The organism is Rhizobium leguminosarum (assembly GCF_001679785.1).
Lineage (GTDB): Bacteria > Pseudomonadota > Alphaproteobacteria > Rhizobiales > Rhizobiaceae > Rhizobium > Rhizobium leguminosarum_R.
In genome coordinates this window covers 4,894,219-4,951,889 of record NZ_CP016286.1, presented here as the reverse complement: position 1 = coordinate 4,951,889, position 57,671 = coordinate 4,894,219, and the positions used below count along the sequence as shown (strand labels likewise).

Annotated in this window: 52 protein-coding genes, 2 tRNA genes and 1 pseudogene (2 of these 55 only partly in view); 31 read left to right on the top strand and 24 right to left on the bottom strand. The window is 58.4% G+C overall.

The genetic code is table 11. The features are described 5' to 3' along the window. Together guaB and BA011_RS24040 are read right to left on the bottom strand one after the other, a co-directional pair. Positions 1-1,030, bottom strand: partial view of an IMP dehydrogenase gene (gene guaB / locus BA011_RS24045; RefSeq protein ID WP_065282282.1) — the 5' portion only. It extends 455 nt beyond the left edge of the window; 1,030 of the gene's 1,485 nt are visible here — the first part of the coding sequence; it begins with the start codon at positions 1,028-1,030; the stop codon falls past the left edge of the window. A gap of 279 nt (positions 1,031-1,309) precedes the next feature. After that, positions 1,310-2,302: an MBL fold metallo-hydrolase gene (locus BA011_RS24040; RefSeq protein WP_065282281.1), complete on the bottom strand. Its 993-nt coding sequence runs from the start codon at positions 2,300-2,302 to the stop codon at positions 1,310-1,312. Positions 2,303-2,561: 259 nt separating this feature from the next. Here BA011_RS24040 and BA011_RS24035 point away from each other — a divergent pair, with 259 nt between their 5' ends. After that, complete coding sequence (locus BA011_RS24035) at positions 2,562-3,986, top strand: DHA2 family efflux MFS transporter permease subunit (protein WP_065282280.1); 1,425 nt, start codon at positions 2,562-2,564, stop codon at positions 3,984-3,986. Between the two features lie 7 nt (positions 3,987-3,993). On the opposite strand, the gene BA011_RS24030 is transcribed toward BA011_RS24035, so the two are convergent. The 3 genes from BA011_RS24030 to BA011_RS24020 form a co-directional block, all read right to left on the bottom strand. Beyond that, positions 3,994-4,377 carry a VOC family protein gene (locus BA011_RS24030; RefSeq protein ID WP_065282279.1) on the bottom strand — a complete coding sequence of 128 codons (384 nt, stop codon included), beginning with the start codon at positions 4,375-4,377 and terminating at the stop codon, positions 3,994-3,996. Between the two features lie 158 nt (positions 4,378-4,535). Further along, positions 4,536-5,255, bottom strand: a complete 720-nt coding sequence (locus tag BA011_RS24025) for an RlmE family RNA methyltransferase (RefSeq protein WP_065282278.1) — start codon at positions 5,253-5,255, stop codon at positions 4,536-4,538. A 14-nt stretch (positions 5,256-5,269) separates the two neighbouring features. Beyond that, positions 5,270-6,838, bottom strand: a complete 1,569-nt coding sequence (locus BA011_RS24020) for a Ppx/GppA phosphatase family protein (RefSeq protein WP_065282277.1) — start codon at positions 6,836-6,838, stop codon at positions 5,270-5,272. A 243-nt stretch (positions 6,839-7,081) separates the two neighbouring features. Here BA011_RS24020 and BA011_RS24015 point away from each other — a divergent pair. Both BA011_RS24015 and BA011_RS24010 read left to right on the top strand, forming a co-directional pair. Beyond that, a tRNA-Gln gene (locus BA011_RS24015) sits at positions 7,082-7,155 on the top strand. 506 nt (positions 7,156-7,661) lie between these two features. Further along, positions 7,662-9,638: an acyltransferase family protein gene (locus BA011_RS24010; RefSeq protein ID WP_065282276.1), complete on the top strand. Its 1,977-nt coding sequence runs from the start codon at positions 7,662-7,664 to the stop codon at positions 9,636-9,638. A 163-nt stretch (positions 9,639-9,801) separates the two neighbouring features. Here the strand turns inward: BA011_RS24010 and fcl are convergent, their stop codons facing one another. Both fcl and gmd read right to left on the bottom strand, forming a co-directional pair. After that, a complete protein-coding gene (gene fcl / locus BA011_RS24005; RefSeq protein ID WP_065282275.1) occupies positions 9,802-10,755 on the bottom strand; it encodes a GDP-L-fucose synthase in 954 nt (317 codons plus the stop codon). Further along, positions 10,756-11,817 carry a GDP-mannose 4,6-dehydratase gene (gmd, locus tag BA011_RS24000; protein WP_065282274.1) on the bottom strand — a complete coding sequence of 354 codons (1,062 nt, stop codon included), beginning with the start codon at positions 11,815-11,817 and terminating at the stop codon, positions 10,756-10,758. It lies immediately after the preceding gene. 180 nt (positions 11,818-11,997) lie between these two features. On the opposite strand from gmd, the pseudogene BA011_RS42045 reads away from it, so the two are divergent. The 22 genes and pseudogenes from BA011_RS42045 to BA011_RS23895 form a co-directional block, all read left to right on the top strand. Further along, positions 11,998-12,123: pseudogene (locus BA011_RS42045) on the top strand (NAD-dependent epimerase/dehydratase family protein); the annotation flags it as partial. A 398-nt stretch (positions 12,124-12,521) separates the two neighbouring features. Next, positions 12,522-13,718, top strand: coding sequence for a glycosyltransferase family 4 protein (locus BA011_RS23995; protein WP_065282273.1), 1,197 nt, complete (start codon positions 12,522-12,524; stop codon positions 13,716-13,718). A 2-nt stretch (positions 13,719-13,720) separates the two neighbouring features. Then, positions 13,721-14,656 (top strand): glycosyltransferase, encoded by a 936-nt coding sequence (locus tag BA011_RS23990; RefSeq protein WP_065282272.1) that lies wholly within the window; start codon positions 13,721-13,723, stop codon positions 14,654-14,656. 28 nt (positions 14,657-14,684) lie between these two features. After that, positions 14,685-15,119 (top strand): hypothetical protein, encoded by a 435-nt coding sequence (locus BA011_RS23985; RefSeq protein WP_017967130.1) that lies wholly within the window; start codon positions 14,685-14,687, stop codon positions 15,117-15,119. Next, the gene (locus BA011_RS23980) at positions 15,116-16,225 is read left to right on the top strand and encodes a DegT/DnrJ/EryC1/StrS family aminotransferase (protein WP_065282271.1); all 1,110 of its coding nucleotides are present in this window, start codon (positions 15,116-15,118) and stop codon (positions 16,223-16,225) included. Before BA011_RS23985 ends, BA011_RS23980 begins: the two co-directional genes overlap by 4 nt. Then, the gene (locus tag BA011_RS23975) at positions 16,222-16,992 is read left to right on the top strand and encodes a class I SAM-dependent DNA methyltransferase (RefSeq protein WP_065282270.1); all 771 of its coding nucleotides are present in this window, start codon (positions 16,222-16,224) and stop codon (positions 16,990-16,992) included. The genes BA011_RS23980 and BA011_RS23975 overlap by 4 nt, the downstream gene beginning before the upstream one ends. A gap of 15 nt (positions 16,993-17,007) precedes the next feature. After that, a complete protein-coding gene (locus BA011_RS23970; RefSeq protein WP_237352526.1) occupies positions 17,008-18,207 on the top strand; it encodes a glycosyltransferase family 4 protein in 1,200 nt (399 codons plus the stop codon). 84 nt (positions 18,208-18,291) lie between these two features. Beyond that, on the top strand, positions 18,292-19,170 hold the full coding sequence (locus tag BA011_RS23965) for an ABC transporter permease (RefSeq protein ID WP_065282268.1): 879 nt from the start codon (positions 18,292-18,294) through the stop codon (positions 19,168-19,170). Next, positions 19,170-20,489, top strand: a complete 1,320-nt coding sequence (locus tag BA011_RS23960) for an ABC transporter ATP-binding protein (protein WP_065282267.1) — start codon at positions 19,170-19,172, stop codon at positions 20,487-20,489. Before BA011_RS23965 ends, BA011_RS23960 begins: the two co-directional genes overlap by 1 nt. Next, positions 20,486-21,466: an NAD-dependent 4,6-dehydratase LegB gene (locus BA011_RS23955; RefSeq protein WP_065282266.1), complete on the top strand. Its 981-nt coding sequence runs from the start codon at positions 20,486-20,488 to the stop codon at positions 21,464-21,466. Before BA011_RS23960 ends, BA011_RS23955 begins: the two co-directional genes overlap by 4 nt. After that, on the top strand, positions 21,459-22,172 hold the full coding sequence (locus BA011_RS23950; protein WP_003545678.1) for a nucleotidyltransferase family protein: 714 nt from the start codon (positions 21,459-21,461) through the stop codon (positions 22,170-22,172). The genes BA011_RS23955 and BA011_RS23950 overlap by 8 nt, the downstream gene beginning before the upstream one ends. Next, the gene (locus BA011_RS23945) at positions 22,165-23,010 is read left to right on the top strand and encodes an NAD-dependent epimerase/dehydratase family protein (RefSeq protein WP_065282265.1); all 846 of its coding nucleotides are present in this window, start codon (positions 22,165-22,167) and stop codon (positions 23,008-23,010) included. Before BA011_RS23950 ends, BA011_RS23945 begins: the two co-directional genes overlap by 8 nt. A 1-nt stretch (position 23,011) precedes the next feature. Further along, positions 23,012-24,082 (top strand): radical SAM/SPASM domain-containing protein, encoded by a 1,071-nt coding sequence (locus BA011_RS23940; protein WP_003545680.1) that lies wholly within the window; start codon positions 23,012-23,014, stop codon positions 24,080-24,082. A gap of 112 nt (positions 24,083-24,194) precedes the next feature. After that, positions 24,195-25,211 (top strand): N-acetylneuraminate synthase family protein, encoded by a 1,017-nt coding sequence (locus BA011_RS23935; protein ID WP_065282264.1) that lies wholly within the window; start codon positions 24,195-24,197, stop codon positions 25,209-25,211. Next, entirely contained in the window at positions 25,208-25,885 is a 678-nt protein-coding gene (locus tag BA011_RS23930; protein WP_065282263.1) for a cytidylyltransferase domain-containing protein, read from the top strand. The genes BA011_RS23935 and BA011_RS23930 overlap by 4 nt, the downstream gene beginning before the upstream one ends. Further along, complete coding sequence (locus BA011_RS23925) at positions 25,867-26,832, top strand: PseG/SpsG family protein (RefSeq protein WP_065282262.1); 966 nt, start codon at positions 25,867-25,869, stop codon at positions 26,830-26,832. The genes BA011_RS23930 and BA011_RS23925 overlap by 19 nt, the downstream gene beginning before the upstream one ends. Beyond that, positions 26,829-27,530: a WbqC family protein gene (locus BA011_RS23920; RefSeq protein ID WP_065282261.1), complete on the top strand. Its 702-nt coding sequence runs from the start codon at positions 26,829-26,831 to the stop codon at positions 27,528-27,530. The genes BA011_RS23925 and BA011_RS23920 overlap by 4 nt, the downstream gene beginning before the upstream one ends. Beyond that, positions 27,527-28,159, top strand: coding sequence for a PIG-L deacetylase family protein (locus BA011_RS23915; protein ID WP_065282260.1), 633 nt, complete (start codon positions 27,527-27,529; stop codon positions 28,157-28,159). The genes BA011_RS23920 and BA011_RS23915 overlap by 4 nt, the downstream gene beginning before the upstream one ends. Next, complete coding sequence (locus BA011_RS23910) at positions 28,144-29,010, top strand: hypothetical protein (RefSeq protein WP_065282259.1); 867 nt, start codon at positions 28,144-28,146, stop codon at positions 29,008-29,010. Before BA011_RS23915 ends, BA011_RS23910 begins: the two co-directional genes overlap by 16 nt. 121 nt (positions 29,011-29,131) lie before the next feature. Beyond that, positions 29,132-29,989, top strand: coding sequence for a glycosyltransferase family 2 protein (locus tag BA011_RS23905; RefSeq protein ID WP_065282258.1), 858 nt, complete (start codon positions 29,132-29,134; stop codon positions 29,987-29,989). Beyond that, complete coding sequence (locus BA011_RS23900; RefSeq protein ID WP_065282257.1) at positions 29,986-31,008, top strand: class I SAM-dependent methyltransferase; 1,023 nt, start codon at positions 29,986-29,988, stop codon at positions 31,006-31,008. Before BA011_RS23905 ends, BA011_RS23900 begins: the two co-directional genes overlap by 4 nt. 373 nt (positions 31,009-31,381) lie before the next feature. Then, positions 31,382-32,188: a glycosyltransferase family 2 protein gene (locus BA011_RS23895; protein WP_065282256.1), complete on the top strand. Its 807-nt coding sequence runs from the start codon at positions 31,382-31,384 to the stop codon at positions 32,186-32,188. 128 nt (positions 32,189-32,316) lie between these two features. Here the strand turns inward: BA011_RS23895 and BA011_RS46260 are convergent, their stop codons facing one another. The 5 genes from BA011_RS46260 to BA011_RS23870 all read right to left on the bottom strand — a co-directional run bounded on the left by BA011_RS46260 (position 32,317) and on the right by BA011_RS23870 (position 40,846). After that, complete coding sequence (locus BA011_RS46260; protein ID WP_065282255.1) at positions 32,317-38,283, bottom strand: M10 family metallopeptidase; 5,967 nt, start codon at positions 38,281-38,283, stop codon at positions 32,317-32,319. Positions 38,284-38,540: 257 nt separating this feature from the next. Further along, on the bottom strand, positions 38,541-38,789 hold the full coding sequence (locus BA011_RS23885; RefSeq protein ID WP_065282254.1) for a hypothetical protein: 249 nt from the start codon (positions 38,787-38,789) through the stop codon (positions 38,541-38,543). A gap of 67 nt (positions 38,790-38,856) precedes the next feature. Next, the gene (locus tag BA011_RS23880) at positions 38,857-39,660 is read right to left on the bottom strand and encodes an anti-sigma factor family protein (protein WP_065282253.1); all 804 of its coding nucleotides are present in this window, start codon (positions 39,658-39,660) and stop codon (positions 38,857-38,859) included. After that, entirely contained in the window at positions 39,657-40,262 is a 606-nt protein-coding gene (locus BA011_RS23875; RefSeq protein ID WP_065282252.1) for an RNA polymerase sigma factor, read from the bottom strand. Before BA011_RS23875 ends, BA011_RS23880 begins: the two co-directional genes overlap by 4 nt. A gap of 47 nt (positions 40,263-40,309) precedes the next feature. Then, positions 40,310-40,846, bottom strand: coding sequence for a tetratricopeptide repeat protein (locus BA011_RS23870; protein WP_065282251.1), 537 nt, complete (start codon positions 40,844-40,846; stop codon positions 40,310-40,312). Between the two features lie 166 nt (positions 40,847-41,012). Here BA011_RS23870 and BA011_RS23865 point away from each other — a divergent pair, with 166 nt between their 5' ends. The 3 genes from BA011_RS23865 to BA011_RS23855 all read left to right on the top strand — a co-directional run bounded on the left by BA011_RS23865 (position 41,013) and on the right by BA011_RS23855 (position 43,889). Next, positions 41,013-42,065 carry a type III polyketide synthase gene (locus BA011_RS23865; RefSeq protein WP_065282646.1) on the top strand — a complete coding sequence of 351 codons (1,053 nt, stop codon included), beginning with the start codon at positions 41,013-41,015 and terminating at the stop codon, positions 42,063-42,065. After that, on the top strand, positions 42,062-42,565 hold the full coding sequence (locus tag BA011_RS23860; RefSeq protein WP_065282250.1) for an isoprenylcysteine carboxyl methyltransferase family protein: 504 nt from the start codon (positions 42,062-42,064) through the stop codon (positions 42,563-42,565). Before BA011_RS23865 ends, BA011_RS23860 begins: the two co-directional genes overlap by 4 nt. Before the next feature lie 76 nt (positions 42,566-42,641). Beyond that, positions 42,642-43,889, top strand: a complete 1,248-nt coding sequence (locus tag BA011_RS23855; RefSeq protein WP_065282249.1) for an NAD(P)/FAD-dependent oxidoreductase — start codon at positions 42,642-42,644, stop codon at positions 43,887-43,889. On the opposite strand, the gene BA011_RS23850 is transcribed toward BA011_RS23855, so the two are convergent. The 8 genes from BA011_RS23850 to BA011_RS23815 form a co-directional block, all read right to left on the bottom strand. Then, positions 43,879-44,418 (bottom strand): gluconokinase, encoded by a 540-nt coding sequence (locus BA011_RS23850; RefSeq protein WP_065282248.1) that lies wholly within the window; start codon positions 44,416-44,418, stop codon positions 43,879-43,881. The genes BA011_RS23855 and BA011_RS23850 overlap by 11 nt on opposite strands. 27 nt (positions 44,419-44,445) lie before the next feature. Continuing rightward, positions 44,446-45,399 carry a peptide ABC transporter ATP-binding protein gene (locus BA011_RS23845; protein WP_065282247.1) on the bottom strand — a complete coding sequence of 318 codons (954 nt, stop codon included), beginning with the start codon at positions 45,397-45,399 and terminating at the stop codon, positions 44,446-44,448. Beyond that, positions 45,396-46,412, bottom strand: a complete 1,017-nt coding sequence (locus BA011_RS23840) for an ABC transporter ATP-binding protein (protein ID WP_065282246.1) — start codon at positions 46,410-46,412, stop codon at positions 45,396-45,398. The genes BA011_RS23845 and BA011_RS23840 overlap by 4 nt, the downstream gene beginning before the upstream one ends. Beyond that, on the bottom strand, positions 46,412-47,302 hold the full coding sequence (locus BA011_RS23835) for an ABC transporter permease subunit (RefSeq protein ID WP_065282245.1): 891 nt from the start codon (positions 47,300-47,302) through the stop codon (positions 46,412-46,414). Before BA011_RS23835 ends, BA011_RS23840 begins: the two co-directional genes overlap by 1 nt. 9 nt (positions 47,303-47,311) lie before the next feature. Next, on the bottom strand, positions 47,312-48,316 hold the full coding sequence (locus BA011_RS23830) for an ABC transporter permease subunit (RefSeq protein WP_017959055.1): 1,005 nt from the start codon (positions 48,314-48,316) through the stop codon (positions 47,312-47,314). An 87-nt stretch (positions 48,317-48,403) separates the two neighbouring features. After that, entirely contained in the window at positions 48,404-49,999 is a 1,596-nt protein-coding gene (locus BA011_RS23825; protein ID WP_065282244.1) for an ABC transporter substrate-binding protein, read from the bottom strand. Between the two features lie 338 nt (positions 50,000-50,337). Further along, entirely contained in the window at positions 50,338-50,820 is a 483-nt protein-coding gene (gene rirA / locus BA011_RS23820; RefSeq protein WP_065282243.1) for an iron-responsive transcriptional regulator RirA, read from the bottom strand. 343 nt (positions 50,821-51,163) lie between these two features. Beyond that, positions 51,164-52,660, bottom strand: a complete 1,497-nt coding sequence (locus BA011_RS23815) for a CoA-acylating methylmalonate-semialdehyde dehydrogenase (protein WP_065282242.1) — start codon at positions 52,658-52,660, stop codon at positions 51,164-51,166. Positions 52,661-52,854: 194 nt separating this feature from the next. Here BA011_RS23815 and BA011_RS23810 point away from each other — a divergent pair, with 194 nt between their 5' ends. Together BA011_RS23810 and BA011_RS23805 are read left to right on the top strand one after the other, a co-directional pair. Continuing rightward, entirely contained in the window at positions 52,855-53,169 is a 315-nt protein-coding gene (locus BA011_RS23810) for a putative quinol monooxygenase (protein WP_065282241.1), read from the top strand. Then, positions 53,166-54,047, top strand: a complete 882-nt coding sequence (locus BA011_RS23805) for a LysR family transcriptional regulator (protein WP_020048530.1) — start codon at positions 53,166-53,168, stop codon at positions 54,045-54,047. Before BA011_RS23810 ends, BA011_RS23805 begins: the two co-directional genes overlap by 4 nt. Here BA011_RS23805 and BA011_RS44420 read toward each other — a convergent pair. The 4 genes from BA011_RS44420 to BA011_RS23790 form a co-directional block, all read right to left on the bottom strand. Then, entirely contained in the window at positions 54,044-54,211 is a 168-nt protein-coding gene (locus BA011_RS44420) for a hypothetical protein (protein ID WP_017959047.1), read from the bottom strand. The two genes, BA011_RS23805 and BA011_RS44420, sit on opposite strands and share 4 nt — an antisense overlap. A 43-nt stretch (positions 54,212-54,254) precedes the next feature. Beyond that, positions 54,255-54,692 (bottom strand): DUF4174 domain-containing protein, encoded by a 438-nt coding sequence (locus tag BA011_RS23800; RefSeq protein WP_065282240.1) that lies wholly within the window; start codon positions 54,690-54,692, stop codon positions 54,255-54,257. A 93-nt stretch (positions 54,693-54,785) separates the two neighbouring features. Then, positions 54,786-54,862 (bottom strand) — tRNA-His (locus BA011_RS23795). A 130-nt stretch (positions 54,863-54,992) separates the two neighbouring features. Next, complete coding sequence (locus tag BA011_RS23790) at positions 54,993-55,442, bottom strand: phasin (RefSeq protein ID WP_003545621.1); 450 nt, start codon at positions 55,440-55,442, stop codon at positions 54,993-54,995. Positions 55,443-55,655: 213 nt separating this feature from the next. Here BA011_RS23790 and BA011_RS23785 point away from each other — a divergent pair, with 213 nt between their 5' ends. Next, positions 55,656-57,671, top strand: partial view of an ATP-binding protein gene (locus BA011_RS23785; RefSeq protein WP_065282239.1) — the 5' portion only. Its footprint extends 1,848 nt past the window's final position; only the first 2,016 of its 3,864 coding nucleotides appear in the window; its start codon is at positions 55,656-55,658; the stop codon falls past the right edge of the window.

Below are 57,671 nucleotides of genomic sequence, written 5' to 3'. Positions count from 1 at the left end.
CGCCATCGGCAATAACGGGCACGTCCTGGTCATTCGCGGCCTGCACCGCCGACATGATGGCGGCGAGCTGGGGAACGCCGACGCCGGCAACGATGCGCGTCGTGCAGATCGAACCCGGACCGATACCGACCTTAACGGCATCCGCACCGGCATCGATCAGCGCCCTGGTGCCGTCGTAGGTGGCGACATTGCCGGCCATGATGCGCACCGAGTTGGAAAGCTTCTTGACGCGGGCGACCGCATCGAGGACGCGCTGCGAATGACCATGGGCGGTATCGACGACCAGAAGGTCGACGCCGGCCTCGATCAGGCGCTCGGCGCGCTCGAAGCCGTCATCGCCGACGCTGATCGCGGCAGCAGCGCGAAGCCTGCCCTGTGCATCCTTAGATGCGTTCGGGTTCAGCTGCGACTTCTCGATGTCCTTGACGGTGATCAAGCCGACACAGCGGCCTTCGGCATCGACGACCAGCAGCTTCTCGATTCGATGCGAATGCAGCAGGCGCTTGGCCTCCTGCTGATCGACGTTTTCCTTGACGGTGACCAGATTGTCCTTGGTCATCAGCTCATGGATCTTCTGTTCCTGATCGGAAGCGAAGCGGACGTCGCGGTTGGTCAGGATGCCGACGAGGCGGCCGGACTTCTCGACGACAGGGATCCCGGAGATGCGGTAGGACTTCATGAGGCCGAGCGCATCGGCAAGCGTCGCATCAGGGCCGATCGTCACCGGATTGACGACCATGCCGCTTTCGAATTTCTTCACTTGCCGGACCTGCTCGGCTTGTTCGATCGGCGTCAGGTTGCGATGAATGACGCCGAGGCCGCCGGCCTGGGCCATGGCGATCGCTAGACGGCTCTCGGTGACGGTATCCATGGCGGATGAAATGATCGGGATGTTGAGCTCGAAATCCCGGGCGATGCGGGTGGAGATATTCGTCTGGCCGGGCATGACCTCGGAATGTCCCGGCTGCAGCAGCACGTCGTCGAAGGTAAGCGCGTCTGCGCCGGTTGCCGTTTCAATGATGCGTGCCATGGCCAAATTCCTTCATTTAATAAAAATGCGACCCTGTCCGGAAACGAATCGTCCGCCCCGGCGGTCTGCATGGGTTGCTTGGAAGTTGGCGAGGGCTGGTAACACGTCTATGACAGGAAGGAAATAGCAAAAAGCCCGGCCTGCCCGCCGGGCTCGTCATGGGTGCCATGCGCCAGGAGCATTCCGGGAATAACGCTAAGCGATTTTCTGTCCAGAATTCTGTAAAAACAATATGTTATAGCGGTTCAGCGCTTCCGTGAAAGGCTGAACCGCTTCGGATCAGATGTCGAACTGATAGGTCTTCGGTACGAAGCGATAACCGCCATCCTGCCTCTCGACGAAGCCGACTGCCGGGAATGGCATGTGATAACCAAGGAAGGCGATCTTTTCGGTGGCGATCATCTCGAAAACCTTGCGGCGGGTGGCGGCTGCCTGCGTCTTGTCCATGTCGAAGCGCACCTCCCAATCCGGCCGCAGCAGCGACAGGATATAATGGTTGGCGGTATCGCCTGTGAGCACAAGGCGCTTGCCCTCGGATTCGACGTGGAACACCATATGCCCCGGCGAGTGGCCGGCCGCCAGCATCGCCGTTATGCCGGGTGCGACGCTATCACCGTCCTTAATAAAAGTGGTCTTCTCGGCGAGCGGCACGACATTGGCGAGCACCGCCTTGTGGCCGCCCTCGGCAGGTGTGCCCTCACGCGCCTTGTCCGACCAGAAATCATACTCCGCCTGGCCGACGACATAGCGGGCATTCTTGAAGGCAGCCGCGCCGTCTTCCATCAGGCCGCCAATATGATCGCCGTGCAGATGGGTGAGCGCCACCAGCGTGACGTCGTCGGCCGAATACCCCGCCGCCTTCAGGCCTTCGGCAAGCTGGCCGGCGCCGCGTGCGCGACCGCTCGCACCAAAACCGGTATCGACGAGGATGACATCCGAACCGGTATCGATGAGAGCTGGCGTATAGCCGTTCAGGAACTTGTCGGCCGGCAGGAAATTTGCGGAGAGCAACGCCTTGACCGTTTCGGGATCCTGATTGGTGCCGAAGGTTTCATAGGGTTTTTCTGAGATGTTGATGCCGTCGCGGACGACGGTGAACTTATAGGAACCGAGTTTGAATTGATTGATTTCGGGCAAAGGCGTGCCATCCATACTTCTATTTTCTCCAGTCGCGACCGCTTCGGCCTTATCTCTAAAAATTGCCGGCGCCGCAGCCAAGCCAAGGCCTGCGGCAAAAAGTGTGCGTCGCTTCATTCGCGTCGAAATTGTCATATATCCATTCTCCCATGATGTGCGGCTGCCGCCGCTCGGCCCCGATGACGTTTCCGGTCGAATTTCTTGCCCCGGCTGGGAAACCATATGTCAATGTTGATAGCCGACGTTGGCGGGCAAGCCGTCTCACGCAGACGTGAAGCAAACGTGTCATCGACCCGAATTGGGACCCGGATTGGGGGATTGGCAGAACGGGGAAGTGGGACTAAACAGCACGGGCCTTCCCACCTCCCATCCGCGCCCCTCAAGGCTCCCGCCTATGAATCGCATCGTCCCGCTGATCCTCGCCGTCGCCCTCTTCATGGAACAGATGGACTCCACCGTCATTGCAACGGCGCTGCCGGCGATCGCTAGGGATCTCAATGTCGGGCCGATCACGCTGAAGCTGGCGCTGACCTCCTACATGGTGGCGCTTGCGGTGTTCATCCCGGTCAGCGGCTGGATGGCCGACAGGTTCGGCGCCAAGAAGATCTTCCGCCTTGCCATCTCGGTCTTCGTCATCGGCTCGATCCTCTGCGCGATTTCGTCCAACCTCGTCGAATTCGTATTTGCCCGCTTCCTGCAGGGCATGGGCGGCGCGATGATGACGCCGGTCGGCCGCCTCGTGCTGGTGCGCACGACGCAGCGTAGCGACCTGGTCTCGGCCATGGCGCTGCTCACCATCCCCGCGCTTGTGGGCCCGCTCACCGGCCCGCCGCTCGGCGGTTTCATCACCACCTATTTCAGCTGGCACTGGATCTTTCTGATCAACGTGCCGGTCGGCATCATCGGCATCTGGCTTGCGACGATCTTTCTGCCGGAGGTGGAAGCGACGGCGCCGCCGCGGCTCGATGTCACCGGCTTCGTGCTGACCTCGCTATCGGCTGCGGGCGTCGTCTTCGGCCTGTCGGTGGTCAGTCTGCCGGCCCTGCCCCCGATCATCGGCGTCACCGCCACCTTGATCGGCCTCATCTGCGGCGTCCTCTACGTGCGCCACGCCAAGCGGCATCCGGCGCCGATCCTCAACCTCAACCTGTTCAAGAACCCGACCTTCCGGGCCTCCACCTTGGGCGGCATGCTCTTTCGCATTTGCGTCGGCGCCATGCCTTTCCTGACGCCGCTGATGCTCCAACTCGGCTTCGGGCTGACGCCGTTTCAATCCGGCCTCATCACCTTTGCCGGCGCGATCGGGGCAATCACCACCAAGTTCATGGCGAAACGCGTCTTCGCAGCCGCCGGGTTCCGCACGACGCTTCTCGGCGCGGCAATGGTAACGACCCTGGTGACTGTCGTCACCGGCCTGTTCACGCCGTCAACGCCGCATCTCGTCATCATCGGCGTGCTGCTGCTCGGCGGCTTCTCCCGCTCCTTCATGTTCACCGGCGTTAATGCGCTTGCCTTCGCCGATATCGAAGATGCGGAAGCCAGCCAGGCGACATCGATGAGCTCGGTGATGCAGCAGGTCAGCCTGGCGCTCGGCGTCGCGGTCGCCGCCGCGATCCTGGAGAGCTCGATCTATTTCCGCGGCGAAGCGTTGCAGGTGGCCGATTTCCACCTCGCTTTCTACATTATCGCCGGACTGACTGTCATTGCGACCATTCCCTTCATCCGGATGGACCGCAATGCCGGCGCAATCGTTTCCGGCCACCGCTCGAAGGCGATGACGGCCGCAACGGTTGAAGCCGAACATCAGGCGGTGAAATAGGGAGCCGCTAGTCCGGGCTTTCGCAGACGGCAGAGAGCTTGTTGCCGTCGAGATCACGGATATAGGCGGCATAGAAATGGGCGTGGTAGGAGCGCAGGCCGGGCTCGCCCTCATCCACGGCGCCTGCCGCGATCGCCGCGGCATGGAAGGCATCGACATCGGCCCGCGTTTCGGCCGCCAGCGCGACCATGGCGCCATTGCCTGAGGTCGCCCGGCGGCGATTGAACGGCGTCACCACCCAGAAGCGGCAGCGCGTATCGCCCTCGGCGGAATAACCGATTTCCTCTTCGGAAGAGCGTTGGCGGCGATAGCCGAGGGGAGACAGCACGGCATCGTAAAAATGCCCTGCACGATAAAGGTCGTTGGTTCCGAGCGTGACGTAAAGAAGCATGGGATCAGCGGTTCAAATCCTCACAGCGCCGCGCGTCCTTTCGGACACGCAAAGGACGCGGCAACGCTTTCCATTGCTGCCTATCTTATCCTTAAATCGACCTCGATTTAAGGAATTATGCAGTCGATCGCCATCATCCATCAGGACTGGCCCGAAGATCAAGCTTCTTCTGCTTCGCCTTCAACCTTGCGCCCCTTGAACCCCTTGGCCAGCAGGAACATCTCGACCGATTCGGCGCGCGACGAGTTCGGCTTGACATGGACGACCTGGCGAAAGTTCTGCTTGAGCATGGCCAGCAGCTCACGCTCGGTACCGCCCTGAAAAGTCTTGGTGAGGAAGTGCCCGCCTTCCCCCAGCACTTCGACGGCGAAATGGGCTGCGACTTCGCAGAGATGCATGGTGCGCAGATGGTCGGTGCGGTGGTGGCCGGTGGTGGGCGCCGCCATGTCTGATATGACGAGATCCGGTGTGCCGCCGACGGCCTCCAGCAGCTTTTCCGGCGCACTGGGATCGAGGAAATCGAGCTGCAGGATCTTGACCCCCGGCAGCTGGGTCATTTCAAGGAAATCGATCGCAGCCACCCGAATGTCATCATCTGTCGAGCCGGTGACCTTGGCGGCGATCTGCGACCAGCTGCCGGGGGCAGCGCCGAGATCGATGATGCGCCTGGCGCCACGCAGGATATGATGCTTCTCGTCGATCTCCAGCAGCTTGAAGGCAGCCCGGGCTCGATAGCCTTCGAGCTGGGCGCGCTGCACATAGGGATCGTTGATGTGGCGCTCCAGCCATTGCCGGGAAGAGGCCTTCATCTTCTTGTTCTTGACGCGCTGGCCGAGCTTGCGGCCGGTGCGGTTTCCCGCGATCGGTGCCTTGGTCATGCCTATTCCTTATCTCACGATCTCACGCGCTGGCCGCGGCGGTTGCGATTGCGCCGCCACACGCCGTCATCGGCCATCATGTCGGTGAGCAGGCCTTCCCTCAAGCCGCGATCGGCAACGCGCATGCGCGGGCTCGGCCAGCGGCGGCGGATCGCCTCGAGAATCGCGCAGCCGGCCAGCACCAGATCGGCCCGGTCAGGCCCGATGCAGGGATTGGCGGCACGGCTTGCGAAATCCCAGGAGAGGAGCTTTGCCTGCATGGCGGAGACCTCATCGTCGGACAGCCAGATGCCATCGACCTTGCGCCGGTCATAACGCGGCAGGTCGAGATGGACGCCGGCAAGCGTCGTCACCGTGCCCGATGTGCCGATCAGGTGAAAGTCACCGGTCTGGGCGACCTCGATCTCCGGGCAATCGAAGCTTCCAAGCATGCCTTCGACTTCGCGCACCATGCCTTCGAAAGCCTCCGGCGTGACGTCGTGCCCGCCATGGCGCTCCGACAGCGTCACGACGCCGACCGGCAACGAGGTCCAGTGGGTGATGTGATTGGCAAGGCGGCTGAAGCGATTGTCGCCGATGCGGATGACGGCAATCTCCGACGAGCCGCCGCCGATATCGAAGAGCACGACGGAGCGTGTTTCGCGACCGACCAGCGACGAGCAGCCGGAGACGGCAAGCCGCGCCTCTGTCTCTCGATCGATAATCTCGAGCGCGAGGCCGGTTTCGGCAACGACCCGGCTGAGGAATTCCTCGCCATTGACGGCCTGGCGGCAGGCTTCGGTGGCGATCAGCCGCATGCGGCTGATCTGCCGGTTCCTCAGCTTGGAGGCGCAGATCCTCAGCGCCTCGATCGCCCTCTCCATCGCCTCATCCGACAGACGGCCGCTGGCCGCAAGGCCTTCGCCGAGGCGCACGATGCGGGAAAAAGCATCGACAACGCGGAATTGACCCGGACGAGTCGGCTGGGCAATGAGGAGACGGCAATTGTTGGTGCCGAGATCGAGGGCGGCATAGAGCTCCTCCGGCCACACATGCTCGCCGGCCGGACGATCCCCCTGATGCCCGGGATGGGACTGGCCTTCCTGGCGGCCCCTGCGGGAGGCGCTCGCGCCATTCAGTGTTTCACGCAGTTCGGCCCTGAGCACCGTTTCTTCTGAGCGGCGTTCCTGTTGCGGGGAACCTGATGGTTTTGCCGGTGTCAGCGGCCGGCCCTGCAGACCGCGCTTGCCGCGGTGTTTGCGGCGGTTGCGACGGCTCGGCGCTGAATCGCTATCGGCACGGACGGCATTGCCTGCCGTTGCCGTCTGTTCCATTGCCTGGGGGAGAGGTGAACCGTCCTGCACAGCACCATGGCCACCACGACGGCGACGCTTGCGCTTGCGGGCCGGATTCCCGGCTGCATCTTCCATCGGGCGCGCAGGCTGTCCGGCACCGCCGGAAGGCTCATGCGAAGCGGGATGAGCCGCGTTGCGGGATTGCCCGCCACGCTTGCCCTTGCGGCGCCTGGACTTCTTGCCGTCCTTGCGCCCTGCCGCCGACGCCCCGTCAAATTGCGGCTTTGCGCCGCCTTCGGGGTCTTCCACGTTGTTTTTCCACCGCGCCGCGCAAGTCTTGAGATATGCAGCAGGCGCTCATTCGATTTTTGCGTTGCGGCAAGAATATCAGCGCCGGCCGAAATCGCCAAATTCTTTTTTGGACCAAGGGATTTGCAGCGGTTTCACCTTTCCGCGGCAGCACCGATTTTTTTCAAAACAGCTATTTGCAATTCCCCGGCTTTTGGTTATAAGCGCCGCACACCAGCCGACCGCCAGCCGGTTCGCTTATGCTGGGGAATAGTTCAATGGTAGAACGACGGACTCTGACTCCGTTAATCTTGGTTCGAATCCAGGTTCCCCAGCCAATATTTCACTGAGCGATTGATTTTACGGCAAAAACGGGTTTGCTTTTATCTGCCCTCCCGTCCCTTCCGATGCCTGCTTCCTTTTCGCTGCCCTGATCACTTGGATCGACGGGCGCAGGATGTCAGCGAAATCCGACATCGTGTCTCGGGCGAGCATCTTGCAGCATCTACGCATTACACCCGCCCATTTCGATTTTTGTTGATTTCGGGCGCGCCGTGGTGGCAGCGATGGTAGGCGCTATTGGCGTCGGCCTGACGTCCTCTCGCTTCTGGAACGGGCCGTAGACAAAATTGGTCAGCGACTGGGAAAACAAATACAAACTAGTGAGGGTTCCGGAATGCTGATTTACAACAGCGCAGAAAATAAAGATTGAAATCGGCCCCGCCCACAAATCTTTTATCAGGTCATACTGTTCCCCTCCAAGATCTCTGTGTTAGGCAGCCAAAAAGCGCCATTCTTGCGCGCGACAAAGTTACGCTCTCGATATCGAAGGCAGGCGCTAGCATTGAAGGTTTACAGACCAGAGATCGATGGCTTAAGAGCCATATCGGTGATCGCGGTTATTCTGTATCACGCCGAGTTCACGGTTGCCGGCCACACGTTGCTGCGAGGCGGATACATCGGCGTCGATGTGTTTTTTGTGATCAGCGGCTTTCTGATTTCCCAAATCTTGTTGACAGAAATCGAAGCAACCGGGCGTATTGATTTCCTTAAGTTCTACGCTCGGCGTGCGCGAAGAATTCTTCCTGCGTTGTTCGCAGTCATTTTCGCGACAATTCCTTTCGCATATTACCTTTTATTACCATCGGAACTGCTGGATTACGCGAATTCCATAGGTTCGACGCTCCTATTTGGATCGAATATCTATTTTTATTTTACTGCGGCTCAGTACGGGGAGCCCAATACCCTTCTCAAGCCTTTTCTTCACACCTGGTCGTTGAGCGTCGAAGAGCAGTTCTATATCGGGTTCCCGCTCTTATTGCTGATCACACGCCGATACCTGAAATCAAGGTTTTTGCCATGCGTGTTGCTCGTGGCGTCCCTCAGCTTTGTATTGTGTGTGGTGACGGTACGGTATGATCAGCAGCAGGCCTTCTACTCGCCACTCACCCGGACCTGGGAACTGCTGGCCGGAACACTTCTCGCCTATCACCAGGTGAGGCGCGGACGAACTCGCCCTCGGCCGTTACTCGCGGCGGCCGGGCTTGTCCTCGTTGTTGGTTCACTGATCTTGTTCAGAAAGGACACGGTTCATCCCGGCGTGTTGACTGTGATCCCAGTCATCGGGACCTGTCTGGTGCTCGCATTTGCCGGTCATCAGGACGCAGTCGGGCGCCTGTTGGCTTCTCGACCGGCGGCGCTCACCGGACTGGTATCCTACTCTTTATATTTGTGGCATTACCCGGTCTTCGCCTTCTTGCGGCTGACAAGCTTGAATCTCAACAACGGCGATAAGCTCCTCGCCATCGCAGCGACGGTCTTGGTCGCGGTCGTGAGCTTTGTCGTTATCGAAAAGCCCCTTCGCCACACCAGGAGAAGCCGCGCTCTCTGGATCACCCTGAGCTCATCAGTTGCAACCATCACGGCTGCAGTTGTGTCAGCAATCTCTATGGCCGGTTTTCCTCACAGGTTGGATCAAATTTATCCACCTCTCGCGCAGGCGAACGAAGCACGGCTCGAAAGCACTTTTCTAAGCTTGAACAACAACATTCAAGCTGCGAAGCCCATTATCTTCATAATTGGGGACTCGCACGCCAGAAACTGGTCGATCGCGCTGAAAAATTACATCGACATCGACCGATATCAAGTCGTGGCAGTCAGCTACTTAAACTGCATGGTAGAGATCAAGAACGATATTGTCAGCGCCCCCTCTCGCGCCAGCATTTACGATAAATACTGCATTCCCTTTGAAAAATTTATCAACGACAAGTCATTGCTCAGCCGAACGAAAGCGATCTTCCTCACGAGCCTTCGGCCGTTCGAGTACACCGTCAACCCCTTCAGGTTTGAGCTTCTTTCCTGGATGAAAAGCCACTCGGATGACGCGCGAGTTTTCGTTTTCGGAAATTATTTCCAGCTCGACGAATTACACTCGTGCCTGGGGCTCATGTTTCAGAGAAAATCCGATGCCTCTATATGCCTGCGGGAAGCGACCTATCCGCCGGCCAACCAGCCTTTAGAGCAACTGCCATTTTTCCCATCCAATCTAGCGTTCACCTACGTCGATATCGTCAAGCTTCACTGCGATTACGACAAGGAGAAATGCCTCACGAGCAGCAGGGGTGTTCCGTTCATCACAGACTGGAACCATCTGACAGCAGAATTTCTGACGACCCTGATTGGTGACATTCTGGAAAAGAGAACCGCCGACCTAAGGGGCGACGGTCTCCTCGATTTCCTGGTACCGCCGCACGCCAGGCAATCCGAACGAACTGCAAGTTCTCAGCCGAACGCTGGTCGAACGTCTTCCGCTTCTCCATGAGATTGAGCGGACAGGCGCCGGGAACGACGGTGAACTTGGTGTTCAAGTCCGGACTTTCGGCATACCCCATCGTCTCGATCAAGGGTAGCAGCCACGTCGGCTACAGCTGACGGCTCACACGTCACGCCAATCGCCGGCCTTTGGAGTTCTGGATGCCCGACAGCTATTGTCGCGCCACGGCGGCGTTTCCTTCGAACTGCAGAAACCAATCATACACGGCGCGGATACCTTCCTCCAGCGAGATGCGTGGCTTCCAGCCCATGTTCTTCAGCTTGTCGGTGCTCATGAGCTTACGCGGCGTCCCGTCAGGCTTGGAGAGGTCGTGGGCAATTTTTCCTTCGTAACCGACAACGCGGCAAACCAACCGCGCGAGCTCGATGATTTCAATGTCCTCTCCCGAACCGACATTGACGTGCTGCGCGTCCGAATAGTTCTTCAACAGAAAAACCAGCGCATCAGCGCAATCGTCAACGTGGAGGAATTCCCGTCGTGGCTTTCCGGTTCCCCAGATGGCAATTTCGGATGCCCCCGTCACCTTTGCGAGGTGCGCCTTGTGAATTAGCGCCGGCAGAACGTGACTTGATTGCAGATCGAAATTATCGCCCGGACCATAGAGGTTGGTGGGCATGGCAGAAATATAATCGCGTCCGTGCTGCTTGCGGTAGGCGTCGGCCAGCTTGATCCCGGCAATCTTGGCGACAGCATACCACTCGTTGGTCGGCTCAAGCGGTCCGGTCAGAAGCGCATCTTCAGAAATCGGCTGCGGCGCGAATTTAGGATAAATGCAGCTTGAGCCCAGAAACAGAAGCCTGTCGACGCCGTTACGATGCGCGGCTTCGAAAATATTGGCCTCAATAATCAGGTTATCGTAGAGGAAATCGGCCGGGAAGGTATCGTTCGCAAGAATACCGCCAACCTTTGCAGCAGCGAGGATGATCGCATCCGGTCTGTTCGTCTGGACGAATCTCTCGACCTCGTCCTGCCGTTTGAGATCAAGCTCCTGTCGCGTTGCCGTGATGACAGTACAGTTTTCTGAGTGAAGCCTGCGCACAAGCGCGCTGCCGACCATCCCGCGATGACCGGCGACCCAGATTTTCTTGTTGGACAGGTCGGACACTCAGATCTCTCTCCGGCTGTTTTGAGCCTTCCAGTGCTTGACATCCTCCCGCACCATTTCGGCGGCGAGTTCGCGAACCGGAGTCTTGTGGTGCCAGCCCAATTTCTGACGTGCCTTGGTCGGGTCGCCAAGCAATAGGTCGACTTCCGTCGGGCGGAAATACCGCGGGTCGATTTCCACAAGGCAGGCACCGGACGCGGCGTCATAACCCTTTTCGTCGACGCCGGACCCCTTCCACTCCAAAGCAATGCCCACGTCGGCAAAAGCCCACTCCACAAACTGGCGGACACTCGTCGTCTCACCGGTCGCCAAGACGTAGTCATCCGGCTTGTCCTGCTGCAGCATGCGCCACATGCCCTCGACATATTCACGCGCGTGGCCCCAGTCACGCTTGGCGTCGAGATTGCCGAGGAAAAGCTTATCCTGCCGCCCCAGATGGATGGCAGCCACCGCCATCGTGATCTTGCGCGTGACGAAGGTTTCGCCGCGAAGCGGGCTTTCGTGATTGAAAAGAATGCCGTTCGACGCATGCATGCCGTAGGCCTCGCGATAATTCACGACGATCCAGTAGGCATAGAGCTTGGCTGCGGCATAGGGAGAACGCGGGTAAAAGGGCGTCTTCTCGTTCTGCGGCACTTCCTGCACAAGACCGTAGAGTTCCGAGGTCGATGCCTGGTAGAATCGGGTCTTTTCCTCGAGCCCCAGGATACGGATCGCTTCGAGCAACCTCAACGTCCCGACGCCATCGGCATCCGCCGTATATTCAGGCGTTTCGAAGCTGACACCCACATGGCTTTGTGCGGCAAGATTGTAGATTTCATCGGGCTGCGTCTGCTGCACGATCCGCAGCAGGTTGGTCGAGTCGATCATATCGCCATAGTGGAGAATGAAGCGAGGATGTGCCTCATGCGGATCCTGATAGATATGTTCGATGCGGCCGGTATTAAAAGACGAGGACCGCCGCTTGATACCGTGCACCGTATAGCCCTTGCTCAGAAGCAATTCGGCCAAATAGGCACCATCCTGACCAGTCACCCCAGTAATAAGCGCGGTTTTTGTCATTTTTTCACATCGTCTTTCGATACAATCTTCGGGTCGTGTTTATGGAAACGGCCGAACGAGTGCAACCCCCATGTAACTGTAGCCAGGCCGGCGAAATGAGCATCGTCGATCTCTTCGGCTGACGTGAGACTGGCACAATGAGACTAGAGCTTTCATTTGTCAGATGTCCAAGGGGTAAATATGATCCTGGTGACGGGAGGAGCCGGCTTCATCGGTGCGAATTTCGTGCTTGCGCTTCACGATGAACCAGTCGTCAACCTCGATGCGCTCCCCTGTGCCGGCAATCTTGAAAACCTTACCTCCGTGATGGCCATTCAAGCACCATAGAAGAAATTGTCGATCACTGTCTCAAGATTGCAACGACACCCTTCAAACAGGTCCAAATTTGCCTTGTGACCGGGCCGTTGTGGGTGTTGTCGTGATCGCAGGATATGCTAAGGCCAATACCAGGAATTAATTAGGTGCAACTGAATGGATGACGCGGATGGCCCCTCGCGCCAATTGGTGAGAGCGCCCTTTTGCGGATCTCCGTGACGATCAATTCGTGACAGCATCCGCTGGCTGCGACCCTTTACAAAGGGGACGAGAAATTGAGGAGCGAGATCCGCTGTGTCAGATTATCTGTGAAAAACGACGCGGTTCTCCGGCCTGATCGAAATGTGAAGTAGCCGTCCGCTGGCGCGGAGGCTGAGGTTAGTCAAAGCATGAAAATTTGCATCTTGTTAGAAAACCCGATTCAGGTCGGTGGCGGATTCAATCAAGCAATCAATGCGATCGTACAACTCCAGCGTATCATCGGAAAACAGCATGAGGTCGTGGCTTTCACGACGATCAAAGCCAATCTGCAGCATCTCAAGCGGCTTGGAGTTCCCGCAGAATACCTGCCTGTCCCCGGAAGGCTATCTCGAATTGCACTCGCCGTGTTGCGCCGCTTAAGCCGCAAGGAAATTGGCAAAGCGTGGATGGCAAACAAAATCGAAAATGCGCTGCTGAAAGCGGGCATGGATCTGGCGTATTTCGTTACCCATTCCTCAACTCCGAACTATTTCCGCAAGCTCAACTACATCACGACCGTCCTTGATCTCTGTCATCGGGACGATCTCGAATTTCCGGAAGTGAGCTCCGATGGCAGATTCGAAGAACGCGAGCGGCACTTTTCCACATGCCTGCCACGTGCCGTCGCCGTCATGGTGGCATCACATCAGCTCCTGAAGAGGATTGTCGTTCGCTACGGAGTTGACGAAGAGCGCATGATTGCGATGCCGTTCGAGCCCTCTCCGTTCTTAGGTGAAGCGCATTCGATCGATCGCACAGCCGTGCTCGGCAATTACGGGCTGAGGGATGGCTATTATTTCTATCCGGCGCAATTCTGGCCTCATAAGAACCATATACGCATTCTTGAAGCGGTCTCGTTGTTAAAGCAAAAGACGGCCGTTAATTCCGACATACGCGTGGTCTTTTCGGGTGCGGACCGCGGTAATTTGGCCCGGATCAAGCAGCAAGCGCAGCGGTTAGGCGTCTCTGACAATGTGACGTTTCTCGGCTTTGTGCCGGTCGATCACATGCGCGCGCTTTACGAAGGCGCTCTGGCCGTCGTGATGTCGACTTATTTTGGCCCGACCAATCTACCGCCGTTGGAAGCCTGGGCAGTCGGCCGCCCGTTGATCTATTCGGCGCACCTCAATGAAGAGGTCGGCGATGCAGCGTTGTTTGCCGACGCTAATGACGCAGAGCAGTGGGCCGACGCAATGTTGCGCATTCGGGATCCTGCGGTGGCAGTTGATCTGATCGAAAAAGGGCGTAAGCAGCTAAAAGCGATCGACACGGAGCGGCTCGAAGCCGAGACCCTATTCGTACATAGACTCGAGCAATTTGCGCAACGCAGGAAATGCTGGGAATAATCATGGAATGCGCACCAGTCATACTTTTTGTCTTCAATCGTCCCATGCATATGGCACGGACCGTCGCTGCATTGCAGGCAAACGAATTGGCGGAACAGACGCCGCTGTTCATTTTTTGCGACGGTCAGCGCAATGAAAAAGAAGCGGAGCGCGTGCGCCAGGTCCGTGAACAGGCAAAGACGGTAACGGGTTTCAAGTCGGTCACCGTCGTCGAACGTGAAAGAAACTATGGCCTTGCAGGTTCTATCATCGATGGGGTTGGGCGCCTGTGCGAACAATATGGCCGCGTCATCGTCGTCGAGGATGACCTGATAACCTCGCCTGACTTCTTGCGCTATATGAACCAGGGGCTGGATCTTTATGCAGATGAGGAGCGCGTCGCCAGCATTCACGGTTACGCCTATCCAGTCCCCAATGACGATGCTCCCGAGAGCTATTTCCTACGTGGGGCGGACTGTTGGGGATGGGCCACGTGGGCCCGGGCATGGAAACATTTCGAACCCAATGGGGCTAAGCTTCTGATAGGCCTGAAAGAGAAAGGCCTTGCCAAAGCTTTCGACTACGATGGGAACGCCTTTTTCCTGGCGATGCTGCGCAATCAAGTCAAAGGCAAGAATCAATCTTGGGCGATCAGGTGGCATGCCAGCGCTTATCTGGACAATATGCTCACCCTCTACCCTCGCCAGAGCCTTGTGGAGAACTCAGGGTTTGACGACAGCGGAGTCCACTGCAGCGATGTCGATTATTACGCCGGCAACCTCGGGCATGCGCCGGGGAAATTGCAAAAGATCCCCGTTGAAGTTAACGAACAAATGCGACTGCGCGTGTTGGGCTTTTTCGCAAAGATGCGCCGCCAGCGGATGAATGATTTTTACAAGCTCGTATTCTCGGCCGGGGTCAAGCGCATACGCAAAGTAGTCGGTTTGGCGGCATCCTGACGCATCGGTCGATTTGGGAAAGAGAAACATGATAGAAAAGATCACGAACGGTGGCGAACTGCAGGCCATGATATTGCGGTCGAACTACACGTTCGATGGTATCCAATTTTTCACGCCGGACGAATTTTCGCAGCAACTTGCCTATATGAAGCGACCGACTGGCTATGTCATCCAACCCCACGTTCACAATGCCGTTGCGCGCGAGGTCCTCTATACGAAGGAAGTCCTGCTTATAAAGTCGGGCGTTGTCCGCGTGGACTTCTATTCCGACGCGCAGGAATACTACGAAAGCGCGATCCTGCGCGCAGGCGACGTCATACTGCTCGCCTTCGGCGGACATGGTTTTGAAATTATCGAAGAAGCTGAAATCATCGAAGTCAAGCAGGGGCCTTACGCCGGGGAATCCGACAAGACGCGATTTGTACCGTCAGTGCGGGAACTGAAGATAAAGGGTGCCGAATGATTCCGGTTAATGAACCGCTGCTGAATGGTAACGAGAGCAAGTATCTGCTGGAATGTATCGAGACCGGCTGGATTTCCTCCGAAGGCCCCTTCATCACACGTTTTGAGCGTGAGTTTGCCGCGACTGTCGGGCGCAAGCACGCAATCGCCGTTGCGAACGGTTCGATGGCTCTCGACGCTGGCATGATGGCACTTGGCCTGGAGGAAGGCACTGAGGTCATCATGCCGTCATTCACGATCATTTCCTGCGCCGCAGCCATCGTGAGAGCTGGTTGTGTGCCGGTTGCGGTGGACTCGGATCCTCTAACCTGGAATATCGATCCGACGAAGATCGAAGCAGCTATTACGCCGAAGACGGGCGCCATCATGGTGGTGCATATCTATGGCCTGCCCTGCGATATGGCCGCGATCAACGAGATCGCCCGCCGCCACAACCTCAAGATCATCGAAGACGCTGCAGAAATGCATGGCCAGACATATAACGGCCAGCCTTGCGGCAGTTTCGGCGATGTCAGCATTTTCAGCTTCTATCCCAATAAGCACATTACCACAGGCGAAGGTGGCATGATCGTCACCGATTCCGACGCCCTCGCCGACAGATCCCGGAGCCTGCGAAATCTCTGCTTCCTGCCTGCCCGCCGCTTCGTTCACGAGGAACTCGGCTGGAATATGCGTATGACGAATATGCAGGCGGCTCTGGGTTGCGCGCAGCTTGAGCGCCTTCCGGAATTCGTCGAGCGCAAACGTGCGATGGGCAGACTGTATACCGAGCTGCTTCAGGATCTGCCCGGCATTCAACTGCCGTTGCCTGAGGCAAGCTATGCCCGGAATATCTATTGGGTCTATGGCATCGTGCTGAAGGACGAGATCGATTTCGACGCAGCCGAAGCGATGAAACGATTGGCGGCTAAAGGCGTAGGCTGCCGTCCGTTTTTCTGGCCGATGCACGAGCAGCCCGTTCTGCAGAAGATGGGCTTCTTCAAGGATGCAGATCTTCCCGTCGCCGCAAAGCTTGCGCGCCGCGGCTTCTATATTCCAAGCGGCATGGCGCTGAGGGAAGATCAAATTCGCGAAGTCGCGGGTATCGTAGCGGAGGTCATCCGTTGACGACCAGTTTCGGATTGTACTCCCAGTATTACGACCTTCTCTATAAGGACAAGGATTACGAGGGCGAAACAGCTTATGTGAAAGCTCTGCTGGAGCGTTATGCCACCGGCCCAATCTCGCAGATTCTGGAGCTAGGCTCCGGCACCGGCATTCACGCCGAGAAGATCGCAGAAGCCGGATATGGGGTGCTGGGGGTAGAGCTGTCGGAAACCATGCTTGCGGCGGCCATGCCGAAGGCGGCACAGTCGGGCGGCAAACTTGATTTCACGCTGGGCGATGCACGCACATTCCGGACGGATCGGCGATTCCAGGCGGTCATCTCCCTTTTTCATGTTCTGAGCTATCAGACGTCCGATGCCGATCTCGAAGCGATGATGGAGACTATTTCCCATCATCTCGAAGATGGCGGAATTTTCATATTCGACTTCTGGTACGGACCAGCAGTCCTTTGGCAGCGGCCGAGTACCCGCGTCAAACGCTTGGAAAACGATGAGATTTCCGTCGTTCGCGTCGGAGAGTCGGTCGTTCATGACGCCGAGAACGTCGTGGATGTCAATTACACGATCTTCGCGACGGAGAAGCTGAGCGCCAAGACCGAAATGGTTTGCGAAACCCACCGCATGCGCTACCTCTTCCTGAACGAGATAGACCGCCTCCTGACGAATGCGGGGATGAGCCGTGTGATTGCCGAAGAGTGGATGTCCGGTTCGACTCCGGGGACCGAAACCTGGGGCGTCTGTGTCGTAGCGCGCAAGAACGCGGGCTGACTGTTGGCGATACATTTGGACAGCCGAATTACCTTGCGTCGGAAGAGGATTGGTTTCTATCTCGGAGTAGGCCGCCATGCTGGTGGTATGTTCCAGTACGCGCAAAGCCTCGTGCAGGCCCTGTCTTCAATCAACGGCACGGACGTGGAGGTCATCGTTGCCTATGGGGACGAAGCCTGGCGCTCTGAACTTGATGCCAGCCCGCTGAAGGCCGTGCCGCTGCAGCACTGGAAGCGGGGCGAGACACTTGCCAAGCTGTTCATGGCTCTGCCCGGCTCCGTAGCGCGTGTCGTCGCGAGATGGGTGAACCCGCTTGTGCAGGAGTTGGCATCTCTCCAATGTGATCTGTGGATTTTCCCGGCTCAAGACGCCCTGACCTGGCAGATCAAGGAGCCCTCGATCGCAACCATTCACGATTTGATGCACAGATACGAACGCAGCTTCCCGGAAGCCGGAAGCTGGTTGCGCTTTCAGCTGAGAGAAAGCCGGTTTCGTCACCTTGCGAACCAGAGTGCTGCCGTGCTCGTCGATTCCGAAACCGGGCGGCGGCATGTCATGGAAAGCTACGGCACGCCAGAAGATCACATGTATCCGCTGCCTTATATCGCTCCGAACTATCTTACGGATTCGGTTGAGACGCCCGCCTTCGCCGAACGATACCGACTTCCGGAAAAATTCTATTTTTATCCGGCGCAATTCTGGCCTCACAAGAATCACTTGCGGCTTATAGAAGCGCTGGCAGCCGCGCGCGCGACTCATTTGGACATGGAACTGGTCTTGGCGGGCAACACACAGCGCGAATATGCGGCCGTCAAAGCGATGGCAAGCGAGCTTGGGCTATCCCAAGCTGTTCACTTCGTCGGTTATGTGCCGGATTCGGATCTGGCTGGGTTTTATCGTCGTGCCAGAGGGTTGGTCATGCCGACTTTTTTCGGCCCGACAAACATCCCGCCTCTTGAAGCGATGGTCTGTGGCTGTCCCGTCTTGATCTCAGACAAGTATGGAATGCGTGAACAGTGCGGTGACGCAGCGCTTTATTTCTCGCCCCAATCCGTTGAGGAAATACAAAGAGCGATGAGCCGCCTGTGGGAAGACGAAGCCCTATCTTCCGTTTTGATCAAAAAGGGACTTGAAAGAGCTTCCTTGTGGAAGCAAGAGGATTTCGACCACCGTCTAAAAGACATTTTGGGGCGTGTCCTCGCTAAAGTCGCGTGATACATGGGTTGCTCCACGCAACCCCCTCAGGCCTTAGAAGATATGGCGCGGCTGACCGCTAACGGAGAGTTTGAGCATACTGATATGACAGGTCACCTGACGAAGCGGGAAAGCGAGATCGGAACCGAATCCTGGGATATAATCATCAGGCCGTCCGGCAAGACAGGCGTCGGGCTGACGGCTGCGTGGAAATATCGTGAACTTATCTGGATGTTCTTTAAAAGGGATTTCACGACTTTCTACAAACAAACCGTGCTTGGACCGGTTTGGTATCTCATACAACCGACACTGACGACGATCACCTATTACATCGTCTTCGGAAAGATTGCCAATCTCTCCACCGATGGAATTTCCCCGCTTGTTTTTTATATGTCCGGCACCATTATCTGGAATTATTTCTCAGCTTGCCTCACCAATAACTCAGAAACATTTTCGAAAAACTCGAACTTGTTTGGAAAAGTGTATTTCCCCCGGCTAGTCGTACCACTCGCAGTCGCGATGAGCGGCCTGGTCGCATTTGCCATCCAATTCACGCTTCTGCTTACAATCTCTTTTGTCCTCTGGCTTAGCCAGGATGGAATAGTGATCAACTTGCGTTTCGTTTTGGCGACACCGCTGATTTTGCTCTATGTTGCGACGCTTGGTGTGGGCGCGGGGCTCGCGGTTTCCGCGCTGACAGTCCGATATCGCGATCTGGTTTACGCCGTCGGTTTCGTGGCTCAACTTTGGATGTATGCGACACCCGTCGTCTACTCCTACAGCCAAATTCCGGAACGATATCAATGGTTTTATCATCTGAATCCGATGACGACACCGGTTCAGCTATTTCGCTGGGCATTGTACGACGCGTCGCCGCTCCCACTTAGCGTTTGCCTGGCGAATGTGACCGCCACCCTGGTGATTATGATTGGCGGTTTGATACTTTTCGCACGGGCCGAGGCAACCGCTATGGATACGGTCTGATGAATGAAATCGTTGTACGCGCCGAGAATGTAAGCAAGCATTATCGGCTGGGAATCATCAATCACGGTACCTTATATCGCGACCTTCAAAGCTGGTGGGCGCGGCGCCGTAACCTGCCTGACCCAAATGTCTCCATGTCGGATTACGCATCCGACCGAAAGAACAAGGCTCGCCTCAACAACGATATTTTCCATGCCCTCGACGACGTCTCTTTCGAGATTTCCCGCGGCGATATCGTTGGCGTCATCGGCCGCAATGGTGCAGGAAAATCGACCCTTCTGAAGCTGATGTCTCGCATAACGCGCCCGACCTCGGGCTACATTGGCATTCGAGGCCGGATTGCGAGCCTGCTGGAAGTTGGAACCGGGTTCCACCCCGAGCTCACGGGGCGTGAAAATGTTTACCTGAACGGCGCCATTCTCGGAATGACGCATGCCGAGGTCCGCAGGAAATTCGATGAAATCGTTGAGTTCGCAGAAATCGGTGAGTTCATCGATACCCCAGTCAAACGGTACTCTTCGGGCATGTATGTCCGGCTTGCCTTTTCCGTTGCGGCACATCTCGACCCTGAAATACTTCTTGTCGATGAGGTTCTTGCAGTTGGTGATGTCAACTTCCAGAACAAATGCATGGGCCGAATGCAGGAGGTGACCAAGGCGGGTCGGACAATCATGTTCGTCAGTCATAATATGACGGCGGTGAGCAGTCTTTGCCCCCAGTCCATTCTGCTGTCCGACGGACAGGTGGCTGCCATTGGCAGCACCTCAGATGTCATACGCGCTTACTTCGACCGACCCGAGCTTAATGGGAAGATGCATTTTGAAGCGGCTCCCCAGGATATCGACGGCAAGGCCGTAATATGTCGCCTTTCCATCAAAAATGAAGACGGCGAGATCGCTCAAACCGTTGAGCTTACAAAGAACTTCATCATCGAGGTTGAGTATGAGCTGCGGGAGCCGTTAACGGGACTGTCAGTCGGACTGCAGGTCATGATGGAGGATGGCTACTCCTCCGTCATCAGCCTATCTGATCCGGAACTCGATGTAAGCCGCCTCGACGCCAGACCTCCAGGTTATTATCGGGCGCAAGTCGTCATTCCGGCCGGCTTGTTGAACACCGGAACCTTTTATCTCCGCGCGGGCATTTCCAGCCGTTTTTCGATCTATTCGGTGGTTGAAGGCATACGATTCGAAGTCGAAGACAATGTCGGGATCATCCAGATGCTGGGCCAGCAACGAAAACCATCAATTTCGGCGATCCAACTGCCTTGGGATGTAAAGATGCTCTACCGCCGCGATTCTGAGGGCCTATTGAAATGAAGAAAGTACTTGTGACCGGAGCGGACGGCTTCATCGGCTCTCACCTCGTTGAAACCCTGATAAAGGCAGGCGTCGAAGCCCGCGCCCTTTGCCAGTACAACTCGTTTTCCAGCTGGGGCTGGCTGGACCAGTCTGAATACCGCGGCAAGTTCGAGGTCATTCTTGGAGACGTTCGCGACCCAGCACAAATGCGTGCCGTCGCTAAAGGCGTTGACACGATATTTCATCTGGCCGCGCTCATCGCTATTCCCTATTCCTATCAGGCGCCGTCCAGCTATGTGGACACCAACATTAATGGCACGTTGAATGTCCTTCAGGGCGCTCTCGATGCCGGCGTTGGCCGTGTCATCCAGACCTCGACCAGCGAGGTCTACGGAACGGCTCGCTTTGTCCCAATCAGCGAAAGTCATCCGCTGCAGGCACAGTCGCCCTATTCGGCGTCAAAAATCGCTGCTGACGCGATGGCATACAGTTATCATTCGAGTTTTGACCTACCGGTGACGATCGCACGGCCTTTCAACACTTTCGGCCCACGACAATCTGCAAGGGCGGTTATTCCGACTGTGATTTCACAGCTTCTGAGTGGACGGACGACGCTGAAGCTTGGTGCGCTCTCGCCCACCCGGGATTTCAATTTCGTGCAGGATACATGCGACGGCTTTCTGGCGCTCGCTGCCTGCGACGAAGCCATCGGACAGACGGTCAATATCGGCTCCGGCAGCGAGATATCGATCGGCGATACCGTTCGGCTGATCGCTGATATCATCGGCGTCAGCGTCGAGATCGAATGCGATGAACAGCGTTTGCGTCCGGCAAACAGCGAAGTGGAACGTCTGTGCTGCGACAACAGCCTGATCAGGTCTCTGACAGGATTTTCGCCGCGTTACAGCTTGGAAGATGGTCTGAAAGCGACGATCGACTGGCTGCGTCAGCCGCAGAATCTGGCGAGATACAAGGCGGATATCTTCAATGTCTAGGCGCGCAGTCATTCTGGCAGGCGGAATGGGGACGCGGTTGCGGCCCTATACTGTCGTGCTTCCAAAGCCTCTGATGCCGATCGGCGACTATCCTATTCTTGAGGTGATCATTCGTCAGCTGATATCAGGCGGATTTCAGCATATAACACTTGCCGTCAACCACCAGGCCGAGCTGATCAAGGCTTTCTTCCAGGATGGCGACAAGTGGGGTGTACGCATCGACTATTCGCTCGAGGACGAACCTCTTGGCACCATGGGGCCGCTGCGGCTGATAAAGGATCTGCCGGAGAATTTCCTGGTGATGAACGGCGACATTCTGACGGATCTCAACTATGCCGATTTTCATGATGCTCACGTCCGCGACGGGAATATATTCACGATCTCGTCCAAGACGCGTCAGCATCGCATAGACTATGGCGTTCTTGACACCGGCGAGGCCGGGCTGCTGACCGGTTTTCGAGAGAAACCGACGGCCGAATACAAAGTCAGCATGGGCGTCTACATGGTGTCTTCGAGGGCCGTCGAGCACATACCACAAGGTGGTGCCTACGGCTTTGATCAGTTGATGCTTGATCTTCTTGCGGCCGGCAAGCCGGCCACGGTTCGAGATTTTGCAGGCTATTGGCTCGATATCGGACGGCCTGACGATTATGCCTTGGCGATCGAGCAGTTCGAATCCATGCGGTCCAGGTTCTTGAATGGTTGATGCCATCGTCACCGGTGCTGGCGGTTTTCTCGGGAGCCGTCTGGTCAGACGGCTCAAGGAGGCCGGTTTTGACGTGCTTGCGCTTGACCGAACACATGGAGATATAAGCGAAGAGCAGGTTTGGCAGGAGCTTCCGGCGGCGCGCACGCTGTTTCACCTTGCCGGCAGGACATTCGTCCCGGATAGCTGGAGCCAAGGCCCGAGCTTCATGGCCGCCAACGTTCTCGGAACGCAACACGCTTTGAGCTGGTGCAAGCGACACAAGGCCAAACTCGTGTTCGCAAGCGCCTATATCTACGGGGTGCCCGAGCGGCTGCCGATCCATGAAAGCGATCCGGTCAGGCCGAACAACCCTTACGCTCTCTCCAAACATCTTGCCGAACAGCTTTGTGAGTTCGCCGCCACGCACGAGCAGATACCGGTGGTTGCACTGCGTCTTTTCAATATATATGGCGCAGGGCAGCGACCCGAATTTCTGATACCGACGCTTGTGAACCGGATACGGGCGAAGCAGGAAATACAGGTCCTGGATCTCAGTCCCCGGCGTGACTATATCTTCGTTGAAGATGTCCTGAGCGCCTTTGCCAAGGCCATGGACGTCGTGGAAGGCTACCATTGCATCAATATCGGCTCCGGAATGTCGTATTCGGTGCAGGAAATAATCGACATCTTGCAGGAAGCTGCCGGCACTGATCTACCTGTAGTGTCATCTTGCACAGTTCGGCGGAATGAAATACCTGACGTGCGGGCCGATATCTCGCGGGCTCGCGCCGTTCTCGGATGGCGGCCGGAATGGGATCTGCCGGCCGGGATGCGCGCGATGATGAAGGAGTCGTAAATTGAACGAGCGTTACGTTCCGATCAATAAGGGCAATTACTCGATGGACACAGTCGAGCGCGAAGCCGCGTTCGACAAGTTCCGGGGCGAAGGCTGGGAAGCAGAATACGCGGATTACCGTCGCAAATGGTCAGAATATGCCCTGAACCAGCAGGTTTCGGACTATCCACTGCTCGTCGATCTCGAGCTGGCATCGATCTGCAATCTGCGCTGCCCGATGTGTTATACGATCAGCGACGAGTTCAAGAAAAGTGTGAACACGACGCGGATGGACTGGGATCTCTACTGCCGTATCATCGATGAGATCGGCGGCAAGGTTCCTGCGATCCGTCTGTCGCTGCGGGGCGAAGCCACGCTGCACAAGCGCTTCGCCGACTGCGTGCGCTATGCCAAGGACCATGGGATCAAGGAAGTCTCGACCCTCACGCACGGCTTCAAGCTCAACAGAGACTATTTCGCTCAGCTCGTCGATGCCGGCATCGACTGGATCACCGTTTCGATCGATGGCACCGGTGAGACCTACGAGAAGATACGCAAGCCGATCAAGTTCGAGGCGCTACTCGATAAGATCAAGGACATCAAGAAGTACAAAGATGAGCGTGGTCTCCACCGTCCGGTCATCAAGGTGCAAGGCATCTGGCCGGCGATCAGGGAAAATCCGGATCTTTACTATGAGACGTTTGCACCTCACGTGGATCTGGTCGCCTTCAATCCGCTGATCGACTATCTCGGCAACGATTCTGACGTTCAATATCTGGATAACTTCACCTGCCCGCAGCAATACCAGCGCCTCGTTATCGGCGCCGACGGACTTGTGATGAAGTGCTCGAACGACGAGGAAAATCGCGAAGTCATTGGTGACGCGACGACGGAGACGGTACACCAGATTTGGCACGGCGAAAAAATGAATGCAGTCCGCGCCTTGCACAAAGAACCGCAGGGCTTCTTGAAAAGCGAAGTATGCCGCCGATGCTATCTGCCTCGCCTGACGGATGATGAGCCGACCGAAATCTGCGGCAGGAAAGTGATCGTCCGAAATTACGTGGATCGGGCCCAGGAAATCGGAAAATAGAGCAGCAGCCGGGTGCATATCGGTCGTGTGCGGGATGACATTGCACAGAGCTGGACTGAGCTGGCTACCGCTATTGGAACGCCGGCCGTATAGTGAATTGCAGGAGTAGCAGATGTTCCGGAACTACCGACCCGACCGGTGTTATATTATCGCCGAAATCGGCGGGAATTTTACGACTTTTGATCAGGCAAGACGGCTGATCGACGAGGCCAAGGCGTCCGACGTGGATGCTGTCAAGCTCCAGACTTATCGCGCAGAGACTCTGTCGAGCCGCAACGCCATGTTCGATATGGAAAACACCGGCGTTACCTCGCAATTCGAGCTTTTCCGTAAATATGAAGTCGGTCAGGAGCTTCACGAAGCGGTTTTCCGCTATGCCGAGGAGCATGGGCTGGACTGGTTTTCGTCGCCCTCACACGAAACGGATGTCGATCTGCTGGAGAATTGCGGGGTTGGTGCCCACAAGGTGGGCTCGGACGATGCAGTCAACATCCCCTTCCTCCGCTATCTGGCAAAAACGGGCAAGCCCATAATCCTGTCGACCGGGATGTCGACGCTCGACGAAGTTCGGGAATCCGTTGCCGCAATCAAGGAGGCAGGCAATCAGAAGCTCATTCTGCTGCACGCCATCACAAGCTACCCGACGCATCCGGAAAATGTGAACCTGCGCGCCATGCAAACGATGATGGAGGCGTTTCCGGATCTCGACGTTGGCTATTCCGACCATACGCTGACCCCGGTCGCAAGCCTTTGTGCCGCCGCGATGGGCGCACGGGTTATAGAGCGGCATTTCACCTACGACAAAGCCGCCGACGGTCCCGACCACATGCTCTCGGCCGATCCGGGGGAAATGAAATGGCTCGTGGATGCGATACGTGCTTTCGAGGTGATGAAAGGCAGTGGTCGCAAGGAACCGGCAGCCAGTGAGGCGACGACAAGATTGAACAACCGCAAGAGTATTGTCGTCAATCGACCGCTCAAAGCCGGCCATGTCATCTCTGCCGGCGATATCTCGGTCAAACGACCTGGGACAGGGATTGAACCGAAGCATCTCGAAACTCTTGCAGGGCGACGGCTCGTAAAGGATCTTGATGTGGACGCCGTTCTCCAGTGGAGCGATCTGGCGTGACGCTTGGAATCATTATCCAGGCGCGGATGGGATCCACCCGATTGCCGGGAAAGGTGCTTCGCGACATTTCCGGCAAGCCGCTTCTCGGACATGTTCTGGGTAGGCTTCAGATGTTGACGCGGCCTGCTAAGGTTGTCGTTGCGACCTCATCGGCCGGCGAGAACGATATGATCGAAGCCTGGTGCCTTGAGCATGGTGTAAGCTGTTTTCGTGGCGACGAAGCCGATGTTCTCGATCGTTATTTTCAATGCGCGAAATCGCTCGGAATGTCCGACATTGTTCGATTGACCGCGGATAATCCCTTCACTGACATCGAGGAGCTTGAGAGGCTAATCGATCTGCACCAAAAGCAAGGATTCGACTACACGCATGCGTTCGGTCAGTTACCGATTGGCGTTGGCGCCGAGATATTTACGTTCGAAGCTTTGGCGCGCAGTCATCGCGAGGGAAAGCTGCCACACCATCGAGAGCACGTGAATGAATACTTCACCGATCGGCCGGAACTGTTCAAGATCGGCCAGCTCGACGTGCCGCCGGCTAAAATATCCCCCGAACTGCGCCTGACGGTAGATACAGAAGAAGACTGGAGACGGGCTTGCGCTCTGGCAGCGCGCGGAGGTGGGAACTGGCTCGGAACAGAAGAAGCGATCAAGCTATGTTCGTCTTCTGCATAGAGAGTTCGCATGCACGCGGCATGGGGCATCTGTTTCGGTCGTTGACGCTCGCCACCGAACTGCGTTCGCGCGGTCATTCAATCCGTTTCCTGGCGAATGATCATCCGAATTCGTTGCGAATCATCCAAGAGCGCGGCTTCGACGTTGCGCTTTACGATCTCGCCGCCGTCACGGGATGGGAGGATGGTTTCGTCGACGTCGGCGTTCTGTCACCGATCTGGATCAATGACCGCCTCAATACGCGGCGATCTCACAGCGAAACGATCAAGCGTTTGGGCGCCAAGCTCGTTACTTTCGATGATCGCGGCGATGGCGCGGAACTCGCCGACATGAACATCTGCGCTCTCCTTTTCGAAAAGACGGAGGATCTGAAGGGCAAGGATGTTCGGCTGGGAGTGGAGTACATGATACTCAATCCTGAAATCGCGGCGTATCGCAGGATTCGGCAAAGTCTTGCATCGATACTCGTCACGCTTGGAGGCGCCGATACCTACGGCGTGACCGTCCGCGTCGCCAAATGGCTGACCAGCAAATCTTTTCCCGTCACCATCGTCACGGGCCCGAGCTTCCAGCACATGGCGGAGCTTGAAGGGGTCGTCGCGACCGCCGCACCGGGTCAGTTCAAACTGCTCAACCAGGTGCCGTCGCTTGCGGCAGAGATGCATGGACACGATCTGGCGATTACCGGCGGCGGTGTCACCCCATTCGAAGCCTGTGCGGCCGGTTTGCCGTGCGTGGTGATCGCCAACGAACCTTTTGAAATCCCGGTCGGGCGTGCGCTCGAAGAGCTTGGAGCAGCGTTCTTCGCCGGGCATCACTCGGCATTCGATCTCGGCATCCTGGAAAAGGCGATTCCCATCAAGAGCATGAGCGAGACTGCCATGGCCAAGGTCGACCTTGGCGGAGTCGGCCGCGTTGCCGATCTGCTGGAAAGATTGGCTGCATGACTATGACAGCGGTGATCCATCAGCCGGACTTTGCATCCTATCTCGGCTTTTTTCAGCGTTTTCTGAACGCCGACCTCTACATCGTTCTGGATCATGTTCAGTTCGTCCATGGCACGAGCAAAAGCTGGACGCATCGTGACAAGATAAAGACGGCACAAGGCGACCGCTGGCTCACCGTCGGAATTAGAAAGCCAAGCTTCGGTACACCGATCAATGCGGTGGAACTGGCACCCGGCACAGGATGGATAGACCAAAACCTTTCCCTGCTTCGGGAAAACTATCGCAGATCTGACGGTTGGAGTGAGGTCTTTCCCCGTATAGAGGTCCTCTATGGCAGGCGATTCGAGCTGCTGGCCGATTTCAACATGCATTTCCTCGAAGGGATCCTGGATATGCTTGAAGTCACCATGCCGATGGTACGATCAAGCACTCTAAGCCCCGAGGGTCATAGGAACGAATTGCTTGTCGAACTGCTGCGTAAAGTGGGAGCCACACGTTATCTCTCGGGTCTCGGCGCGCGCGACTATATGCGGCCGGAAGTGTTTGAGGCAGCCGGGATCGAAATCGAATGGCAGCATTTCGTCCACCCGGTTTACCCACAGCCATTCGGCGAGTTCATTCCCTATCTCAGCATTCTCGACACACTATTGAATTGTGGTATTGCAGGCACGCGTGACCTGCTCTGGAGTTGCAAATGAATATTCTCGCGATCGGTGCCCATTTTGACGACGTGGAACTAGGCTGTGGCGGTGCATTGGCGCGCCATGCGGCAAACGGAGACACGGTTTACGTCTATGTCGCCACCGTATCCGGCTTTTCCAACCAATATGACCAGTCCGTCCGCAGCAGCCAGGTCGCCAGGGCGGAAGCGGATGCTGCGATGGACATTCTCGGCGTTCACAAGATGTTTTGCGGCGAGTTCAAAACGCTTCAGATCGAATTCGTCGACCCGCTGAATATCGAGATCCTCAAGCTCGTGCAGGATCTGAAGATCGATATGGTCTACACCCACTGGGTCGGAGACATCCACCATGACCATCTGGCCTTGTCGCGCGCATCGCTGCACAGCTGCCGCCATGTGCCTCGTCTGCTGATGTACCGCAGCAACTGGTACCATTCGACGGTGGATTTCAGGGGGAATTTCTACGTCGACATCACCTCCCATTGGGACCAGAAGGAAAAGGCGATCCTTGCCCATGAATCCGAGATGGAGCGTACGGGGCGGAAATGGGTGAGCTTCTTCCGAAATGAAGCGGAGAACGCCGGCCAGCGCATCGGTGTAAAATACGCGGAGGTTTTTGAGGTCGTAAAGTGGCTGCAGCTTTGAGAAAAATTTTGACCTTTGGCTCCATGCTGCTCCCCTATGGTGTGCATGAGTTGAGGCGCAGGCTAAGTACTCGCCACAAATTCTCTGCTGATGTCGCGAGATCACTGGCAGAAAATAGACAACTTGCTGGTCAGCACGAGGGCGGCCGCTGTTTTATTTTAGGAAACGGCCCGAGCGTCAAGGGCTTGGATCTGTCGCGACTTCAAGGTGAAACCGTTATAACTGTTTCCAATGGCTACCTGCACTCCGATTTCGGCAAGTTCCAGTCTCGTTATCATTGTGTTCCGCAAATTACCTACGTAACGATGACGTCGGAGGACGTGATCGACTGGTTTAACGAGATGCATTCACACCTGGGCGCCGCGGAACTGTTTCTCAGTTCCACTGAAGCGGAACTGGTTCGAAAACACAATTTGTTTTCAGGGCGAACGGTTCGGTATCTTGTGCTCGGTGAAAGCTTCGACGAAAGAACATCAGAGGAAGTCGTCGATATCTCTCGACCGGTCCCTCGTGTAGAGTCGGTGCCGGTGATGGCCTTGATGATAGCGATGTATCTTGGTTTCAAAGAGATCATCCTGCTCGGCGTCGACCACGATCGTTTCCTGACATCGAACTACGGATACGCCTTCGACCTCAAGGTGCAAAAGGGAAAAGATTTCACCGTAAATGCGGACGGCACCCTGACAAGGACCCGCCACGACGAGTTTCAGCAGCTGGCGCGGCTGTGGCGGCAGTATCGAGCCATCTCAAATATCGCCAAAGCGAATGGTATCCGCGTCGTCAATTCCACACCCGGCGGAGCACTGGACGAATTTGAGAGGCGGCCTTTCCAAGCTTGGTTCGAAGAATGAAGCGTCTTCATCCTGCGTCAATACTGGTTGATAGAACAAACGCGCGGTTCGCTGTCGCCGATGTGTCTTTTGTACAACGGCCGGATTTCTGTTGGTTCGTAAGGAAAGACGACAATATTTGATGCGCGTAAACGTCCTAATTCCGGTCTTCAACCGACTTGAGCACACTCGCAAAGTTATCGCGGCCTTGAGGGCCCAAACCGTTGTCGACAATATTCGAATTGTTGTCATCGATGACGGCTCCACCGATGAAACGGCTGAGTTCCTCGCGGCGCAGCCTGACGTGACGAGCATAAGAGGCGACGGCAATCTTTGGTGGGGCGGAGCCATAGAGGTCGGTCTGAAGCGGGTTCTGCCCGACTGCGGCCCCGAAGACTACATCCTGTTCGTCAACAATGACACGTGGTTTGGCCCGACCTATGTCGAGACATTGATACGGTGTTCACGCGAAAATGGGGATGCCATTGTCGGCAGCGTCGTTCATGAGGAGGAGAGCGACCCGCCTTTGACGGGCGTGGGACCGCGCTTGAACATAAATCGTATTGCGGTGTGGGACATTCTTGCCGAGTTGAGTGAAGAGGAGCGCCGGAATCCCAAGCCGCTCTATAAGGCGGACGCGCTCAGCGGTCGCGGAACGTTGTTTCCCGCGGAACTGTTCAAACGGCATGGAACCATGCGTCCGCGTTTCCTGCCGCATTATATGGCCGATTACGAAATATCCATGCGCTTCGCACGAACGGGCGTACAACTCCTTGTTTCCAGCGAAGCCATAGTTTATTCACCGCCAGTCTACGGCGCTCACGTGTCGAATACGTCTTCGTGGAAGAAGCATTTTGGCCGGCGCTCGCCCCACAATGTATTTCAGCGGGCCGCGTTCTATTCTTTGATCGGCACACCTTTGCAACGGCTGACAGCGCCATTGCGCATGGCGGCCTTCATGATTATCCGGATGGCTCATGCTCTGCGAGCGAAGAAATGAAAAAGGACAATAACAACGCGATGAAGAGCGATCATCAGATGCAGTGTATTGCCTGCGGTTCGAATATGGAAACATTTATCGAGCGCATATCCGACGATCGATACGGCTGCCCCGGTGTATATTCGATCGAGAGGTGCGTGTCTTGCGGTCATATGACGACGACACCGCCGCTCACGGAAGAAGACCTGCCTGGGCTTTACAGTACGTATTATCCACGCCGGGAAGTCGATTTCTCCGCCATAGAGCGAGAAGCTGCGCTGGTCAACAAGCCTTTCGCCGCTTTCAATCGTTGGATGGCCGGCACCGATCACCAAGGCCACTATCTGGCGCAGCCTGGTGAGAAGGTACTGGATGTCGGTTGCGGCTCATGCATTTCACTCCTTGAAATGCGCAACAAGGGTATCGAAAGCTGGGGGATCGAGGCGGATCCGAATGTGCGGACAATCGCTGATCATTTCGATCTGCAGGTCCATATCGGCAACATTTACGATCTGCCTTTTCCCGACATGAAGTTCGACCTGATTGTATTGAATCAGGTGCTCGAACATGTGCCGGATCCCTCGGCCATGCTTCAGGCGGTAAGAGAACGTCTCACCCCCCAGGGTCGCGTGATCATGGCGTTCCCCAATACCGGCTCGTTTCATCACAAGATCTGGAAAGACCGCTGGATCAATTGGCACATTCCCTATCACCAAAATCATTTCAACCGCACCTCTTTTACCAAACTGGCCGGCAAGTTTGGTTACAAGGTCGAAAACGTCAGAACGGTTACGCCTAATCTCTGGTCGGTCCTGCAATTACGCACTGCACGCGAGCGGAAGCAGGAGGGCAAGTCATCATCCACCTGGACGCACAATGCTGATGCAATCCAAGTCAGGCCACCGTTCTTCACTCGGCTGAAGAACGTAGGCCTATCGCGTGGTGCACGTGGGGCCGGGATGGTGATGGGATTGGGCAATCGAATTCTGGATGCCGCAGGCAAGGGCGACAGCCTTCTCTTCGTGCTGAGGCCGATCTAGAAATTCCACCCCGCTCTCCCGCAAGGTCAGGCGATCGCACGTAGGAGAATTCAACGGAACGCTCCGACTGCATAGGAGCGGATAGCAGGCACGGGTGCAGTCCAAGCCCACGCCGCGAGGCTGGATACAATGAGGTATGGCGTGTCAAGAACCGGAAGAAGTTGCTTCGAGATGGCGAGGGTCGCAAGGATGGAGCCGAGTGCTCGAGCCCCCGGCTAACAAGATGTCCTTGAGCAGCTTTTTCTTCGAAGACAAGAGACACCCCTGCATTGATCAACGATAATCTGCAGTACTGGATTGCGACGCCGCCTTTCCGTCTGCTACGGGTTGGCTAGATTCCGCCTCTTCGAATATGAGCAAGACACCCGTTAAAATGGCTGCAGACACCGCCGATCCACGTACTCCCCGGATAAGCCTCATCACCGTTTGCTGGAACGCCGAGCGGACCATTGCCGATACGTTGCGGTCCATCGACACGCAGACCTACCACGATTTCGAGCACATCATCATCGACGGTGGCTCAAGCGATTCTACGCTCGCCATCATCGCTTCGGCGCCCGCCGAGAACCGCCGTGTGCTTTCGGGACCGGATGGAGGCATCTATGAGGCGATGAACAAAGGAATTGGTCTAGCAACCGGCGATATTATCGGGTTCCTGAATGCGGACGATATTTTCGAGAGCAGCGACTCCCTCGGAACTGTGGCGGCTGCGCTGGAAGATGAAGCATATGACGGCTGCTACGGCGATCTCGTCTATGTTTCCAACCGGCATGTCGATCGCAAAATCCGCTACTGGAAATCGCGTGCGTTCAGATCCGGTTCTTTCGCCCGTGGCTGGTGTCCACCACATCCGACATTTTATGTTCGACGTAGCGTTTATGAACAGTTCGGGCGGTTTGATCTGCGTTATCGGCTTGCAGCCGACGTCGAGCTCATGATGCGATTTTTGGAAGTCGCGCGGATCAGAACAATCTATATCCCGCGAGTCCTGGTCAGGATGCGCTTAGGGGGCGCCACGAACAAGAACGTTCAAAATATATCGCGTCAGAACAAGGAGGTGCTGTCCGCCCTTGCCGACAATGGCCTGAAGGTCTCAACATCGATGTTCTGGGCCTTTAAGATCGTGAACCGGTTGGGCCAGTTCCTGATGCGCAATCGATCGCAGGATTTATCAGCGTAAATCCACGCGGCCGCCGATAGCCGGTCACACCGCCACCCTCCCCCGAACCCGTCCGCAATCGCCGTCATCCGCTCCGCCGAAGCATGCTCGATCTCCCCCGCAGGGTTTACCAGGAGGTCCGATTGGGTTCACGCAAAAAAGAAATCCCCCGAGTCTAGGCTCGTCAAGGCTACGTTCCTCAGCACTATGGTGTTGTCGATATCGGCTGTAACGATTGTATCGTTGCCATACTGACTGGATGCCGCAAAAAGCGATTCCCAGTCGGCGAAAATATTGTGATCGATTCTGATCGTGTCGTGCGCCGTGCCGGTTGCCATGAAGTCTATGATCGTGTCGTGGCCCCAGTTCGGCAAATAAACGAACAAGTCTGCCGCGTCGCCACCAACGAGGATGTCGTTGCCGGCGCCACCGGCAAGGGTGTCGGTCCCGCTACCGCCGACAATTAGGTTGTCCAGCGAGTTTCCTGTTCCGGCAAAGTTCGTCGTTCCGATATAGGTGAGGTTCTCGACATCACTGCCAAGCGTGTAGCTCGCCAGTGTCGTCCGCACGGTGTCGGTCCCCGCATCGACGTTTTCGGCGACGATATCGACGGCATTGTCGATCACATAGATGTCGTTGCCAGCGCCGCCGATCAGCGTGTCATTGCTGGCGCCACCATCCAGCACATCATTGCCGGCGCCGCCGGTGATCGTGTTGGCGAGAGCATTGCCGGTGCCGGTGAAGTTGGCCGATCCCGTGTAGGTGAGGTTCTCGACATTGTTGCCAATCGTATAGCTGGCAAGCGCCGTCTGGACCGTGTCTGTCCCCTCGTTCGCATTCTCGATCACAAGGTCGGTCGCGATATCGACGACATAGATGTCGTCACCCGTCCCGCCTGACATCGTGTCGGAACCAGCACCACCGAGCAATGTGTCGTTGCCGGCGCCACCGCTGAGATTGTCCGCAGCTGCCCCACCGGTCAGGACGTTGTTCAGCGCGTTGCCCGTGCCGGCAAAGGCTGCCGTTCCGATTCCGATATAAGTGAGGTTCTCGAGATCGGCGCCAAGCGCATAGCTTGCCAGCACGGTCTTGACCGTGTCGGTTCCCGCGGCGGCGTTCTCGGCGACGCTGTCGCCGGCATTGTCGACGATATAGATGTCGTCGCCCGCACCGCCGATCAGCGTGTCGGCGCCTGCCCCGCCATTCAGCAGATCATGGCCGGCGCCGCCGGCGATCATGTTGGCCAGCGCATTGCCGGTGCCGGTGAAGTTGGCCGATCCCGTGTAGCTCAGGTTCTCGACATTGATCAGTGCAGCGATCGAATAGGCTGCAAGCGACGTGCGGATTTCGTCGGTGCCGGCACTGGCCAACTCGGTGACGACGTCGCTCGCAGTGTCGACCACATAGATGTCGTTGCCCGCTCCGCCGATCAGCGTGTCATTGCCGGCACCGCCGTCCAGAAGATCATTGCCGGCGCCGCCGGTGATCGTATTGACGAGCGCATTGCCGGTGCCGATAAAATCGCCGGCGCCGATGAAAGCCAGGTTTTCGACATTGGCAATATTGGTCAAGGCATAGGAAGAAAGCACCGTCCTGATCAGATCGGTTCCTTCATTCAGCCCTTCGGTGACCACGTCGGCCAGATCATCGACGATATAGATGTCGCTGCCCGCTCCGCCGATCAGGGTGTCAGCGCCAGCCGCACCATTCAGGGTGTCGTTGCCGACACCACCGGTGATCGTGTTGGCAAGGCTATTGCCTGTCCCGACAAAGGCTGCCGTTCCGATATAGGTGAGGTTCTCGACATTGGCGCCAAGCGTATAGCTTGCCAGGGCCGTGCGAACCGTGTCGGTTCCCGCGGCGGCGTTCTCGGCAACGCTGTCGCCGGCATTGTCGACGATATAGGTGTCGTCGCCCGCCCCGCCGATCAGGCTATCGGCACCTGCCCCGCCATTCAGCGTGTCGTCGCCGTCGCCGCCTGACAGCGTATCAGCGGCGGCCGCCCCTGTGATTACATTGTCGAGATCGTTTCCGGTGCCGGCAAAGGCTGCCGTTCCGATTCCGATATAGGTGAGGTTCTCGGCATTGGCGCCAAGCGTATAGCTTGCCAGGGCCGTGCGAACCGTGTCGGTTCCCGCGGCGGCGTTCTCGGCAACGCTGTCGCCGGCATTGTCGATGATATAGGTGTCGTCGCCCGCACCGCCGATCATCATGTCGGCGCCTGCCCCGCCATTCAGCGTGTCATGGCCGGCGCCGCCGGTGATCGTGTTGGCCAGCGCATTGCCGGTGCCGGTGAAGTTGGCCGATCCCGTGTAGCTCAGGTTCTCGACATTGATCAGTGTAGCGATCGAATAGGTCGCAAGCGACGTGCGGATTTCGTCTGTGCCGGCACTGGCCAACTCGGTGACGACGTCGCTCGCAGTGTCGACGACATAGATGTCGTTGCCCGCTCCGCCGATCAGCGTGTCATTGCCGGCACCGCCGTCCAGCAGATCATTGCCGGCGCCGCCGGTGATCCTGTTGGCGAGCGCATTGCCGGTGCCGGTGAAGTTGGCAGATTCCGTGTAGCTCAGGTTCTCGACATTGGTCAGTGCAGCGATCGAGTAGGTCGCAAGCGACGTGCGAATTTCGTCGGTGCCGACACTGGCCGCCTCGGTGATGACGTCGGCCAGATCATCGACGATATAGATGTCGTTGCCCGCTCCGCCTATCAGCGTGTCAGCGCCAGCCCCGCCATTCAGCGTGTCGTTGCCGACACCACCGGTGATCGTGTTGGCGAGGCTATTGCCTGTCCCGGCAAAGGCTGCCGTTCCGATTCCGATATAGGTGAGGTTCTCGACATTAGCGCCAAGCGTATAGCTTGCCAGGGCCGTGCGAACCGTGTCGGTTCCCGCGGCGGCGTTCTCGGCAACGCTGTCGCCGGCATTGTCGACGATATAGGTGTCGTCGCCCGCACCGCCGATCAGGCTATCGGCACCTGCCCCGCCATTCAGCGTGTCGTTGCCGGCGCCGCCTGACAGCGTATCAGCGGCCGCCGCCCCTGTGATTACATTGTCGAGATCGTTTCCGGTGCCGGCAAAGGCTGCCGTTCCGATTCCGATATAGGTGAGGTTCTCGGCATTGGCGCCAAGCGTATAGCTTGCCAGGGCCGTGCGAACCGTGTCGGTTCCCGCGGCGGCGTTCTCGGCAACGCTGTCGCCGGCATTGTCGATGATATAGGTGTCGTCGCCCGCACCGCCGATCATCATGTCGGCGCCTGCCCCGCCATTCAGCGTGTCATGGCCGGCGCCGCCGGTGATCGTGTTGGCCAGCGCATTGCCGGTGCCGGTGAAGTTGGCCGATCCCGTGTAGCTCAGGTTCTCGACATTGATCAGTGTAGCGATCGAATAGGTCGCAAGCGACGTGCGGATTTCGTCTGTGCCGGCACTGGCCAACTCGGTGACGACGTCGCTCGCAGTGTCGACCACATAGATGTCGTTGCCCGCACCGCCGATCAAGCTATCGGCACCTGCCCCGCCGTCCAGTATGTCGTTGCCGGCGCCGCCGGTGATCGTGTTGACGAGCGCATTGCCGGTGCCGGTGAAGCTGGCGGATCCCGTATAGAGCAGGTTCTCGACATTGTTGCCGAGTGTGTAGGCGGCCAGCGTCGTGCGAACCGTGTCAATACCCACCTCGGCCGCTTCGGTGACGAGGTCGCCGGCATTGTCGACGATATAGGTGTCGTTGCCCGCTCCGCCGATCAGTATGTCAGCGCCAGACGCACCATCCAGGATGTCGTTGCCGACACCACCAGTGATCGTGTTGGCAAAATCATTGCCCGTGCCGGTAAAGGCCGCCGTTCCGATATAAGTGAGGTTCTCGAGATTGGCGCCAAGCGCATAGCTTGCCAATGTCGTGCGAACCGTATCGGTTCCCGCGGCGGCGTTCTCGGCAACGCCATCACCGGCATTGTCGACGATATAGATGTCGTCGCCCGCACCGCCGATCAGTGTGTCGGCGCCTGCCCCGCCATTCAGCAGATCATGGCCGGCGCCACCGGTGATCGTGTTGGCGAGCGCATTGCCAGTGCCGGTGAAGTTGGCCGATCCCGTGTAGCTCAGGTTCTCGACATTGACCAATGCGGCGATCGAATAGGCTGCAAGCGCCGTGCGGATTTCGTCGGTGCCGGCACTGACCGCCTCGATGACGACATCGCTCGCACTGTCGACCGCATAGATGTCGTTGCCCGCTCCGCCGATCAGCGTGTCATTGCCGGCACCGCCGTCCAGCAGATCATGGCCGGCGCCGCCGGTGATCGTGTTGACGAGCGCATTGCCGGTGCCGGTGAAGCTGGCCGATCCCGTATAGAGCAGGTTCTCAACATTGTTGCCGAGCGTATAGATTGAAAGCGCCGTCTTGATCAGATCGGTCCCTTCATTCAGTCCTTCGGTGACCACATCGCCAACGTTATCGACAGTATAGGTGTCGTTGCCCGCTCCGCCGATCAGGGTGTCTGCTCCGGCCTTCCCGTCCAGGGTGTCGGCACCTGCCGCACCCCTGATCGTGTTGGCAAGGTCATTGCCCGTCCCGGTAAAGGCCGCCGTTCCGATATAGGTGAGGTTCTCGAGATTGGCGCCAAGCGTATAGTTCGCCGATGTCGCGCGAACCGTGTCGATCCCCTCATCAGCGGCTTCGGTGACGATGTCGCCGGCATGATCGACGATATAGGTGTCGTCGCCCGCACCGCCGATCAAGCTGTCCGCACCGGCTCCGCCGTTCAGCGTATCGTTGCCGGCGCCGCCGGTGATCGTGTTGGCGAGCGCATTGCCGGTGCCGGTGAAGCTGGCGGATCCCGTATAGGTCAGGGTCTCGATATTTTCGCGGAGCGTATAACTTGAAAGCGCCGTCTGAACTGTGTCCGTCCCCTGATTCGGGCTCTCGATCACAAAATCGAAATTATCGTCGACAACATAGAGGTCGTTACCCACCCCGCCCACCATCCAGTCGGAACCAGCCCCTCCAATCAATGTGTCAGCGCCGGCACCACCATAAAGGGAATCATTTCCGGCATTGCCCCAAAGCGTATTGTTCGCTTCGTTGCCTATAATGTTGTCGTTGCCGGAGCCGGCCTGAACGTTCTCGATCAAGGACGCAACGTTGCCGTTATAAAGAAGTGCGTTGAAAATGTTGCCGCGGGCATAGCCATTGTTCGGACCACCCCACAGATCGGCCAACTGGCTCTGGGAAAAGACCGAATACCCCCCTGCTTGCAAGTCGATCTTGAGGGCGGTGGTATAAGCGCTCAAATCATAGGTATCGATACCACCGCCGTCCCAGATTGTTGCGAAGATCCGGTTGGCATCGGGGGTGATGGCGGCCACCCCGTCGACATAGGTGACGCCTTCGTTCGGATTCCACTTATAGACGGTATCGCCATTGTTCGTCGTGTAGTCCGCACCATACATTTCCTGCAGGGCGGCGATGTCGAGCATCATGAAGGTCTGTGGCGCCCCGTCATGTTCATACTCGTACCCGTCCCCATTATCTCCGACATATGTGCGGTAGGTCATGATCGTATATTCGACCGAATCGTAGGCACGCGGAACGACCGTGGGATTGTAAAAGAAATCCGGTTCGTGAGCATGTTTCAGCCCGAGAGCGTGACCCAGTTCATGCGCCAGGGTATGTCCCGCATAATTGCCGAACTCCGGATAGCGATAGTCGGATTCCGTGCCGGCATATTCCGTCCCGAACCAGATATCGCCGCCGCTGATGCCAGCATCCGGATAATAGGCCCATGCTGTCACAAGCTCTGGATCCGACGACTGAGCGAACCGCACCGTTGCGGTATCCGCGCTTCCGGCCTCAAAGTTGGCGTTCGTAAACCCCTCAACCGAAAAGCCGTCATTTGCCGCGTTTCCATAGGATTGCTCCATAAAAAATAAGGCTACAGACTGCTGTTGCGAGGAAATCGACGAAAAATCGAAATCTTTCTCGCCGCTATAGGAATATGATGTCGAGAGAGTGGGGAACGCATATGTTATCGTCCCGTCCCAGGCAGTGCCGCCGAACAGCCCGTCAATTCTCTGATCCCCTGTCGAATTGACGTACTTCATCCAAGTAATAAGATTCGTCATAAAATACCCGTTTGCCTATTCCATTCGCCGCGCCTAATGCCGGTTTCCCTCTGCCCGAAATCAGAGGAAAATTCAACTAAAAGCTTTATTTCTCTTCAGGAAAGTTTTTTTGACCTAGTAACTAACGCTCCTGAAGCGCTTTCTCCTCTATCGAAGGCCAGAAGACATATTCCAGGATCCTGGTGCTCGCCCGTCCGAACCTCCGCAATTGCTGCCACGGCGGCACTTAAATTGACGTTACGGTCATCTGCTGAAATTTAATAAGCCTCAGGCTTGGTGATATCGGGAAAGCGAGAGGTCCGCATTGTTTCGGCGCCGTCGAACGTTGTCTCCGGCCGTCGTGCCGCGGGGTCGCCCTCACGGCGTGCCGCGTCGGGTTCGAGGATCGCATCTGCCGCAATCTTGGTGACGTGGGCTGCGATCGTTCCGTAGCGAGTGAAGGGAAAGGCGTCGAGCCTGACGACAGCGCCCTGTCCGACCGTGGTGAAGCCGATGTCCTTCTTCAAAGCGTCAATTTCGAGCTCAAATGCGCTCCCCAAGAAAACCCGGCGAAGCTGAAGTCCGCAGAGCTGGTCAGCTTGAAAGCCTGCTCCGGGCGTTCTCCGCCAATTCCTGCACCCGGTCTACGGGGATGCGGCCGATCAGCATGAAGGCGTGCGTCGCGTTCGACCAGTAGACGACATTCATACCTTTGCGGTTTTCGAGGTCCGGCGCCTTCGGCCCAGCGTCAGACTTGACGATGCAGAGCGCCATCGGCCCGGTCTCGGGGTCGAGATAGGCGATCTGGGCGAGCGCCTTACCATCATATTGCAGCAGCAGGGCGCGTTTGAAATCGATCCCCGGCAGCGAGACGGCTTCGGGGGAGAGCGACAGACCGAGCTTCTCGTCAAGACCGGCGAGTTGGGCGGCCTGGTCCTCCCTGCCGGGGGCGGGGCCGGCGAGCGTTTCGGCGGTATAGAGCGAGATATAGTCGGCGACGACGGCGCGCCACTCGCTGTTTTCGTCCTTTGCCGAAAAGCGTGCTCCGATGCCGATGACGGCGCGGTCGATGGCGATGCCGGCGACCAGCGAGGCGGCGAGCGCGCCGAGGAAGCGGCGGCGGCTGGCGAATACGGGCGCGGGGCTGGATTTTGCGCTTTCCTGCACAGGGATGGCGGCAAGCATCGCCTGCAGCTTCTCGCGCGGCGCTTCGGCGAGCAGCGGGGCGAAGGCCTGCTTGAACGGCAGGCTGGCGCGTGCCAGCAATTCCAGCCGCTCGGCGACGCTCTCGTCTTCGTTCACAATAGCTTCAATGCGCGCAGCCTCTTCGGCTGTCAATTCGCCATCGATGAAGGCGGTCAGGTCCTCGTCGGAGGGAATGATGTGTTTCGTCGTCATTGCCGTCCCCCTTCCGGTCCGGCGTCGGAGAGCTTGGCGCGGGCAGCCGCCAGCCGGCTCATCACGGTTCCGATCGGGATATCCAATATGCCTGCAACCTCGCGATAGGAAAGTCCTTCCACATAGGCGAGAAAAACCACCGTCCTCTGCGCCTCGGGCAGCGCATTCACCTGTTTCAGCACCTGCCCCGCCATCACATGGGTTTCGGTGTCGTGCGCACCGTCGAAGGTCAGCGTCTCCCCGGCATCGACGAAACCCTGGCCCTGGCGCACCCGGCGGGAGCGGATCTCGTTCAGCCAGATCGAGTGCAGGATCGAAAACAGCCAGCGGTCGAGCCGGGTGCCGGGGATGAATTGATCGGCGCGCTCCAGCGCACGAAGGCAGGTCGCCTGGACCAGGTCGTCGGCGACATCGCGCTGATGCGAGAGAACGAGACCATAACGCCACAGCCTTGCCAGATTTTCCGTCAGGCCGCTCCTGATATCCGCTTCGCTCGCGATGGCCGCCTCCGCCAATCCTGCATTTTTCGAAACCGCCGGATGAACCGGCGATTCCATTCTGGCGCGACTATAGGCAGGAAAATGCGTGCGCGCGACCGACATTCTGACATCCCTTTCGTGCTTCCATTTTCCTGCCCGTGGCCTGCTGATCAGATCTTCGAGGGATCGAGGATTGCAGCGTTCAGATCCTGATATTCCTCGCAAGCCGTACCGCAGATCGCCTTGATTGACTTCAGCTGGTCCTTGGCGAGATCGAGCTGACCCTTGATGATGTAGGCTTCGCCGAGATATTCGCGGACCTTGGCGTATTGCGGGTCCATCTTCACCGACTGCAGGTAATAGGAGATGCCTTCGTCGGTGCGGCCGAGCTTGCGCGTGGCATAGCCGCGATAATTGAGCACTTCGGCGGTGTTCTGATCCTTGACCGTGTCGAGCATGGCAAGCGCCTCCTCGTAGCGACCGGCCTTGGCCAGCGAATAGGCATAGTCGGCGCGGTTCTCGTCGGAGACGTTGGCGCTCTGCTGCTTGACACATTTCTTGGTCTTCTGGTCGTAGATCTCGCCCTTCTTGCAGACCGGGGTCGTGCTGCTGTCATCGCCGACCGCAAAGACCGGTCCAGAGGCTACAGAAGCGGCAAGGCAGCCGCCGAGAATGATGGAAGCGATGCGGGCTGTCATGATCGTCATGGGGAACTCCTCGAAAGTGACGTTGCGACGAAAGAACACCGCTGCATCCAGCTTTATTCGGCTGCCGCTTGCATTTCTTTCTTCACCCTTTCGTGAAGCTTCAGAGCTGAATAATTTGGGCGTCCGCGTGTTTTCCTTCGTCCGCCGGAGGGACAAGGAGAATTCTGTGACCGACACCGTCAAACTCGTCAGCCTCGCCGTTGCCACACCCGAACATGTCATTTTCCAAAAACAGGCGGTCGAAGCCTCCGCCCGGCTGTTTGCCGACCGTTTCGAGGATTTCCGCCATCTTGCCCGTGTCTTCGATAGCGCCGGCATCGAAAAGCGCCATGCGGCGCGCCCGCTTGCCTGGTTCGACGAGCCGCATGGCTGGCAGGACCGGATGCAGGCCTTTGCAGAGGTGGCAGGCGGGCTTTTCGTCGAAGCTGCCACCTCTGCCCTTCGCCAGGCAGGGCTTGAGGCCAGCGATGTCGACTGTGTCGTGACCGTCTCCTCCACCGGTTTTACGACGCCGAGCCTCGATGCGCGGCTAGCTGGCCGGATGGGTTTCAGACCCGACATCGAACGCGTGCCGGTCTTCGGGCTCGGCTGTGCTGCCGGCGTGTCGGGCTTTGCGATCGCCTCAAGGCTGGCGCGGAGCCGGCCGGGCGCTGTTGTGCTTTTCGTCTCGATCGAGCTTTGCACGCTGGCCTTCCGGCTGGACGAGCTGACGCGCCCGAACATCATCGCAACAGCGCTTTTTGGCGACGGCGCGGCCGCCTGCGTGCTGCGATCAGGCGAAGGCGGGCTGGCGGAGGTGGAATCGACCGGCGAACATCTTTTTCCCGACACGCTCGATATCATGGGCTGGAAGATCGATGACGGCGGCTTCGGTATCGTGCTGGCGCAATCGCTGCCGCCCTTTGCCGAAAAGGAACTCGGCCCGGCGGTAAAGGCCATTCTGGCGCGAAACGGGCTGAGGGTGGAGGATATCGACCGCTTCATCTGCCATCCCGGCGGCACGAAGGTGCTGGCTGCGATGGAGAGCGCGCTTTCGATGGCACCGGGCACGTTGGATCACGAACGCGCCGTGCTTGCCGAATACGGCAACATGTCCTCGCCGACCATCCTCTTCGTGCTGGAGCGGGCGATCCGCGCCGGATTGCCGGCGCGCGCCGCGATGATCGCGATGGGACCGGGCTTTTCAGCCAGCTGCGTGACGCTCAGGAGGGTCGCGTGATGTGGCCGTCGATCGCCCTCCTTGCCTTCGTGACGCTGCAGCGGCTGGGAGAACTTGTGCTCGCCCGGCGCAACACGGCGGCGCTTCTTGCCAGAGGCGCCAGAGAGGTCGCACCCGAGCATTATCCCGTCATGGTGGCGCTGCATGCCGGCTGGATCATCGGCCTCTGGCTCACTGCACCAGGCAGGCCGGTCGCGCTCTTCTGGTTTCTGGTGTTCATGGGGCTGCAGGCGCTGCGGCTCTGGGTACTGGCGACGCTGAAAGGCCGCTGGACGACGCGTATCATCATCCTGCCCGGCGCGCCGCTCGTCAGATCCGGGCCCTATCGTTTCCTCCACCATCCGAACTATGCGATCGTCGTCGGCGAGATCGCCGCCCTTCCCCTCGCCTTCGGCCTGCCGCTTTACGCGATCGTCTTTTCCCTTCTCAACGCGCTTATCCTCCATGTCCGCGTGAAGGCTGAAAATGCCGCACTGAAAAGCGCAATGATTTTGAAATGAATGCGATTTTCCGTTTGCGTCGCGGTATCGGCCCGGGCATTTTCACCCCGACAAACAAAGCGGAATGCAAGCGGAAATGGCGAAAAACGCAATTGTGCTCGGCGCCGGCATCGTCGGGGTTTCCACGGCCATCCATCTTCAGCGGCGCGGCCGGCAGGTGACGCTGATCGACCGCAAAGATCCGGGTAACGAAACCTCCTTCGGCAATGCCGGCCTGATCCAGCGCGAAGGTGTAGCACCCTACGGTTTTCCCCAGCAGCTCGGCCTTTTGCTGCGTTATGCGCTGAATAACCGCATCGACGCGCATTATCACCTGCGCACGCTGCCGAGCCAGATCGCCTTTCTCGCCCGCTACTGGTGGAACTCCAATGCGCGACGCCACGCGATCATCACCCGGGCCTATGCGCCGCTGATCGAAAATTCGATCGTCGAACATAAGGATCTGATCGAAGCGTCGCAGGCCGAAGGGCTGATCCGCAAGGACGGCTGGATCAAGATTTTCCGCACTGAAGCCAAGCGCGACGGGGCCTTTGCAGAGGCAGCACTTTGGCAGAATGAATTCGGCGTGGAGTATGACAGCCTGACTCCGGCCGATATCGCCCGCATGGAACCGCATATGACCGGCGATTTCGCCGGCGGTATCCACTGGCGCGATCCCTGGTCGGTGCTCGACCCGCATGCGCTGACATCGGCCTATCGCCGCTATTTCGAGAGCCTTGGCGGCCGGTTCGTCACGGGGGATGCCGCCTCGCTCGGCCCGTTCGGCTCCGGCTGGAAGATCATGACGGCGGAAGGTCCGCTCGAAGCCGAGGATACGGTGATGGCGCTCGGCCCCTGGGCGGCCGTTGCGACGCGGCGGCTCGGCTATTCCTTCCCGCTCGGCGTCAAGCGCGGCTATCACATGCATTATGCCGCCGAGGGCAATGCCGTGCTCCACAACTGGACGCTCGATGCCGAACGCGGCTATCTGCTTGCGCCGATGAACCGCGGCATCCGGCTGACGACAGGGGCGGAGTTTGCAACGCTCGACGCGCCGAAGACGCCGGTCCAGCTCGACCGCGCGGAAGCCGTGGCGCGCACCATCTTCCCGCTCGGAGGCAGGCTCGATCCCGAACCCTGGATGGGCGCGCGCCCCTGCACGCCGGACATGATGCCTGTTATCGGCAAGGCGCCGCGCCATCAGGGCCTGTGGTTTGCCTTCGGCCATGCCCATCACGGGTTGACGCTCGGGCCGGTGACCGGCCGCGTGCTGGCCGAACTCATCACCGGCGAGACGCCGTTCATCGATATCGCGGCCTGTTCGCCGCAGCGTTTCAACCCGTGATGCCGAGAGAAGCGAGACCTTTGAGGGCCGTTGCCGCAATGCCTTCCACCGTGTCGTCGATATCGACGGTGACGACACCTTGCTCGCCTGTCGGCACCTCAAGTGTGGCCAGCTGGCTATCGAGCAGCGAGACCGGCATGAAATGTCCCTTGCGCTCGCCCATACGCTTCATCAGCAGCGCCCTGGAACCTTCGAGATAGACGAAGAACAAATTGCCACCGGCAGCAGCCCGTAACCTGTCGCGATAGAGGCGCTTCAGCGCCGAGCAGGAAACGATGATACCCTCGCTCTTTTCCAGCGAGGCCTTGATGTCTTCGCCGATGCGGTCGAGCCAGGGCATCCGGTCGTCATCGGTCAGCGGGATGCCCCTCGACATCTTCTCGACATTGGCGGCGGGATGAAGCGCATCACCTTCGACGAAGGCCAGGTGCAGCGCTTCGGCGAGTTTCTCGCCGACGGAGGATTTGCCGCAGCCGCTGACCCCCATGACGATGATCGCATGGGCTTTGTTCATCTGCTCATCCGGCATGTTTGCTCCTCAGGCTTATCTTCCCGCTCAGTCGAGCGGGAAATGACAGGCATATTGTTGTGCGCCTTCTCCCCTTAATTCGGGAGAAACCTGGCGACAATAGTCCTGCGCCTTCCAGCAGCGAGGGTTGAAGTGGCAGCCCGACGGCGGCTTCAAGGGCGACGGCAGTTCGCCCTGCAGGCGGATGCGGGTCTTCTCGCGCTCGGGATCGGCGATCGGGGTCGCCGACAACAAGGCGGCCGTATAGGGATGGCGCGGCCGGGCGAAGACTTCAGCGGCAGGGCCGGTTTCGATCGGGCGGCCGAGATACATGACCATCACCTCGTCGGCGATGTGATGGACGACCGAGAGACCGTGCGAGATGAAGAGATAGGCAAGGCCCATCTCCTTCTGCAGGTCCATCAGCAAGTTCAGCACCTGCGCCTGGATCGACAGATCAAGGGCTGAAACCGGCTCGTCGAGCACCAGCACTTTCGGCCGCAGCATCAGGGCGCGGGCAATGGCGATGCGCTGGCGCTGGCCGCCGGAAAACATATGGGGGTAACGGCCATGATGCTCCGGACGCAGACCGACGCGGGCCATCATCTCCTCCACCTTGCGGCGGCGGGCGGCCGCGTCGAGATCGGTGTTGATCTTCAGCGGCTCGTCAAGAATCGCGCCGACCTTCTGGCGCGGGTTGAGCGAGCCGTAAGGATTCTGGAAGACGATCTGCACCTGGCTGCGCAAGCTGCGGTCGCCGACACGCGCCGGCTTGCCGTCAATCAGCAATTCGCCGGACGTCGGATCCTCGATCATCGTGACCAGACGGGCGAGCGTCGACTTGCCACAGCCGGATTCGCCGACGACGGCGAGCGTCTTGCCGGAATGCAGGCTGAAGCTGACGCCGTTCAGCGCCTTGACGGTGGCGTCGGCTTTGAAGAGACCGCGGTTGACCGTGTAGAAACGGGCGAGATCCCTGCCCTCGAGAACAGCGCCCGTCATACCAGGTCTCCTGCAGTTTCAACGGCGATGACACCGGGATGCCCCAGCGGCTTACCGTCCTTCAACGGATAATTGCACAACGCCTGGCCGAGCTCCGGGCCCTGGCGCACGACGCCGCGATCGCATTCGACCGTGGCATAACCGCAGCGCGGCGCGAAGAGACAGCCCGTCGGGCGGCCGTGCTGGCCGGGAACGACGCCGGCGATCGAGGGCAGACGCTGGCCGACTTTGGCGCGTTCGGGGAGGGCTGCGAGCAGAGCTGCGGTATAGGGATGATGCGGATCGCGGAACAGTGCCCTTACCGGCTGTTCCTCGACCTTCTGGCCGGCATACTGCACCTGCACGCGCTCGGCGGTTTCGGCAACGACTCCCATGTCGTGGGTGATCAGCACCAGCGCCATGCCCTGCTCCTTCTGCAGGCGAACGAGCAGATCGAGGATCTGCGCCTGGATCGTGACGTCGAGCGCGGTCGTCGGCTCGTCGGCGATCAGGAGCTTCGGATTGCAGGCGAGCGCCATGGCGATCATGATGCGCTGGCTCATGCCGCCGGACATCTGATGCGGGAAGTTCGACAGGCGGTCTTCCGGAGCCGGAATGCCGACGAGGTTCAAGAGCTCGATAGAGCGTTGGCGGCGCTCCTTGCGGTTGAGGCCCATATGAAAGCGCAGGGTCTCGCCGAGCTGGAAACCGACCGTGAAGCACGGATTGAGGCTCGACATCGGCTCCTGGAAGATCATCGCCATGTCCTTGCCGATGATCCTGCGGCGCTGGCGGGCGGAGATGCCGCGCAGGTCCTTGCCGTCGAACTGCATCCGGTCGGCGGTGATCTTCGCCGTCCAGGGCAGAAGCCCCATCAGGGCCAGCATGGCAACGGATTTACCCGAGCCGGATTCGCCGACGACCGACAGAATCTCGCCCTTGTCGCAGGCAAGCGATACGCCGTCGACGGCGCGGAAGAGACCGGAAGAGGTCTGGAATTCGACCGTCAGATTTTCAATCTCGAGGAGTGGCATCACGACCTCTTCAGTTTGGGATCAAGCGCGTCGCGCAGGCCGTCACCCATCAGGTTGATGGCGAGAACGGTGATGAGGATGGCAAGACCCGGGAATGTCACCACCCACCAGGCGCGCGAGATGAACTCACGGGATTCGGCCAGCATCGTTCCCCATTCGGGCGTCGGCGGCTGAGCGCCCATGCCGAGAAAGCCAAGGGCGGCAGCATCGAGAATCGCCGCCGAGAAAGCGAGCGTCGCCTGAACGATCAATGGCCCAAGACAGTTCGGCAGGATCGTCTTGAACATCAACCGGAAGGTGCCGGCACCCGCGACACGCGAGGCGATAACATATTCCTTCTCGCGCTCTGAAATGACCGAGGCGCGCGTCAGCCGGACGAAATGCGGCTGGTTGACCAGCGAAATCGCGATCATCGCATTGGTCAGACCGGGTCCGAGCACGGCCACTAGCACGAGAGCCAGCAGCAGCGACGGGAAGGCCAGGATGATATCCATCAGGCGCATGATTGCCGTATCGATCTTGCCGCGGAAAAATCCGGCAACCAGGCCGATCAGGACGCCTGAAATGACCGAAAGTGTGACGACGACGACGCCGATGAAGAGCGAGAAGCGCGCGCCGTAAATCAGGCGCGAGAGGATATCGCGGCCAACGGCATCCGTTCCGAGCGGGTAGGAGGCGCTGCCCGCCTCCATCCAGAACGGTACGGCCAGCAGCACCTGGCGGTTCTGCTCGTTCGGCGCATGCGGCGCAAAGAGCGGCGCAAGGATTGCGACGACCAGGATGATGACGAAAACCACCAGGCCGATGACGGCGCCCTTGTTGCGGGAGAAATAATGCCAGAACTCCGCAAGAGCGGATGGCTGGCCGGTTTTGACGGTGACCGTGCTCATGGGCCGCTCCTAATGACGAATGCGCGGATTGATGAAGCCGTAGAGAACATCAACAATCAGATTGACCAGCATGATGACGCCGGCGATCAGCAAAAGGCCGCCCTGGACCACGGCGTAATCGCGCTTGAAGACCGAATCGACCATCCATTTGCCGATACCCGGCCAGGAGAAGATCGTCTCGGTGAGGATGGCGCCGGCAAGAAGAACGCCGATCTGCAGACCGATCGTGGTGATGACAGGGATCATGGCATTTCGCAGCGCGTGCACGCCGACGACACGCAACGGCTTCAAACCTTTCGAGCGCGCGGTGCGGACATAGTCCTCACCCAACACTTCGAGCATCGCTGAGCGCGTCTGGCGCGCGATGACGGCGAGCGGGATGGTTGCCAGCACGATGGTCGGCAGAATGAGGTAGCTGACGGCCGAGGCGAAGGCTCCCTTCTGGCCCGACAGCAGGCTGTCGACGAGCATGAATCCGGTGACCGGCTTGAAGAAATACATCAGCGAGATGCGGCCGGAAACCGGCGTCCAGCCGAGATAGCCGGAGAAGAAGATGATGAGCAGCAGACCCCACCAGAAAATCGGCATGGAATAACCGATGAGGGCAACACCCATCACGCTCTGATCGAACCACGTGCCTCGCTTGACGGCCGCAAAGACGCCGGCGGGCACGCCAAGACAGACGGCGATAATGATGGCACAGAGCGAAAGCTCCAGTGTTGCCGGGAACAATGTGAAGAACTCGCCGAGAACGGGCCGTTTGGTGACGATCGAGGTGCCGAGATCGCCTTGCAGCACTTTTCCGAGATAATCGAAATACTGCACATATATGGGCCGGTCGAAACCGAGATCGTGCATGATCTGGGCGTGACGTTCCGGCGCCATCACACGTTCACCCGACAAAAGCATGACGGGGTCGCCGGGGATCATGCGGATGAACGAGAAGGCTATCAGCGAAACGCCAAGGAATGTCGGGATCAGCACCGCGAGGCGGCCGATGAAAAAACGCAACATAGCAGGTTTTCCAATAGTTTCCGGCGGTCAGGGGAACCTGACCGCCGGCCGCACCCGGCGTTGACCGGGCAGTTTACAGATTTTTTATTATTCGGAAATGTCCACACCGTCGAAGCGGTGAATTCCGAGCGGGTCCATGAAGAAGCCCGAGACCTTCTTGCTCATCGGAACGAAGACCAATGAGTGGTTAATCGTATTCCAGGGAGCTTCCTTCTTGAAGATCAGCTGAGCCTGTTCATAGGCTTTCGTGCGCTCGGCGACGTCGGCCGTCTGCTTGGCCTTCGTCATCAGATCGTCGAATTCCTTGTTGCACCACTGAGCGCGGTTGTTGCCGCCGACAGCGTCGCAGCCAAGCAACGTATCCATGAAGTTGTCAGGGTCGCCATTGTCGCCGGTCCAGCCGAGGATGACGGCACCGTCGCGATTCTTGTCGGACGAGAGCTTCAGATATTCGGCCCATTCATGGGTGACGATTTCCGCACCGACGCCGACCTTGGCCAAGTCGGCCTGCATCAATTCTGCGGCGCGGCGCGCGTTCAACATGTACGGACGCGAAACCGGCATCGCCCAGATCTTCATCTTAAGGTCCTTGACGCCGGCATCTGCCAGCATCTTCTTCGACGCATCGGGATCGTACTTGTCGTCTACGACGGCATCGTTATAGGACCACATTGTCGGCGGGATCGGGTTCTTGGCAACGGCCGCTGCACCCTGGAAGACCGCGTCGACGATCGCCTGCTTGTTGATCGCCATGTTCAGCGCCTTGCGGACTTCGGCCTTGTCGAAGGGAGCAATCAAGGTGTTGTAAGCGAGATACGAAACGTTCAGGCCGGCCTGCTCGAGCACGGTCAGGTTTTCGTCCTTCTTGAGTTCGGCGACGTCGGCCGCATTCGGATAAGGAATGAGGTGGCATTCGCCGGCCTTCAGCTTCTGCGCGCGGACGGCAGCATCAGAGGTGATCGCGAAAACCAGATCGTCGATCTTTTCCTTGCCCTTGAAATAGGTTTCGTTCGCCTTGTAGCGGATAACGGCATCCGGCTGGTAGGCGACGAAGGTGAACGGGCCGGTGCCGAGCGGCTGCTGGTTGAGCTGCGCCATCTTGCCGTCGGCGGCGAGCTTGTCGGCATATTCCTTGGAGACGATCGAGGCGAAGTCCATGGCCAGGTCGGCGAGGAACGGCGCTTCGGGATGGTTGAGCGTGAACTTGACGGTGAGGTCATCGACCTTCTCGATCGACTTGATCAACTCCGGGAAGCCCATGCCGGCGGCGTATTCGTAGGAACCGCCCTCGACATACTTGTTCCACGGATTGTCAGCCTTGAGCTGGCGCTCGAACGAGAAGATGACGTCGTCGGCGTTGAAGTCGCGCGTCGGCGTGAAGAAGTCGGTGGTCTGGTACTTGACGCCCGGATGCAGCTTGAAGGTATACTCCTTGCCGTCGGCCGAAACGCTCCAGCTGTCAGCCAGGCCCGGCTCGATCTCGGTCCCGCCATGCTTGAATTCGACGAGGCGGCTATAGACCGTGCGCGACGACGCGTCGAAGGTCGTGCCTGCCGTATAGAGGCTGGGGTCGAAGCCTTCCGGCGAGCCCTCGGAGCAATAAACAAGGGTCTTGGACCAGGCCGACGTCGCCATGACGGAAATCAAGGCCGTCGCTGCCAGCAGGACAGAGATCTTTTTCATAATATTGTTTCCCGGTTGTTCTTTTTTGATGTTTGGAGACCGTAGATTGCCATCTCGGTCGACGCTCGATGGAACGATATTTATTTACTGAAAGCAACGGGCTACGCAGAAAATTTTTCCAGCTGGACAATTTTAGAAATTTTCCGTCAAAAATCAGCCTCATTCGGAAATATTCGCACAAAAAAGACCGAAAATTTGTCGCATTTGGTATAAAACCGCGCCAATCGCGACACGCAGCCGGCATTTCCCCGTTCCGGAGGCTATGGGAGATGCCCGCAAAAACAAAAACCGCGGTTGCTGGGGCAACCGCGGTTCAGAAGTTCATCCTGGTCTTTTGATCAGGCGGCGGGGGCAACGATCGCGGGTTTGCGATAGGCCGGCTCGCCGGTGATTCCGAGAAGGAAATTGATCTGCGGACGCGCCTTGACGAGGTCGTCAATGGAGTATTCCGCAAGCACGGCGAAGAAGGCGTTAAGCGCCTTGCGCAGCGCCGAATTCAAACCGCAGCTATCGACCAGCGGGCATTCGACCTCACCGTCGTCCTCGAAGCATTCGGCCATGGCGAAGTTGTCTTCCGTCACCCGAACGACGTCGAAAAGACTAATGTCGGCGGCCGGTTTGCCCAAGCGCACGCCGCCGTTGCGACCGCGCACCGTTTCGACCAGGCCCGCCTTGTTGAGCGGCTGGAGGATCTTGAAAAGAAAGAGCTCGGAAACGCCATAGGCCCTGGCGATTTCCGGAATCCGGCTCAAGTGCCCGTCGTTGGCAGCACAATACATCAACATGCGAACCGCATAGTTGGTCTGCTTCGTCAACCGCATGCCATTCTCCTGACTCGTCTGTTCAGACCTATATAGGCGGTTTGCTAGTTTTGAACAATTCCAAAATATGAAATTCGCATTCAGCTTATGAGGCCATTTGCCGCGACGTCAATCCCGCCTCAGGATCTCGAGTCATCGAGGATCGCCTGCTTGCGCTCGGGCGTGCCTTTGCGCACCAGTTTGACCTCGGCACTGGGGAAAAGCAGATGGTGAGCAGACCGCGCCCTTGTCTCGGGACATCCTCGACGCTGGGCCGATATCGCCGGCAATCACCATCACGAGGAAAAATTCGGGAGCCAAAAGGCCCCCGAATTACAGATTGCAGATTGGACTGTCGTGAAGATCACTTCATCGTCGGCATGACGAATTCGGCGCCGCTCTTGATGCCCGAGGGCCAGCGGGCGGTGACGGTCTTGGTCTTCGTCCAGAACTTGATCGAATCCGTGCCATGCTGGTTGAGGTCGCCGAAACTCGATGCCTTCCAGCCGCCGAAGGAGTGGTAGGCGAGCGGAACCGGGATCGGAACGTTGATGCCGATCATGCCGATGTTGATGCGCGAGGCGAAATCGCGGGCGGCATCGCCGTCACGGGTGTAGATGGCGACGCCGTTGCCATATTCGTGCTTCATCGGCAGAGACAGCGCCTCCTCATAGTTCTGGGCACGAACGACGGAGAGAACAGGCCCGAAGATCTCGGTCTTGTAGATATCCATCTCCGGCGTGACATGATCGAACAGGCAACCGCCGACGAAGTAGCCGTCTTCATAGCCCTGGAGTTTGAAATCGCGGCCGTCGACGATGAGCTTGGCGCCTTCCTCGATGCCGCGGTCGATCAACCCGCGAACACGGGTATAGGCTTCCTTGGTGACGAGCGGGCCCATATCGGCCTTGTCGTCGGTATAGGGGCCGATGCGCAGGGATTCGATCTTCGGCGTCAGCTTCTCGACCAGGCGGTTGGCGGTCTCTTCGCCGACCGGAACGGCAACCGAGATCGCCATGCAGCGCTCGCCGGCCGAACCGTAGCCTGCGCCCATCAGCGCGTTGACGGCCTGATCCAGGTCTGCATCCGGCATGATGATCATATGGTTCTTGGCGCCGCCGAAGCATTGGGCGCGTTTGCCGTTCATCGCCGCCGTGCCATAGACGTAGCGGGCAATCGGCGTAGAGCCGACGAAGGAGACGGCGCCGATATCGGGATCGGTGAGGATCGCGTCGACGGCACCCTTGTCGCCATTGACGACGTTGAGGATGCCGGCGGGCAGGCCGGCTTCGATCATCAGTTCGGCGAGACGGATCGGCAGGGAGGGATCGCGCTCGGAGGGCTTGAGGATAAAGGCGTTGCCGCAGGCGATCGCCGGCGCAAACATCCACATCGGGATCATGCCCGGGAAATTGAAGGGCGTAATGCCGGCGCCGATGCCGACCGGCTGGCGGATCGAATACATGTCGATCGCCGGCCCGGCGCCTTCGGTGAACTCGCCCTTGGCGAGATGGGGAATGCCGCAGACGAATTCGCAGACTTCGAGGCCGCGGATGACGTCGCCCTTGGCATCCTCGATCGTCTTGCCATGCTCCTTGGAGAGGATTTCGGCAAGCTCGTCCATGTGCTTGTTCAGGAGTTCGACGAACTTGAAGAAGACGCGGGCGCGGCGCTGCGGATTGGTGGCAGCCCATTTCGGCTGCGCAGCCTTGGCATTTTCGACAGCGGCGCGCAGTTCCTCGACGCTTGCGAGTGCGACCGTCGCCTGCACTTCGCCGGTTGCCGGATTGTAGACGTTGCTTACGCGGCCGCTGGTGCCGGCAACCTGCTTGCCGCCGATGAAATGACCGATCTCACGCATGGGTGTTCCTCCTGTTTTTGGATGGCCGACAATCGCACTTCAATTTGCACAAATCAATGCGCTGATATAAGCAACCGTTGTGCGCAAATTATAGCTCTATCGTTTCATCAGGCACTGCCGTTTGCTTCCAAACTTGGCACGGCACGCCAACAAGTCAAACGCCGACAAGTCAAACCCTGGGGGAGGTCAAACCGATGAGCCGGAAACCCGTCGTCAGAATGGCGGAGCTGGAGATCGATCCGGACCCGCTTGAAACGTATCGCATATTGCTTACGGAAGAAATCGAAGCATCCGTCGCGCTGGAAGACGGCGTGCTTTCCCTGAGCGCTGTTTCCATCAGGGACAACCCAAACCGGATCCGTATCCTTGAAGTCTACGCCGACCAGGGAGCATACGAGGCCCATCTGCGGACACCGCATTTCCTTAAGTACAAGAACCAGACGGCGCACATGGTGACATCGCTGACGCTTATCGAGGTCGATCCGATCGCAATGCGTGCCAAGCCATGAACTGGGACGATGTTCGTATTTTCCTCGCCGTCGCCCGCACCGGGCAGATCCTTGCCGCCTCGAAGCGGCTGGGGCTCAATCACGCCACGCTCTCGCGCCGACTGACTTCGCTCGAAGAGGCGCTGAAGACGCGGCTTTTCATCCGTCGCACGAATGGCTGCGAGCTGACGGCCGAAGGCGAAGTGTTCCTGGCATCCGCAGAGCGGATGGAAACGGAAATGCTCGCAGCACAGGCCAGTCTCGGCCACACAGATACGGCAATTGCCGGGACTGTGCGCGTCGGTGCGCCCGACGGCTTCGGTGTTTCTTTTCTTGCGCCGCGCATGGGCAGGTTGATCGAGCGCCATCCGGAACTGAAGATCCAGCTCGTGCCGGTTCCGCGCTCTTTCTCGCTCTCGCAGCGCGAGGCCGATATCGCCATCACGCTCGAGCGACCGGACCAAGGGCGGCTCGTTTCCTCGAAGCTGACGGATTACACGCTCGGCCTTTATGCCTCGCGAAATTATCTGGCGTCACAGGGAGCACCTGCCGATATCGACGCGCTCAAGGCCCATCGCCGCATCGGCTATGTCGAAGACCTGATCTTCACCGCGTCCCTGAATTTTTCCGGCGCAGTGATGCGGAGTTGGGATGCAGGCTTCGAGATTTCGACGGCGATCGGACAGACGGAGGCGGTGCGAACAGGCGCCGGCATCGGCATCCTGCATGATTATATCGCCAGGCAATATCCGGAACTCCAGCGCATTTTGCCGGAGGTTTCGATCCGGCGCGCCTATTGGACGACCTATCACGAAACCGCGCGCGACCTGCTACGCGTCAGGAGCGTCGCCGATTTTCTTCAGGAACTCGTCAGCGCCGAACGACACATCTTTCTCTAAGTCTCGAAAGTGTGTTTTGCCGGTTCGTCGTTCTCGTCGGGATTGGGAACCGGCGCTTCGTCGGGCAGCCGGTCAGGCTCCGGTTCCTTGATCGGAGGCTCTGGCTTCCAGCCGGGCCCGGGCATCGGCGGCTGGTCTGGAATGGGTTCGTTGGGCACGGACATGACCGCCTCCCTTTCATGATTTCCGTTTACGCGACGTTCGGGGTTATTTGTCCGGCTTCAGCGATTCGGCAGCACGCATCGGCATGCTGTCGATGATGGCGAAGAGCTCGCCATCGGCAATCGGCTCGCTGGCCTTGAGCTTCACGGTGCCGTCCTTGCCGAGCAGGAAAGCGGCGAATTCGCCGACCTCCGGCGCCTCGAGATCGCGGCGGATCGCTTCGCCGTCGAGGCCGCCAGCCGCACCGAAGATCGGTCGAACGCCGGCACCGGAAATCTTCAGCACCACCAGGTCACGCTCATCGAGGGCCGAGCGGTTGGCGAGCAGCTGATTTTCCTGCCGGGCGGCGCGGGAATTATCCCTGTCGGCGAATAGGATAAAGACGCGGTTCTTCCACTGGAACTGGGCGAGGCTTTCGACCGGCGCATAAGCGCTGTTGGTCTCGTCGATTTTCGTCGCGCCGTAGAGCAGGGTTTTCGACATGCATATTCTCCCGTTAACATGGAGAACGACCCGCTGCGACATGGGTTCCATCGAAACGACAGGAACCAAGTTTTCATTCTGATCGTGGGGAGATGGTACGGTTGGGGGGTCTCGAACCTCCGACCTCAGGTGCCACAAACCTGCGCTCTAACCAACTGAGCTACAACCGCATAAATCGCGCTTGGCGCGACGGGGGTCACATACGAGGACTTGGCGAGGAATTCAAGTCCCATTCCTCGTCAATATACAAAAAGGCTGGACGCGAGGTCCAGCCCTTTATCTCCGATCGGTAAAGACCGATCAGGCAACCTTGAAGGAAGCCATAGCCTTTTCGGCGGCGTCCTTGGAGGGCTTTGCGAGCTTTTCGGCCACCTGCTTGGTGGTTTCCTGTATCGACTTCGCCTGCTCGACGGTGAGTTCGGCCTGCTTGCGGATGAACGAGGTCTGCAGCTCGAAGAATTCGGCCGGGGACTTGACGCCGAGCAGCGCTTCGAAGTGCGACAGCGAGTTCTCGGAGTTGATGCGCAGGATGTCGATCGCCTTCAGGCCGATCTCGACCGAGCCGGCCTGTGCCGTCTGGACGGTGGCTTCGAGCGTCTTGCCGGCTTCCTCGCCAGCGGTCTTCAGCTTGGCATAGGCATCCTTCGACTGCTGAGCGCCCTTTTCGGCGAATTCACGGAAGGATTCCGTGAACTTGGACGGGTCGAAAGAAGCGATTGAAAAAACGTCGTCGGTCTTTATGGTAGCCATGGGTCGCATCCTTTGGGTTGAGGCAGCCGCTGCCTGCGTTAGTTGGATGATGCTTATATAAGACATTTCATTGTGCATTGCAACAATTATTGTGCAGTGCACAAGACGTTAACCTTTCCGGCCGAAAACCCCCTACTCTTCTGGACCGGCATGCGCCCCGCAGTTATTAATAAGCCGTTAATTTAAGAAGGCCGACAGCGACAAGGTTCGAACATGCCCGCAGTCCAATATCCGTTCATCGATATCGCCGTGCACGCACGGGTGCGGGAACGCTTTTCACGCGGCGAGGCCATGGTGCTGTTTTCAGCCGATCTTGCGCGCCTGCTCTGGGCGAACGGTGCGGGTGCGGAGCTTTTCGGCCATTCGGCAGTCTACGACCTGCTCGATCAGGGGGTCGACCGCGCCGACATCACCTTCCGCCAGCTGGAAACGGCGGCGCGCCAGCTGACCGATATCGGCGACAGCCGCAGCCTGATGATCCGCGTTGCCAAGGGCTTCCAGCGTGCGCAGGTGCAGGCGGCAGCCGAACTAATCCGGCTTTCCCAGGGCGAAAAGGCCATCCTGTTTTCGGTGCCGGTCTCGGCAAAGCCACTCGCGGCCGGTGCATCGGCGGCCCAGATGCTGCAGGGGCTTGATGATCCCGATACGCATATGGCGGTGATCGGTGCCAATGGCGAAGTCATCGCGGCTTCGCCGGGCTTTGCCTCGCTCGGAATCTCCGAGCAGACGGCAAAGACCTTGATTAACCTTGCCGGCGCGCATCCCGACCGATTGGTGAAGCGACCTGTCGCCACCGGCAGAGGCAATCTTCCGGCCGCGGTCGGCAAGCTCAGCGACGATCCGGCGCTCAATCTGCTCTTTGCGGTGGAGACCGCGATCGGTCATCTCGACCCTCTAGACGCGCCCGCGCTCGATCCAGTCGATGCGTCCACGCTCGAGCCGGTCGATGCGCCTGCACAGGAAGAAAGCCCGCCGCCGGCCGAAGTACTTCAGGACGAACCTGTCGCCGCTACAGGCTTCACCGAAATCATCGACGCGGTCTCGGGGATCGAAGAGGTCGAGGAGACGCTCGAGGAGATCGCCGGCGAAAACGAACAGCCCGCCGAGACAGCCGCGGCACCCGCAGAGGAGGCGATTGAAGAGACGCATCCTGACGCGGATGCGGAGCCGGAGAGCGACGGCGGCATGATCGATAGCAGCGCGGATGAGACCACCGAGCCCGCCGCGATCACTGAGGACGATTTGACCTCCATTGCGGAGACGGTGGAAACGGCAACGGCGGCGGAACCGCCTGTTGAGGCCAGCGAAACGCCTATTGAAGACACGCCGGAAGCGATCCACCAAGATCCAGCCATTGAAACGCCTGCTGTCCCCGATGCCACCCCTGCCCCTCAGCTTGAGGCTGAGCCCGGCTTCGTCTTCAGGCCAAACAGCCGCGCCACGCGCTTCGTCTGGAAGATCGACGCCGAAGGCCGGTTCAACGAAGTCAGCCACGAATTTGCCGAGGCCGTCGGTCCGCATGCGTCCGATATCATCGGCTCTGCCTTCGGCGATGTCGCCGCCCTCTTCAATCTCGATCCTGACGGCAAGCTTTCCGAGGCGCTCGCCCGCCGCGACACATGGTCGGGCAAGACGATCCTTTGGCCGGTCGAAGGCACCAGCCTCGTCGTTCCGGTCGATCTGGCGGCGCTGCCCACCTATACCCGCAACCGCGACTTCGATGGCTTCCGCGGCTTCGGCGTCGTCCGGCTTTCCGATGCACAGGAAGATCCGCTGGCGCTCGGCCTGACACTCGGCCCTGATGGTATCGGCCATAATGCAGCGAGCCTCGGCCCGGTTGCAGAGCCCGTCGCCGAAGTGGCAGATGAAGCGGAAGCCGCACCCCAAGAGGTCTCGGCCGAAATCATTGCAGCGGAAGAGATCGACGACCAAGCGTTTACGGCAGCCGAGCCGGAGTCCCCGGAGACCGAAGAGACAGGATCGGAAGAAATCACTGCCGAAGAGGCGATCGTGCAGACATCAGCGCCGGAGAATGCCGTAGAAGAACAGGCGGTCGGCGCCGACGAAACACCTGCCGCCGAGCCGGCAGCGGATGTTTCGGACGAGCCGCCGGCGCTTCGGATTTCAGAAACGCCCAATCGCCGTTTCTCCGACAAGATCGTTCAGCTCCACAACAGCGGCGCCGGACTGACGGCCGCCGAACAGGCCAATTTCCGCGAGATCGCCAAG

What these genes read in the sequence shown, in the direction of transcription:
- BA011_RS24040 (WP_065282281.1), bottom strand. Translation starts at nt 2,302, where the DNA reads ATGACAATTTCGACGCGAATGAAGCGACGCACACTTTTTGCCGCAGGC.
- BA011_RS24035 (WP_065282280.1), top strand. Translation starts at nt 2,562, where the DNA reads ATGAATCGCATCGTCCCGCTGATCCTCGCCGTCGCCCTCTTCATGGAA.
- BA011_RS24030 (WP_065282279.1), bottom strand. Translation starts at nt 4,377, where the DNA reads ATGCTTCTTTACGTCACGCTCGGAACCAACGACCTTTATCGTGCAGGG.
- BA011_RS24025 (WP_065282278.1), bottom strand. Translation starts at nt 5,255, where the DNA reads ATGACCAAGGCACCGATCGCGGGAAACCGCACCGGCCGCAAGCTCGGC.
- gmd (WP_065282274.1), bottom strand. Translation starts at nt 11,817, where the DNA reads ATGACAAAAACCGCGCTTATTACTGGGGTGACTGGTCAGGATGGTGCC.
- BA011_RS23995 (WP_065282273.1), top strand. Translation starts at nt 12,522, where the DNA reads ATGAAAATTTGCATCTTGTTAGAAAACCCGATTCAGGTCGGTGGCGGA.
- BA011_RS23990 (WP_065282272.1), top strand. Translation starts at nt 13,721, where the DNA reads ATGGAATGCGCACCAGTCATACTTTTTGTCTTCAATCGTCCCATGCAT.
- BA011_RS23985 (WP_017967130.1), top strand. Translation starts at nt 14,685, where the DNA reads ATGATAGAAAAGATCACGAACGGTGGCGAACTGCAGGCCATGATATTG.
- BA011_RS23980 (WP_065282271.1), top strand. Translation starts at nt 15,116, where the DNA reads ATGATTCCGGTTAATGAACCGCTGCTGAATGGTAACGAGAGCAAGTAT.
- BA011_RS23965 (WP_065282268.1), top strand. Translation starts at nt 18,292, where the DNA reads ATGACAGGTCACCTGACGAAGCGGGAAAGCGAGATCGGAACCGAATCC.
- BA011_RS23960 (WP_065282267.1), top strand. Translation starts at nt 19,170, where the DNA reads ATGAATGAAATCGTTGTACGCGCCGAGAATGTAAGCAAGCATTATCGG.
- BA011_RS23955 (WP_065282266.1), top strand. Translation starts at nt 20,486, where the DNA reads ATGAAGAAAGTACTTGTGACCGGAGCGGACGGCTTCATCGGCTCTCAC.
- BA011_RS23950 (WP_003545678.1), top strand. Translation starts at nt 21,459, where the DNA reads ATGTCTAGGCGCGCAGTCATTCTGGCAGGCGGAATGGGGACGCGGTTG.
- BA011_RS23945 (WP_065282265.1), top strand. Translation starts at nt 22,165, where the DNA reads ATGGTTGATGCCATCGTCACCGGTGCTGGCGGTTTTCTCGGGAGCCGT.
- BA011_RS23935 (WP_065282264.1), top strand. Translation starts at nt 24,195, where the DNA reads ATGTTCCGGAACTACCGACCCGACCGGTGTTATATTATCGCCGAAATC.
- BA011_RS23925 (WP_065282262.1), top strand. Translation starts at nt 25,867, where the DNA reads ATGTTCGTCTTCTGCATAGAGAGTTCGCATGCACGCGGCATGGGGCAT.
- BA011_RS23920 (WP_065282261.1), top strand. Translation starts at nt 26,829, where the DNA reads ATGACTATGACAGCGGTGATCCATCAGCCGGACTTTGCATCCTATCTC.
- BA011_RS23915 (WP_065282260.1), top strand. Translation starts at nt 27,527, where the DNA reads ATGAATATTCTCGCGATCGGTGCCCATTTTGACGACGTGGAACTAGGC.
- BA011_RS23905 (WP_065282258.1), top strand. Translation starts at nt 29,132, where the DNA reads ATGCGCGTAAACGTCCTAATTCCGGTCTTCAACCGACTTGAGCACACT.
- BA011_RS23900 (WP_065282257.1), top strand. Translation starts at nt 29,986, where the DNA reads ATGAAAAAGGACAATAACAACGCGATGAAGAGCGATCATCAGATGCAG.
- BA011_RS23895 (WP_065282256.1), top strand. Translation starts at nt 31,382, where the DNA reads ATGGCTGCAGACACCGCCGATCCACGTACTCCCCGGATAAGCCTCATC.
- BA011_RS46260 (WP_065282255.1), bottom strand. Translation starts at nt 38,283, where the DNA reads ATGACGAATCTTATTACTTGGATGAAGTACGTCAATTCGACAGGGGAT.
- BA011_RS23880 (WP_065282253.1), bottom strand. Translation starts at nt 39,660, where the DNA reads ATGACGACGAAACACATCATTCCCTCCGACGAGGACCTGACCGCCTTC.
- BA011_RS23875 (WP_065282252.1), bottom strand. Translation starts at nt 40,262, where the DNA reads ATGTCGGTCGCGCGCACGCATTTTCCTGCCTATAGTCGCGCCAGAATG.
- BA011_RS23870 (WP_065282251.1), bottom strand. Translation starts at nt 40,846, where the DNA reads ATGACGATCATGACAGCCCGCATCGCTTCCATCATTCTCGGCGGCTGC.
- BA011_RS23855 (WP_065282249.1), top strand. Translation starts at nt 42,642, where the DNA reads ATGGCGAAAAACGCAATTGTGCTCGGCGCCGGCATCGTCGGGGTTTCC.
- BA011_RS23850 (WP_065282248.1), bottom strand. Translation starts at nt 44,418, where the DNA reads ATGCCGGATGAGCAGATGAACAAAGCCCATGCGATCATCGTCATGGGG.
- BA011_RS23845 (WP_065282247.1), bottom strand. Translation starts at nt 45,399, where the DNA reads ATGACGGGCGCTGTTCTCGAGGGCAGGGATCTCGCCCGTTTCTACACG.
- BA011_RS23840 (WP_065282246.1), bottom strand. Translation starts at nt 46,412, where the DNA reads ATGCCACTCCTCGAGATTGAAAATCTGACGGTCGAATTCCAGACCTCT.
- BA011_RS23835 (WP_065282245.1), bottom strand. Translation starts at nt 47,302, where the DNA reads ATGAGCACGGTCACCGTCAAAACCGGCCAGCCATCCGCTCTTGCGGAG.
- BA011_RS23830 (WP_017959055.1), bottom strand. Translation starts at nt 48,316, where the DNA reads ATGTTGCGTTTTTTCATCGGCCGCCTCGCGGTGCTGATCCCGACATTC.
- BA011_RS23825 (WP_065282244.1), bottom strand. Translation starts at nt 49,999, where the DNA reads ATGAAAAAGATCTCTGTCCTGCTGGCAGCGACGGCCTTGATTTCCGTC.
- rirA (WP_065282243.1), bottom strand. Translation starts at nt 50,820, where the DNA reads ATGCGGTTGACGAAGCAGACCAACTATGCGGTTCGCATGTTGATGTAT.
- BA011_RS23815 (WP_065282242.1), bottom strand. Translation starts at nt 52,660, where the DNA reads ATGCGTGAGATCGGTCATTTCATCGGCGGCAAGCAGGTTGCCGGCACC.
- BA011_RS23810 (WP_065282241.1), top strand. Translation starts at nt 52,855, where the DNA reads ATGAGCCGGAAACCCGTCGTCAGAATGGCGGAGCTGGAGATCGATCCG.
- BA011_RS23805 (WP_020048530.1), top strand. Translation starts at nt 53,166, where the DNA reads ATGAACTGGGACGATGTTCGTATTTTCCTCGCCGTCGCCCGCACCGGG.
- BA011_RS44420 (WP_017959047.1), bottom strand. Translation starts at nt 54,211, where the DNA reads ATGTCCGTGCCCAACGAACCCATTCCAGACCAGCCGCCGATGCCCGGG.
- BA011_RS23800 (WP_065282240.1), bottom strand. Translation starts at nt 54,692, where the DNA reads ATGTCGAAAACCCTGCTCTACGGCGCGACGAAAATCGACGAGACCAAC.
- BA011_RS23790 (WP_003545621.1), bottom strand. Translation starts at nt 55,442, where the DNA reads ATGGCTACCATAAAGACCGACGACGTTTTTTCAATCGCTTCTTTCGAC.